We start from the raw sequence: 57302 nt of genomic DNA on the forward strand, positions 1-57302 counted from the left end.
AATGGACTGTCGACGATCGTCTCCGGCTTCTTCGGCTCCACGCCGAATACCACCTATGGTGAAAATATTGGCGTCATGGCGATAACTCGCGTTTACAGTACCTGGGTTATTGGCGGCGCGGCGATTTTCGCCATTCTGCTTTCCTGCGTCGGCAAACTGGCGGCGGCGATTCAGATTATCCCGTTACCAGTGATGGGCGGCGTCTCGCTGCTGCTGTACGGCGTTATCGGCGCGTCGGGGATTCGCGTATTGATCGAATCGAAAGTCGATTATAACAAAGCGCAAAACCTGATCCTCACCTCGGTAATTTTGATCATCGGCGTGAGCGGCGCGAAAGTGGCTATCGGCGCGGCAGAATTGAAAGGGATGGCGCTGGCGACCATCGTCGGGATTGGCCTTAGCCTGATTTTTAAACTGATTAGCCTGTTGCGTCCGGAAGAAGTTGTGCTGGAGGCAAATGATGTGGAGCCGCCGCATCGGTAACGGGTTGCCGGGCAGCGATGCTGCCTGGTTCTATCTCAAGAGAATTATGTGGTAAACTCAGCACGATTTTATGCAATCCTGGGTTGAGGTATCTCTGAACACACCGGCACAGCTCTCTTTGCCACTTTATCTTCCTGACGACGAAACTTTCGCAAGTTTCTGGCCGGGGGATAACGCCTCTCTACTGGCCGCGTTACAAAACGTGTTGCGTCAGGAACATAGTGGATATATCTACCTTTGGGCGCGTGAAGGTGCGGGCCGCAGCCATTTGTTGCATGCCGCCTGCGCGGAATTGTCGCAGCGTGGAGATGCGGTAGGCTACGTCCCGCTCGATAAACGCACCTGGTTCGTGCCGGAAGTGCTCGACGGTATGGAACATCTCTCGCTGGTGTGTATTGATAACATTGAGTGCGTCGCTGGCGATGAACTGTGGGAGATGGCGATCTTTGACCTCTATAACCGTATTCTGGAATCCGGTAAGACGCGGTTATTGATCACCGGCGATCGTCCGCCAAGACAGTTAAATCTGGGCTTGCCCGATCTCGCTTCCCGCCTGGACTGGGGGCAAATCTATAAACTCCAGCCTCTTTCGGATGAAGATAAACTTCAGGCGCTACAGTTGCGCGCCCGGCTACGGGGGTTTGAACTGCCGGAAGATGTCGGACGGTTTTTGCTTAAACGGCTCGATCGCGAAATGCGCACGCTGTTTATGACGCTGGATCAGCTCGATCATGCGTCGATCACTGCCCAGCGAAAACTGACGATCCCGTTTGTCAAAGAGATTCTGAAACTGTAATACGCCGCGACGGCGGCGTTCAGCGGTTAACCGAGGATGTCCAGTACCTGCTCAGGCGGCCGACCAATACGTGCCTGACCATTCGCCACCACAATGGGGCGCTCCATCAGTATAGGGTGTTCAACCAGCGCCTGAATTAACGCCTCCTCGCTAAGCTGGCTATCCGCCAGGTGAAGCGTTTTATAAAGGTCTTCTTTCTGGCGCATCAGTTCGCGCGCGCTGGACATGCCCAACATACGCAGCAGTTCACGCACGGTGGCGGCATCGGCGGGCGTATCCAGATAAAGCACCACTTCCGGTTCCACGCCGTTAGATTTCAGCAGATTCAGCGTGTCGCGGCTCTTCGAGCAGCGCGGGTTATGGTAGATTTTAATCGTGTCGGTCATGAGTTCTCCTTGTGACGCCATCCGGCTAATAAATGGCGATTACATTTTCGTGTATGGCTTGAAGCGTTCCTGTAACTGGCGCAACTGGTCGATACGCGCATCGTAACGCGCCTGTTGCTGGCTACCCAGTTTCGCCTGGGAGCTGGCGCTACTGAGCAGTGAAATTGCCTGATCCAGTTGTCCCGCCAGCGCATAACCTTCGGCGCGCGCCGCCAGCTCCTGATCGCGGTTGTTCAGCGCGGCTTCGGCCTGAGCAAGCAGATCCCAGCCGTTGCCATCATCTTTATGGCTAAAGGTATAGCGATTCAGAATGGTTTCCGCCGCTTTCGGCTGGCCTCCCTGGAGGTATGCATTGGCGAGGTTTAACTGCAGCACCGGATTAACGCGCAGATCGCGGGCATTTTTCAGGCGATTAATCGCGTCGCTGGCTCTTTTCTGCCCCAGGTCAATATCGGTGGCGAGGTCAAGATACCAGGCATTGTTCGGTTCCGCGCTTAATAGCGGCTGTAACGTTTTGCGCGCTTCATCGTACTTGCTCGCCTCCATCGCCTGCAACGCCCGGCCATATTGCGCCGCATGTTGCTGACGCACGTTGCCTTTAGACCACTGATCCAACAGGTCGCTGGTGAGCTGGTTACGTCCGGAATTATACATTCCCAGGGTACGCGCTTTGGCGAGATAGAAGTCGGCGGAAGATTGTACCACGACCGGGCGCATCTGGTTTGCGCGGTTGCGGGCATCCGCAAGGCGGCTTTCCGGTAAGGGGTGAGTGAGCAAAATTTCAGGCGGGCGCGTGGAGTAACGCGCCTGGTCGAGCAGTTTTTCGAGGAAAGAGGGCATCGCCTGTGGGTCAAATCCGGCGCGTTGCAGTACCTGAATACCAATACGGTCGGCTTCTTGCTCATTTTGCTGGGTGAAGCTTATCATCCCCTGGCGCGTTCCCGCCAGAGTACCGGTTAGTGCCGCCATACCGGCTTGTGGGCTGGCCATTGCCAGCAAAATGGAACCGAGCGCGCCCACCCAGGTGAGCGGCGCGCTGCGCTTTTGATCTTCCATCGCGCGCGCCAGGTGGCGCTGCGTAACGTGGGAGATTTCATGCGCCATGACTGAGGCTAGCTGGCTTTCGTTATCCGCATAGCGAAAAAGCGCCGAGTGCAGCACCACATTGCCGCCAAAGAACGCGAAGGCGTTGATTTCGTCATTATTGATCAAGAAAAAATGGAAGGGCGTTTTGACGGAGTCGGCGTGTGAGACCAGGCGCATTCCGAGAGCGTTAATGTATTGCACCAGCAGCGGATCGTTGATTAACGGCGCGCTGCCGCGTAGCTGGCGCACATAAAAGTCGCCCATTTGCATCTCTTGTCCAATAGAAAGCGTGCTTCCTGCCGAGGTTCCCATATCGGGCAGCGTGTCGGCAGGGTCGGCAAATGCGGGCGCGACCTGACCGAGAGCCAATGCTGCAATGAGGGTTGCCACCAGGTTTTTTTTCAACTGCCTGAACATAACCTCTATCCTGTTATTTTGAGATAGCCCTTTGACCAACTTCGTGAAATATCGTTCCACGCTCCGACACTTCATAAGTGTAACTGTGATGAGCACAGACGCACTGTTTTAGTTTCCTGAATCAACGATAAAAAGCGAAGTCTTTTTTGTGACATTTCGATACAATTCGGCATCACAATCCCGCAGTTGAGTTCTGGGAAGGGTTTTATGCTCGAAATGTTAATGCAATGGTATCGCCGTCGCTTCAGCGACCCGGAGGCGATTGCCTTGCTGGTCATTCTGGTGGCTGGTTTTAGCATCCTCTTTTTCTTTAGTGGCCTGTTAGCGCCGCTGTTGGTCGCTATCGTACTGGCCTACCTGCTGGAGTGGCCAACGGCACGCCTACAGGCGATTGGCTGTTCCCGACGCTGGGCAACCTCCATTGTCCTTATCCTCTTTGTCGGCATTCTGTTATTAATGGCGTTTGTGGTGATGCCGATTGCCTGGCAGCAGGGTATTTATCTGATTCGTGATATGCCCGGTATGCTGAATAAACTGTCCGATTTTGCCGCGACCTTGCCGCGACGTTATCCGGCGCTGATGGATGCGGGCATTATTGATGCGATGGCGGAAAACATGCGCACCCGGATGCTTAACATGGGCGATTCGGTGGTGAAGTATTCGTTGGCTTCGTTGGTCGGGCTACTGACGCTGGCGGTATATCTGGTTCTGGTGCCGCTGATGGTCTTTTTCCTGGTAAAAGATAAAGAGCAGATGCTGAATGCCGTGCGCCGCGTGCTGCCGCGTAATCGCGGGCTGGCGGGGCAGGTGTGGAATGAGATGAATCAGCAGATCACCAACTATATCCGCGGAAAAGTGCTGGAGATGGTGGTGGTGGGCGTGGCGACCTGGCTGGGCTTTTTGCTGTTTGGCCTCAACTATTCGCTACTGCTGGCGGTACTGGTGGGCTTTTCGGTCCTGATCCCCTATATCGGCGCCTTTGTGGTGACAATTCCGGTGGTGGGCGTCGCGCTGTTTCAGTTTGGCCTGGGGACGGAATTCTGGAGCTGCTTTGCCGTTTATCTGATTATTCAGGCGCTGGATGGCAATCTGTTGGTACCGGTACTTTTCTCCGAAGCGGTGAATTTGCATCCGCTGGTGATTATTCTGTCGGTGGTGATTTTCGGCGGTCTGTGGGGATTCTGGGGGGTATTTTTCGCCATTCCATTGGCGACGCTGATTAAAGCAGTCGTCCATGCCTGGCCGGATGGTCAGGTGACGGATACCTCATCCTAAGCGGTCTGTACGAAAGCCGTAAAGCGTGAACGATATCATAGTGCCCTGTCGCCATTTTGCGCATTCCCGATGGGGGACAAGCGCTTAGAAAGCCGATCTTTTTTTTAATGCCGCACCGTGTTGCGGCATTTCTATTGTTGGAACCTACAAAATTCTCGCTGTAAAGCCGCCAAAATTTGGTGACTTAGCCTAAGCATTCTTCGGAGAAATTCGTTAATAAGTGACATCATTGATGCGAAATGGCTTTTTTAATGTAAAGCGATAACGAAACAGGGAATGAGTGTGTTGAGAAAACATTACTTGAAAGGGTATACCGCGCGGCAAATTGTACAGCGAGCCATGAAAATTATTCCTTACTCGGTAAACGTCATGGATGAACATGGCGTCATTATCGCGTCTGGCGAACCTTCGCGCCTTCACCAGCGTCACGAAGGGGCCATTCTGGCGCTGAAGGAAAACCGTATTGTAGAAATTGATTCCGCTACCGCCAATCAGCTCAAAGGCGTGCGATCCGGCATTAATCTCCCCATCTCTTTTCATGAACAGCTTATTGGCGTGGTAGGCATTACCGGTGAGCCGGAGCAGGTTCGCGCTTATGCCGAGCTGGTTAAAATGGCGGCGGAGCTGGTGATCGAGCATATGGTGCTGATCGAACAGCGCCAGTGGGATAAACGCTATCGCGAAGAGCTAATCAACCAATTGATTTTGCGAGAAAATTCGACGGAATCGTTGCGTTCCATGGCGGCCTATCTGGGCATTGATCTGGCGGTTCCCAGAGTGGTGCTGATTATTGAACTTTCCCAGCCGGATCGCGAAGCGCTGCGCAATGTAATGGATTATTTCGAGAATCACGCGCGCAACCATTTGGTGACGTTTACCGAATTTAATGAATTAATCATTATTAAGCCTATCACGTTAAAAGAGGGAAAGTGGAATACCCGCCAGGAAATGGGCGAATTGCAGATTTTTAAATCATGGGCTGCATCATCGGGCTTTAGCCGTATTTTGGTTGGGGGCTATTTTGTCGGCGAGACGGGATTGCACCGATCTTTGCTCACTGCCAGAGCCACGCAGGTGATGGCGAAAAGACAAAAGCTGCGCAGCCAGTACATTTTTTATCATGACCATGCGCTTCCCGCGCTGCTAAGCGGGCTGTCTGAAAGTTGGCAAGTGCAGGAGTTATCGCGTTTGTGGCTGCAACTGGTACAACATGATGCGAAAGGCGTATTGCAACAGACGCTGCGGACCTGGTTTGAACATAATTGTGACCTGACGCAAACGGCCAAAGCATTGCATATTCATGTGAATACATTGCGCTATCGCTTACAGCGTTGTGAAGATATTACGCACATAAAAATCAATGAGTTAAAAAGTACGCTTTGGCTTTATATCGGTATGGAACTCCAGGCCGAATCTGTATCGACCGACAAGTTACCGCCGCCTGGTCGGATCGAAATCTGTTGAAAGCTCCAGCGGATTTTTAGGCGGGCTTTTCCATACTGCGCGCTCTATGTTAAAGGAGGCGCAGTATATGACGTCGATATCCACCCTGGGAGCCATTGCTGCATTGGTCGTGGCCATCGTATTAATTTTAAGGAAAGTGTCGCCAGCCTACGGCATGATGGCGGGAGCGCTGGTCGGCGGTTTGATTGGCGGCGCCGATCTTCTGCAAACCGTTTCGCTGATGGTGTCAGGCGCGCAGGGCATCGTTAATGCCGTATTACGTATTCTGGCCGCAGGCGTACTGGCTGGCGTATTAATTGAGTCCGGGGCGGCGAATACGATTGCTGAGACGGTTGTGCGCAAGGTGGGGGAAACCCGGGCATTATTGGCATTAGCCATTGCCACGCTATGTTTGACCGCCGTCGGCGTATTTATTGATGTGGCGGTGATTACCGTCGCGCCGATTGCGCTGTCGATTGCGCGTAATGCGGGCCTGTCAAAAAGCGCTATTCTGCTGGCGATGGTCGGCGGTGGCAAAGCGGGTAACGTGATGTCTCCTAACCCGAACGCCATTGCCGCCTCCGATGCGTTTCATGTTCCTCTTACCTCTATTATGCTGGCGGGCGTGGTTCCGGGCATCGTTGGGCTTATTATCGCCTATCTGTTAGCGAAACGGCTGAATAATAAAGGCGTGGGCGTCGCCGATCATGAAGTGACTGACCATGATGACTCCGTCGCCAGACCCGGTTTTCTGGTGGCGATTAGCGCGCCGCTGGTCGCGATTTTCCTGCTTTCTCTCCGTCCGTTTGCCGGCATTTCCATTGACCCGTTAATTGCCCTGCCCGTAGGGGGATTGGTCGGTCTGCTGTTAATGGGACGTGCGCGCCACTGTAACCAGTACATGGTCGCCGGTCTGATGCGTATGGCACCTGTCGCTATTATGTTGCTGGGAACCGGCACGCTGGCCGGAATTATCGCTAATTCCGAACTTAAAGATGTCCTGATTCATGGCCTCACCGCTTCGGGATTGCCGTCCTGGCTGCTGGCACCCGTGTCTGGCACCATGATGTCAATGGCAACGGCTTCAACCACAGCGGGAACGGCGGTGGCGTCCGGCGTTTTCTCTCCCACGTTACTTGAACTTGGCGTTTCCGCCCTGGCGGGAGCCGCTATGATCCATGCAGGTGCCACAGTGCTGGACCATCTGCCGCACGGTAGTTTTTTCCACGCGACGGGCGGTAGCGTCAATATGCAAATTCATGAACGTTTAAAGCTAATGCCGTATGAAACGCTGGTGGGTTTAACCATTACCTTTATTTCTACTCTGATGTTCGGCTTCTTCGGTTTTGCAGGATAATCCCTATGAAAATTGTTATTGCTCCTGATTCATTTAAAGAAAGTTTGTCCGCAATGGCGGTTGCCGAGGCGATAGAAAAGGGGTTCCGCGAAATTTATCCTGACGCCGACTACATTAAAGTGCCCATGGCGGATGGCGGGGAAGGAACCGTACAATCGATGGTGGAAGCCAGCGGCGGGCGTTATGTCGACCAGTGGGTACAGGGCCCGCTTGGGCAACCGGTGACCGCGCGTTGGGGAATGTTGGGCGATAGCGATACCGCCGTGATTGAAATGGCGGCGGCATCCGGGCTGCATCACGTTTCGCCTGAATTGCGCAACCCGCTTAATACCACCAGCTATGGCACCGGTGAATTAATCGTCGCGGCGCTGGAGCGTGGCGTAAAGCGTATTATTCTGGGGATTGGCGGCAGCGCGACGAATGACGGCGGCGCGGGGATGATGCAGGCGCTTGGCGTTATATTACGTGATAAACAGGGACGCTCGCTGCCCCCGGGCGGCGAGGCGCTGGCGGCGCTGGCCTCTATCGATCTGTCCGGTTGTCACCCATTGCTGCGTAAGGTATCGATAACCGTGGCGTGCGATGTCAACAATCCGCTGTGTGGTCCCCAGGGCGCATCGGCCATCTTTGGCCCACAAAAAGGGGCGACAGCGGAAATGGTGGACACTCTGGACGCGGCGCTGGAAAACTGGGGCCGACATATTTATCAGGCGACGGGACGTGAGGTGATTAACGCTCCCGGCGCGGGTGCGGCAGGCGGAATGGGCGCCGCGCTTTTAGGATTGCTCAATGCGGAATTACGCGCCGGCGTAGAGATTGTCGTGGAAACGCTACAGCTTGAGCAGGCGGTTAAAGATGCCGATCTGGTGATTACCGGAGAAGGGCGGCTGGACAGCCAAAGTATTTGCGGCAAGACGCCGATTGGCGTCGCCAGAGTGGCTAAGCGGTATCATAAACCGGTTATCGCGCTCGCCGGTGGGCTGCAACACGATCATCACGTTGTGTATCAACAGGGTATCGATGCGGCACTATCGATTTTGTCACATATCGTTACGCTGCCGGAAGCCTTACACGAGGCAGAATATAACCTGAGCCTGTCGGCGCGCAATGTGGCGGCGATATGGCGTCTGGCGCGGCAAGCCTGACGGCGCATTCCCTTTCCAGGCCGCACATCAGCGCGGCCTGAGGCTTTTACGCGTTTTCTTTCAGCCAGTTCAGCACCACATCATGGTGATTGCTGGTTTTAAAATCATTAAAGACGTGCTCAATCTTACCGTCAGCGTCAATCAAAAAGCTGATGCGGTGAATGCCGTCATACGTTTTGCCCATAAACGACTTTTCGCCCCAGACGCCGAATTGTTCACACACCTGATGGTTTTCATCGGACAAAAGGGTAAAGTTCAGCAGCTCTTTTTCAGCGAAACGGGAGAGTTTTTCAGGTTTATCGGTGCTGATGCCCAGCACGTCCACGCCTGCTTTTTTGAGCTCGTCCATGTTATCGCGTAAGTCGCAGGCCTGCACGGTACAGCCGGGTGTCATGGCTTTTGGGTAGAAATAAACCAGAACGCGCTGTCCCTGGAAGTCGGTCAAATTTACTTGTTCCCCGTCTTGATCCGGCAAGCTAAATTTCGGTGCGATATCACCGGCTTTCAGTGGATTCATTACTTAACTCCATCCTGTTCATCATGTTGTGAGTAATTGACGACGTTTATACTGCCTTGCGCATTGAGTTCTGTACATAGTGCCTTAAAGGCTTGCTCAATATTTGCGGAATTTTGCGACGCCGGACTATGTGCAGTGATTTGAATAAATAATTGCGCGGCTTTATCGCCTTCGGCTGGCTGTGTGCGGGAGACCAGCTCCGCAATATTCATTTCATGACTATCAAACAGCGCGGTGAATCGCTCAATTAAATGCGGGGAGTCGGCGACCTCAACCTGAACCCATACCGTCGCGGGCATTGCCGGGCGGGGGCGGTCGGATGTCCGTTTCATCACAATCAGCAGATCCAGTTCTGCGCCTTTTAACGGCAATGTCGATTCAATCAGGGTAATCGCATTCCACGTGCCGGACAACAGCATAATAAACGTGAATTCATCGCCCAGCATCGCCAGTCGGCTGTCTTCAATATTACAGCCGCAACTACTGACATGGCGAGTAATGGTATTCACAATGCCGGGCCTGTCGGCGCCCAGCGCAGTGATAACCAAATAGTGTTGTGATGACGGTGTCAAACCAGTTATTCCTTTGAGCGGTGAGGTAATCTTAAGGAAAGCATAAAAAAAACCTGCATACAACAATCAGAACGGCTCTGGTCGCTTGCTTTTATTGCCATACCAAACGTACCATTGGGGCACTTGTTTGCACAGAGGATGGCCCATGTTCACGGGAAGTATTGTCGCGCTTGTTACGCCGATGGATGAGAAAGGTAACGTCAGTAGGCCTTGCCTGAAAAAACTCATTGATTATCATGTCGCCAACGGTACCTCGGCGATTGTTTCGGTTGGCACCACCGGCGAGTCCGCCACGCTAAGCCATGATGAACATGGCGATGTCGTGATGATGACGCTGGAACTGGCTGACGGACGTATTCCGGTTATCGCCGGCACGGGCGCAAACGCGACCGCGGAAGCGATTAGCCTGACGCAGCGTTTTAACGACAGCGGCGTTGTTGGCTGCCTGACGGTGACGCCGTATTACAATCGCCCCACGCAGGAAGGTTTGTTCCAGCATTTCAAAGCCATCGCGGAACACACTGACTTGCCGCAAATTTTGTATAATGTGCCGTCCCGTACCGGCTGCGATATGCTGCCGGAAACCGTGGGTCGTCTGGCGGAAATAAAAAATATTATCGCTATCAAAGAGGCGACAGGGAACTTAACCCGCGTTCATCAGATCAAAGAGCTGGTTTCAGACGATTTTATTCTGCTTAGCGGCGATGACGCGTCTGCGCTGGATTTTATGCAATTGGGTGGTCATGGCGTGATTTCCGTTACGGCTAACGTAGCCGCGCGCGATATGGCTGACATGTGCAAACTGGCGGCGGAAGGGCAATTTGCCGAGGCGCGCGCTATCAATCAGCGTCTGATGCCGTTACACAACAAACTATTTGTCGAACCCAATCCTATCCCGGTGAAATGGGCATGTAAGGCATTGGGTCTTGTGGCGACCGACACGCTGCGCCTGCCAATGACGCCTATCACGGACAATGGTCGTGATATCGTCAAAGCAGCGCTTCAGCATGCTGGCCTGCTGTAAAGTTTAGGGAGATTTGATGGCTTACTCAGTACAAAAGTCGCGCCTGGCGAAGGTTGCGGGTGTTTCGCTTGTTTTGCTGCTCGCTGCCTGTAGTTCCGATTCGCGCTACAAGCGCCAGGTAAGCGGCGATGAATCCTATCTGGATGCCGCGCCGCTTGCTGAACTTCACGCCCCGGCAGGAATGATTCTGCCGATAACGACCGGCGACTATGTTATTCCGGTCACAAAGGGGAGCGGCGCGGTTGGTAAGGCGTTGGATATCCGTCCGCCGGCGCAGCCGTTAGCGTTGGTGAGCGGCGCGCGTACCCAGTTCTCTGGCGATACCGCTACGCTATTGGTGGAGAATGGTCGTAGTAGCACGCTGTGGCCGCAAGTCGTCAGCGTGATTCAAGCGAAAAATTATCCGATTGAAAAACGTGACGATGCCAGCCAGACCCTGACGACCGATTGGGTGAACTGGAACCGCCTGGATGAAGACGAACAGTATCGCGGACGTTATCAAATCTCGGTGAAGCCGCAGGGCTATCAGCAGGCGGTAACGGTAAAACTGGTTAATCTGGAACAGGCTGGCAAGCCGGTCGCCGATGCGGCGTCGCTGCAGCGCTACAGCACTGAAATGATGAACGTCATTTCCGCCGGTCTGGATAAGACCGCTACGGATGCGGCAAATTCCGCGCAGAGCCGTTCCGCCGCAACGATGGATGTGCAGAGCGCCGCTGATGATACCGGTTTACCTATGTTGGTCGTTCGCGGTCCATTCAACGTGGTATGGCAGCGTCTTCCGGCCGCGCTGGAAAAAGCGGGTATGAAAGTCACCGACAGTACTCGCTCACAGGGCAGTATGGCGGTAACATACAAACCGTTGTCTGACAGCGAGTGGCGGGATCTGGGCGCAAGCGATCCGGGCCTGGTGTCCGGAGACTATAAATTGCAGGTCGGCGATTTAGATAACCGCAGCAGCTTGCAGTTTATCGATCCTAAGGGGCATACCCTGACGCAAAGCCAGAATGATGCGTTGGTTGCCGTCTTCCAGGCGGCATTCAACAAGTAATTTAACAGGGCTGGAGCAATCCGGCCCTTTTTTCTGATAAGATACGCAAACGTGTGCGTCGGTACAAAAACGCGATTTAACCGCTATTTCGCACCACAATTACAGGCCGGCTCCTCCGGCAGGCGTAGCAGGAAATGAATACTTATCGTTAATTCACACCCAGGAGTGTTAAAGATGCAAAAGCAAGCTGAGTTGTATCGTGGTAAAGCGAAAACCGTATACAGCACGGAAAACCCGGACCTGTTGGTGCTCGAATTCCGCAATGATACGTCAGCAGGGGATGGCGCGCGCATTGAACAGTTTGATCGCAAAGGCATGGTAAATAACAAATTCAACCATTTCATTATGACCAAACTAGCCGAGGCGGGCATCCCGACCCAGATGGAACGTTTGCTGTCTGATACAGAGTGTCTGGTGAAGAAGCTGGAGATGGTGCCGGTTGAATGTGTGGTGCGCAACCGTGCGGCAGGGTCGCTGGTCAAGCGTTTGGGCGTGGAAGAAGGCATGGAGCTTAACCCGCCGATATTCGATCTGTTCCTGAAAAACGACGCGCTGCACGACCCGATGGTGAATGGTTCCTATTGTGAAACTTTCGGTTGGGTCAGTCAGGAAAATCTGGCGCGTATGAAAGAATTAACCTACAAAGCCAACGACGTACTGAAAAAACTGTTTGATGACGCGGGTCTTATCCTGGTGGATTTCAAACTGGAGTTTGGCCTGTATAAAGGCGAAGTGGTGCTGGGCGATGAGTTTTCACCGGACGGCAGCCGCCTGTGGGATAAAGAGACGCTGGACAAAATGGACAAAGACCGCTTCCGCCAGAGTCTGGGCGGCTTGATTGAAGCCTATGAAGCCGTCGCGCATCGCCTGGGCGTGAAATTAGATTAATTCCGCTTCTGACCGGGGGGCAACCGCTCTCCGGTATCATCCTTTCCTCATTCTGATAGTGTTTACCTGTGGTAATCCTGCGCCTGACCGCCTACGATCATCTGTATAACAAAGAGAGAATGAGGTGATTATGCGCTGGCAAGGGCGTCGTGAAAGCAACAATGTAGAAGACAGACGTAATCGGCCAGGCGGCCCCTCGCTGGGTGGCCCTGGCTTTCGTCTTCCGCGCGGGAAAGGCGGCATCATTCTGTTGGTGGTGGTGTTGGTCGCAGGGTACTATGGGGTGGATTTAACCGGTCTGTTGACCGGTCAGCCGGTTTCGCAGCAGCAGTCGACGCGTTCGATAAGCCCCAATGATGATGAAGCGGCAAAATTTACCTCGGTGATCCTGGCGACGACCGAAGATACCTGGGGGCAACTCTTTCAAAAAATGGGGCGCGGCTATCAGCAGCCAAAACTGGTGATGTACCGTGGTATGACGCGCACCGGCTGTGGTGCGGGTCAGTCCGTGATGGGGCCGTTTTACTGCCCGGCGGACGGCACCGTATATATTGATCTCTCATTTTACGATGATATGAAAAATAAGCTGGGCGCGGACGGCGATTTTGCCCAGGGTTATGTCATCGCCCACGAAGTCGGCCACCATGTACAAAAACTGTTAGGTATTGAGCCGAAGGTGCGCCAGTTGCAGCAAAACGCGTCGCAAACGGAGGTGAATCGCCTTTCGGTGCGCATGGAGCTACAGGCGGATTGCTTTGCTGGCGTGTGGGGACACAGTATGCAGCAGCAAGGCGTACTGGAGGCGGGCGATCTGGAAGAGGCGCTCAATGCCGCACAGGCTATCGGCGACGATCGCTTACAGCAACAGGGGCAGGGGCGCGTAATACCGGATAGTTTTACCCACGGCACCTCAGAACAGCGCTACAGTTGGTTTAAGCGTGGATTTGACAGCGGCGACCCGGCGCAATGTAATACGTTTGGCAAAAACTTTTGATAAACCGGGGCAGGGATGTCTGATATCGATGCGCTACAGGCGTTAACGTCGCAAATGACACAGGAAGGCATTCGCCGTTTACTGGTCATCAGCGGCGACACGGCGTGGTGCCGGGAACGGGCCGAGGCTATACGTGCTGCACTGCCCGGTGACTGGCTGTGGGTCGCGCCTGACGCGCCCGCAGAGCCGCGCTGTACGCCACAGGCGTTACAAACGCTGCTGGGCCGTGAATTCCGTCATGCGATATTTGATGCCTGGCAGGGCTTTGACGCCGCAGCGTTTGCCGCTCTGAGCGGGACCTTGCAGGCCGGAAGCTGGCTGCTTCTGCTGATGCCGCCGTATGAGGCATGGGAATGCAGGCCCGATACCGATTCACTGCGCTGGAGCGACTGCGCGCAGCCTATCCCCACACCGCAGTTTGCACAGCATCTTAAACGGACTCTCTCCCGCGATCCGCAAACGCTGCTTTGGCGACAGCACCAGCCGTTTTGCTGGCCATCTTATCCTTCCCGTGAACGCTGGCGAGCGGCCACCGGCGAGCCGCAGCCGGAGCAGGCGGCTATCTTATCGCGTTTACTTGAAATGCCGCCCGGCGTGGCGACGGTGATTGCCGCTCGCGGGCGCGGCAAATCGGCGCTGGCCGGGCAATTCATCTCACAGATGACGGGCACGGCTATCGTGACCGCGCCGGCGAAAGCGGCAACGGACATCCTGGCAACGTTTGCCGGCGGGAGGTTCTGTTTTATGGCGCCTGATGCCCTGCTGGAGAGCGGGGCAAGAGCCGACTGGCTGGTGGTTGACGAGGCGGCGGCAATACCCGCGCCGCTGCTGCTGCAACTGGTTTCGCGCTTTCCTCGTACGCTACTGACCACCACCGTTCAGGGCTACGAAGGCACCGGACGCGGTTTTTTACTTAAGTTTTGCGCCCGTTTTCCGCAGCTTCACCGTTTTGCGCTTCGTCAGCCTGTCCGCTGGGCGCCTGGGTGCCCGCTGGAAAATATCGTCAGCGAGGCGCTGATATTCGACGATGAATCGTTTGCGCAGGCGCCGCATGGCACGATAGCAATCTCGGTGTTTTACCCGCAGGCCTGGGGGGAGACGCCCGCGTTGCCGCGGGCTGTGTATCAGTTACTGTCGGGGGCGCACTATCGTACTTCGCCGCTGGATCTGCGCCGAATGATGGATGCGCCAGGGCAGCATTTCTTGCAGGCCACGGCGAATAACCGTGTGGCGGGCGCCCTCTGGCTGGTCGAAGAGGGCGGATTATCCGCAGAACTCAGTCGGGCGGTATGGTGCGGTTTCCGGCGTCCGCGTGGAAATCTGGTGGCGCAGTCGCTGGCGGCGCACGGTAGCGACCCTTTAGCCGCGACGCTAGTCGGGCGTCGCGTAAGCCGTATCGCGGTGCACCCCGCCCGCCAGCGTGAAGGCATCGGTCAGCAGTTGATTGCCTGCGCGTGCGTGCAGGCGGCGCAGTGTGATTATCTTTCCGTCAGCTTCGGCTATACGCCGGAGCTGTGGCGCTTCTGGCAACGCTGCGGCTTTGTGCTGGTACGGATGGGCAACCATCGGGAGGCGAGCAGCGGTTGCTATACGGCGATGGCGTTATTGCCGCTGAGCGACGCGGGAAAACGGCTGGCGCAGCAGGAACACCGGCGTTTGCGACGCGATGCGGATATCCTGACGCAGTGGAACGGCGAGGCGATACCGCTGGCGGCGTTACGCGACGGGGCGCTTAATGATGAAGACTGGCGTGAGCTGGTTGGTTTTGCTTTCGCGCACCGCCCGCTACTGACGTCGTTAGGTTGCCTGCATCGTTTACTGCAATACAGCGCATTGCCATTGCCGGCGCTGAGAGGGCGGCTGGAAGAAAAAGCCAGCGATGCCGAACTGTGCGTCCGGCTGCACATTTCAGGTCGTAAAGCTCTACTGGCGTTGCAGCGTGCGCAGGCGGCGCAAGCATTGATTGCGCTGGATGCCGAACGAACGCAGCGTTTGCGCTACGTTATGCCCGGCGGTGGGGACTATGCCGGATAGCGGTGCCTTTCCGGCATGATATCCGGTTACTTTTTCGGCTGATCTTTCTTCGGCCAGTCGTCTTCATCGTCCCACTTATCGTTAAAATCGCGATGTGGGGGCAGCTCAGGTTTGTTGGCAAGGAATTTCTTATGGTCGATGCGTTTGAGATCTTTGATCACATTCAGCAGTACGCCTACCAGAAATACCAATACCAGAATCCACCAATATTTTGCCAGCCAGTCCATGCTTATTTCCTCTTACAGGAACGCTCATCAGGCGACGAGCTGTTCCATAATGCGTTGATACATACGGGCCAGTAGCTGGAGATCGGCGGCATTCACACATTCATTAATTTTATGAATTGTGGCGTTCACCGGCCCCAGTTCTACCACCTGTGCTCCCATCCGGGCAATAAAACGTCCGTCGGACGTACCGCCCGTCGTCAGTAATTGCGGCTTAATTTCATTATAGTGCTCAATGGCGTTTACCACCGCGTCCACCAGCTTGCCGCGTGCGGTCAGGAACGGCTGACCGGAAAGCCACCAGTCTACGGTATAGCGTAGCTGATGCTTCTCAAGCAGCGCATGTACCCGTTCTTTGATCATCTCATCGGTCAGTTCCGTGCTGAAACGGAAGTTAAACTGCACGAACAGTTCGCCGGGAATGACATTATTGCTGCCGGTGCCTGCCTGGATATTGGCTACCTGCATACTGGTGGCCGGGAAAAAGTCATTGCCCCGATCCCACTCGATAGCGACCAGTTCATTGAGAAAAGGCGCGGCGCGATGAACAGGGTTATCCGCCAGATGCGGATAGGCGACGTGCCCCTGAACGCCATGAATAGTGAGGTTACAGGTGAGAGAACCGCGACGCCCGTTTTTGACGACATCGCCCACAATTTCAGTACTGGAAGGTTCGCCGACCAGACAGTAATCCAGCCTCTCGTTACGGGCCATCAGCCCTTCAACCACCTTTACGGTGCCATTTTTCGCGCTGGCTTCTTCGTCAGAGGTAATCAGAAACGCCAGACGGCCCCGGTGATGAGGATGCTGCGCAACAAAACGTTCAGCAGCCACCACCATGGCCGCCAGTGATCCTTTCATATCCGCCGCGCCGCGACCGAACAACATTCCGTCGCGAATCGTAGGCTCAAACGGCGGATTGATCCAGCGATCGACATCGCCTGCCGGCACGACGTCAGTATGCCCGGCGAACGCCAGCGTTTCGCCACGCCCACGCCATGCCCAAAAATTTTGCGTGTCGCCAAAATCCATATGCTCAATGGTAAAACCGATTTTACGCAGGCGTTCAATCATTAATGCCTGACAGCCTGCGTCATCCGGACTCAGGGAGGGGCGACGAATAAGTTGCTGTGTCAGCTCAATAACCGGGCACGACATAGACTACACCTCATCAAAAAACTGCTGATAACGGGATTCACTGAAACCAAGCAGCATAGGCTTCCCGGGCGCGCAGAGCAATGGGCGTTTAATTATTGCCGGCTGCTCAGCCATGAGGGCGGCGGCGGAGTCGGCATCGGTAATCCTGCTGCGGTCGGCTTCATCCAGTTTGCGCCATGTTGTGCCGCGCGTATTCAGTAAAGGCTGCCAGTCGAGTTCGGCAATAAAGGTATTAAGAAGAGGGAGGTCTATTCCATCCACTCGGTAATCGTGAAAACGATAATCAATGCCATGCTCCTCCAGCCAACGGCGCGCTTTTTTGATAGTGTCGCAATTCTTAATGCCATAGAGGGTAATCATATTGAATCCTTTAACGCGAAATTCGAATAAATAATCAATAGTATCGTCTGCGGGATAATAAGTGTGGCCGTTAATGGTTATTTATCCAGCACTGATCGGCAATCAATATAACATTGTTGAGTGAATGTGAATAATGATTCCAAAACGTTCCAGAAGTGGCGTGCTTATGGTTCGCTGGACAAATCGTATTTTGCGCGCATGCAATAGTTTGTTTTTTAACCCTATTCGGTAAAGTAGTAGAAAAGGTATTGATATTGCAAAATATTGCAGTAAGTCACATAAAATTTATGGCTACAGCGCCATAGTAATATCATAGACAGCATAACCGGAGGGTATCGCAACAATCGGTTAAATGATCTTCTCTCTATACCGCTAACTACGTAGAATACCCATAATAATAAGAGAGGCTATTATGATTGAACGTGAACTGGGGAACTGGAAAGATTTTATCGAAGTTATGCTTCGTAAATAAATTACTGGAAGGCACCGCGCTCCCATAGGGGATAAAAAAAGGCGACTCAACGAAAGTCGCCTTTTTTGTGCCCGACACCTCGTATCAGGCTGCCCGATACCTTATTCCGGGCGCGGCTTCAGCGGGAAGCGGCGCCGTACCAGCACGAAGAACAGTGGTACAAAGAAGATAGCCAGAATGGTTGCTGAGATCATTCCACCCATCACGCCGGTCCCGACAGCATGTTGGCTACCCGAGCCAGCCCCGTTGCTGGTCGCCATCGGCAATACGCCAAAGATAAACGCCAGCGAGGTCATCAGTATCGGACGCAGGCGCTGGCGGCTGGCGTGCAGCGTGGCGTCTAACAACGGGTGCCCCTTCTGGTTCATTTCGTTGGCGAATTCCACAATCAGAATCGCGTTTTTTGCCGAGAGGCCGATAACGGTCAACAGCCCCACCTGGAAGTAAACATCGTTTTCCAGCCCACGCATCCAGGTGGCGAGCAACGCGCCAATGACGCCGAGCGGCACAACCAGCATCACTGAGAAGGGCACTGACCAGCTTTCATATAATGCCGCCAGACACAGGAAGACGACTAATAGCGAAATGGCGTACAGCGCGGGCGCCTGCGCGCCCGAGAGCCGTTCCTGGTAAGACATGGCTGTCCATTCCAGGCCAAAACCGCCCGGTAGCTGATGCACCAATGACTCCATGATGTCCATAGCTGTCCCGGTACTGACGCCCGGCGCGGCCTCTCCGACAATTTCTACCGCCGAATAGCCGTTATAGCGTTCCAGACGCGGCGATCCGGTTTCCCAGCGCGAGGTGGCGAAGGCGGAGAAGGGGACCATGCCGCCGTCTTTGTTACGGACATACCAAAGATTAATATCATCCGGCAACATACGATATTTCGCCGCCGCCTGGACATAGACCTTCTTCACGCGGCCCCGGTCCATAAAGTCGTTGACGTAGCTCGACCCCCAGGCCGTTTGCAGGGTATCGTTGATATCGTCAATCGACACGCCCAGCGCCTGCGCTTTCCGTTGGTCAATATCAATTTGCAGTTGCGGACTGTCGTCCAGGCCGTTGTGGCGCACGCGGGTCAGGGAACTGTTTTTCCCTGCCAGCTCAATGAGTTGATCTCGTGCGGCCATCAGCGCGTCATGGCCTGCTCCGGCGTGATCCTGTAATTCCATATCAAAACCGGCGGAGCTGCCCAGACCGCTAATTGCCGGCGGGCTGCTGGCGAAGACGCGAGCTTCTTTAATCTGGTTAAATGCTTTTGTCGCCCGTTCAATAATGGCGAACGAGGTGCCGGTGGTGGGATCGCGCGCGTCCCAGTCTTTCAAGCGGACAAACATGCGCGCAACGTTTTGCCCATTCCCGCCAGGGCCGGAACCTACCGTCGAGAAGACCGACATAATGTTGTCTTTCTCATGGGTGAAGTAATAGTTTTCAACCTTTTCAACGACTTTCAAGGTCTGCTGTTGCGTAGAACCGCTCGGTAGCTGGATAGATGTGGTGAACATGCCCCGATCTTCTTGCGGCAGAAAGGAGGTGGGGAGGCGCAAAAACAGGAACACCATGCCGCCAAGCAACAGAACATAAATCAGAATCCAGCGCAGGCTGCGATGCAAAATTTTCGCTACGCCTTTTTCATAACGTTCGGCATTACGATTGAAGGTACGGTTAAACCAGCCGAAAAATCCGCTTTGCCCGTGCTGCTCGCCTTTGCGCAACGGTTTTAACAAGGTCGCGCACAGCGCCGGCGTCAGGATCATGGCGACCAGCACCGACAGCACCATTGCCGAGACAATGGTAATAGAAAATTGACGATAAATAGCCCCGGTGGTGCCGCCAAAGAACGCCATCGGCACGAATACCGCAGACAGCACCATCGCGATACCGACCAGCGCGCCCTGGATTTGCCCCATGGATTTGCGCGTCGCTTCACGCGGGGTGAGGCCTTCTTCGCTCATGATGCGTTCGACGTTTTCCACCACCACGATGGCATCGTCGACCAGTAGCCCGATCGCCAGCACCATCGCGAACATGGTTAATGTGTTAATACTGTAGCCGAACGCGTAAAGCACGGAGAAGGTGCCCATCAATACTACCGGCACGGCGATCGTCGGAATCAGCGTGGCGCGAAAGTTTTGCAGGAACAGATACATCACCAGGAAAACCAGCGCGATAGCTTCCAGCAACGTTTTGACTACATCGATAATCGATGCTTTGACAAAGGAGGTGGTTTCATACGCGATCTTGTATTCCAGGCCGTGGGGGAAGTACTGCGCCAGCTCGTTGAGGCGATCCAGCACCAGCTTCGCGGTCGCCATTTCGTTCGCACCGGAGGCCAGCTTAACGCCGAGACCGGAAGCCGGATTGCCGTTAAAACGGCTGAGGTAGTCATACTTTTCCGCCCCCAGTTCCACGGTGGCGACATCGCCCAGTTTGACCTCGGAACCGTCCTGATTAACGCGCAGGGTGATATCGCGAAATTGTTGCGGCGTTTGCAGCAGCGACTGCGCATTGATGGTGGCGTTCAGCGCCTGCTTGTCGACTGAAGGCGTACCGCCAAGCTGCCCGACGGCGATTTGCGCATTCTGCGACTCAATCGCATTGGTCACGTCTTTCGCGGTCATCTGAAAACTATTCAATTTGGCCGGGTCGAGCCAGATACGCATAGAGTACTGTGAGCCATAAGCGTCAATATCGCCTACGCCGTTAACGCGGCTGAGCGGGTCCTGAATATTACTGGCGACGTAGTCGGCGATATCCTGCTTGTCCATAGAACCGTCGGTAGAGACGAAGGCGATGGTCAAAATATTGGTATCGCCCGTTTTGCGTACCGTGACGCCTTGATCCTGTACCGCCTGCGGCAGTTTACGCATCGCGGACTGTAACTGGTTTTGCACCTGCTGAACCGCCTCATCAGGATCGGTTCCCGCAATAAAGCTCAGCGTGATGGTCGCCTGTCCGGTTCCGCTGCTTTGTGATGACATGTACATCAGATTATCGAGACCCGTCATATTCTGCTCAATAACCTGGGTTACGGTATTTTCCAGCGTTTGCGCCGACGCTCCCGGATAATTCGCGGTAATACGCACGTTGGGCGGCGCCAGATCGGGATATTGTTCAACGGGTAAAGAAAAAATGGCTAACGCCCCTGTCAGACACAACAGGATAGCCAGCACCCAGGCAAAAATGGGGCGATCGATAAAAAAATTCGCCATTAAAGGAGAACCTCGTGTTTCTACATATCGTTATTAGGTATGAACTGCTTCACTGTAGCGGCAAGCTACGAGCCAAACGTGGAGAAATAAAGGAGATAATGTAAATTATCATGCGCTTTTACAGCATACTTTTTGTGCCAACGCCGGAAAGCCTGACATCTGGCCTTCCGGCGCTTTGCCGTTCTTTACGTTAACTGACTCTCTTCCTTGCTGGAGGAGCGAAAACTGATGCTGACCAGCGTGCCGCCGCCGGAGGGTTGCGAAAAATTCAGCGTGCCGCCAAGCCGTTCCGCGCGCTCGCGCATTATATTCAGGCCATAATGTCCGGCAGGCTCATGCGGTTCACCGATACCAATGCCATTATCGTGAATATAAACGGTATGATCGCCATCAGGCGCGGTGACGCAACTCACGGCGATTTCGCTCGCATTGGCGTGTTTAATGGCGTTCAGGACCGCTTCACGCACAATTTGCAACAAATGCACTTGCATTTGCGCATCCAGAGCCAGCGTGGGTAAACGGCAATCCAGCGTGAGTTTGGCCGGGGTCTGACTCTGTAAATCTTCCAGCATCTCGTGTAATGCGCAGGGTAAATCGGCCTGCTGTAACGTCAGACGGAACGTGGTGAGTAGTTCGCGAAGCTGACGGTAGGCGTCGTTCAGCGCTCTGGAAAAATCCGCCATGATGCTTTGCGCGCCGGCGTTATCTTCTGGAATGGCGCGCTTCAAAAGCGTTAATTGAATACGTAAATAAGAAAGTACCTGCGCCAGCGAATCGTGTAGCTCACGGGCAATCGTTGCGCGCTCTTCCATTAACAAAAGTTGCTGGAAGTGTTTTTGCGCCTGATTAAAGTACAAACCACGCCCCAGCATCGTGGAGACGCTGTTCAGCAGCGGCGTGGAGGCATTAACGTTGGGGCTTTGCCAGTGAAGTTCGCCATAGACCGTGTCCTGCATCGTAACCGGCAGCATTTGCATCGGCAAATCGGGGCTTTGCGCGCCTTCGCTAATCCGCCAGTTATCGCCCACGGTTAACTCCAGATACCAGGCGGCGTCATGTTCACGGACAATTTGCAAAATATGGCGAAAACAGTGGACATCGATTTGACTGGTATTCAGCGCCTGGGAGCACTGGTATAACACCTCCAGGCGACGGTGCGCTTCATGCAGATCGTGCGTTTTTTCTTCCACCGAGGCTTCCAGCGAACGGTAAAGTTTATGCAGCTCGCTCGACATTTGACCAAACGTTTTCGCCAATAATCCCAGTTCATTGGGTAAGCTGGTATCCAGCGGCAGCGGGGCGAACTGACCGTGTTCAATACGTTGACTGGCGGTGACCAGTTGATTAAGCGGGCGAACCACCTGTTGGCGAATACGCCGTAGAGTAAAAAAGACCAGCGTAAATATGCCGATACCGCCCGCCAGCGATATGGCGACGACCAGCATGACTTTACGCTCGGCGTAATGCTGTAACGCCAGAACGAAGAGATCAATTTGATCGACGTAATTGTTGATATTGGTCTGATACCAGGCAATGTCGCCGTCTTGTAAGCGGCTATTCATCTCCAGCCAGTTGGCGTGCAGGCGCGCGTAGCGATTTTTCACCGCCTGCGGCACATACCAGGCGTTGAGATTTTGCAGTACCGGCGAGTTGAGCGCGTGCTGGAAAAGTTGACGATGCGCATTAATCTGCGGGCTACGGCTTTGCAGATCGTAACCCAGCCGATAGCTCTGCATCCGTAGCGAACCGGCGATATTGATCGCTTCGGCATCCCGTAAACTGCTGGTCAGCGTCAGTAATGCGCTGCCGGTGGACAGAATAGACAACAGCACAATATAGAAAAAAGCCTTAGCCAGACTGGCCGAGACCGGGCGTTTAACCGTCACACTGGTACTCCCCGCATTTAGCTGAACCGCAATTTCATTTGCTATGAAATAAATTGATCTGCCACAGGTTCTGGACAGATAGTTGTGCTTCCTGGGCAGATGAACATTGCCGACCCCGCCTTCGTCAGTTAATAACAATGCTCATATAAAGAATAAGGTTTTTGCAACCAAAACAGAAGGACGCCATGAATCGTTTTATTATGGCCAATAGCCAGCAGTGTCTGGGATGCCATGCCTGCGAGGTCGCCTGCGTAATGGCTCACAATGATGAGCGACATGTCCTGACTCCACAGCGCTATCAGCCCCGAATTACTGTCATCAAACATCAGCACCAGCGCAGCGCGGTCACATGTCACCATTGCGAGGATGCGCCCTGTGCCCGTAGCTGCCCGAACGGCGCGATCGCGCATATTAACGACAGCGTGCAGGTCAATGCGCAGAAGTGTATTGGCTGTAAATCCTGCGTCGTCGCCTGCCCGTTCGGCACCATGCAGATGGTATTGACGCCCGTCGCGCCAAACCAGTTCAAAGCCAGCGCGCATAAATGCGATCTGTGTCAGGGGCGTGAACATGGCCCGGCCTGTGTGGAAAATTGCCCGGCGGATGCGCTGCAACTGGTCACCGAAGCGTCGTTGACCCATCTGGCTAAAACACGACGGCTGCGTACCGCCCGGCAGGAGATTCGCCCCTGGCATAGCGTTGATACACAACACAGTGGGACAACGAGCAGCAAAGCCGAGCGTATGCAGGCGACGCCGCCGCGCGGCGAACCGGATAAACTGGCGATTGAAGCGCGTAAAACGACCTTTGAGGAAATTTATCTGCCGTTTCGCGCCGCGCAGGCGGAGTGTGAGGCGGCCCGCTGCCTCACATGCGGTGAACACAGTATTTGCGAATGGACCTGTCCGTTGCATAACCTCATTCCCCAGTGGATCGAACTGGTGAAAGCCGGCGATATTGATGCGGCGGTAGAGCTTTCTCACCAGACCAACTGCCTGCCGGAAATTACCGGGCGCGTCTGTCCGCAGGACAGGCTATGCGAAGGCGCGTGTACGCTCCGCGATGAGTATGGGGCTGTTACCATCGGCAATATTGAGCGCTATATCTCCGATCGCGCTCTGAGCAAAGGCTGGCGTCCCGACTTGTCGGACGTACAGAAACTTGACAAGCGCGTGGCGATTATCGGCGCGGGGCCGGCAGGACTTGCCTGCGCGGACGTGCTGGCGCGCCATGGCGTAAGCGCCACCGTCTACGATCGCCATCCGGAAATCGGCGGTTTGCTCACGTTTGGTATTCCGGCTTTCAAACTGGATAAATCTCTGCTGGCGCGACGCCGGGAGATCTTTAGCGCGATGGGGATTCGTTTCGAGCTTAATTGCGAAGTGGGGAAAGATATTTCTCTGGAGACACTGCTGGAGAGCTATGACGCCGTGTTTGTCGGAGTGGGGACCTATCGTTCCATGAAGGCTGATTTGCCGAATGAAGACGCGCCGGGTGTGTACGATGCGTTGCCATTCCTGATCGCCAATACCAAACAGGTGATGGGGCTTCCGGCGTCGCCTGATGCGCCGTTTATTGATACGGCGGGCCTTAACGTGATTGTGCTGGGCGGCGGTGACACCGCAATGGACTGCGTACGTACGGCGCTGCGTCATGGCGCTGCCAACGTCACCTGCGCTTATCGCCGCGATGAGGCCAATATGCCGGGGTCGAAAAAAGAGGTGAAAAACGCGCGGGAAGAGGGGGCTAACTTTGAGTTTAACGTTCAGCCGGTTGAGCTGGTGCTCGATACGCAAGGGCGCGTCAGCGGTATTCGTTTTTTGCGTACGCGGCTTGGCGAACCGGATGGTCAGGGGCGACGCCGCCCAGTTCCGGTACCGGGCAGCGAGTTCGTGATGCCGGCGGATGCGGTCATTATGGCGTTTGGTTTTCATCCGCACGGTATGCCGTGGCTGGAATCGCATGGTGTGAAGGTGGATAACTGGGGACGTATTGCCGCCAGCGTCGAGAGCGTGTTTCGTTACCAGACGTCCAACCCGAAAATTTTCGCCGGCGGCGATGCGGTGCGCGGCGCCGATCTGGTGGTGACGGCGATGGCAGAAGGCCGACATGCCGCGCAGGGGATGCTCGACTGGTTGGCTAAATAATCGTCTTTGTAGGCCGGGTCAGGCCTACAATATTTAATATTATTGACCAGAATCTAATACAAAAAACTGATGAACAAGCTCGGAGTTATCACTGATGGTGATTTTATTCCTGATAAACGCTATTTCTTTCTCGCAGGGAAATATAAAAAGAAGCATTAAAACATTATCAACGTTTTTTATTTATAGAAAATGAAAAGGATAGTGTGAATGAGCATGCTAATAAACTTATTGGGAAAACACACCATGACAGATATGATTATATTCGTGAGGAGCATACAATGACGTTGAAGTGAGAAGACTGTGACAGTTTCTACTAACAAAAAACGGTATTAGTGAAATCAGTAAGATTATTGATAAGGGAAGGCGCTGTAGTCCATTTTTTATTTAGATGCTTTCTAAATAATCCATTTTCGCCATGAATTTTAAAGAGAATAGAATCCAGATTTTTTTCATTAATGAGAATCTCAGCACAAAAATAAAAGAATAAATAGTTCTGGATCGTACCCTGGAGTTTTTACTTAATCGAGGCTCGTATGGGTGTTGCATATTTTTTAAGGCGAGGGGATAAAACAACCTGCGGTGGGACTATTATTACGGGTTGTAGTAATCATCTAATCCACGGACAACCAACGGCACGAGTTGGTGATAAATACATATGTGGTACGGACGGGAAGGTTTATCATATAGTGGGAGGACAGCCGGGCTATTTTATCCATGGTGTGCAGGCTGCCGGAACAGCGCATAGTATTGGAACATGCCCGTATAAATGTCGGTTTATTAATTCCATTTCTAATATGAGATACGGATATGAGAACGAAATCCGTTCTGTGCCGAAGTCGGCAACTCAAAGAGTGGTATCTGAAACGCTTCAGAGTACACCAAAACCGTCTACTGTAGCACTTGGGCCGTCCTGTCCGGTTAAAGAGGATAAATTGCCTCGCGCACCTGTAGATGCGGGGTTTTGCGTATTGCCCTACGGGGCCACACCATCATCTTACGAACCGTGGTTTTTCATTAATCCCCCCGCTGGTACCCGCGAGCTATATCACAAGCTCAATCCTGATATGAAAAAACAACCCGGTTCGATTCTGATTGTTGTTGATCCTGCAAAGCAAGATCAACAACAGATTGAGACATTGCAAAAAGCGCGTGACAGAATTGATAACGCTCTTGAATCTCTTACTTTACAGGAAGCAAAGTTACTGCATGATAACAGAGGGGCCGTAGACGCATTTTCGTATCAGCTTTTCGGTGATTATTTAGGTAAAGCTGGTGATGGTTTGGGATATATTAGCGAAGTCGGTAAAAGTTACTATGAAGAAATTAATAAGATACTAATCGAAATTCAGGAACTATATAAAAACACATATACGTATAACAAAGGTATTATTTCAGGGGAAGAATTTTTTGGTCAACGAGCAAGACTGTTTAAAAAGTTAGATACTATTTTAAACAAATTTTCTAAAACCCATCTTAATCTGGAAGAATATAATAGCATTAAAAAAGCTTTGGGTTTATCTACAAGTTCAATTATGCATCAATGGGATAAAACTGGCGTAGATAATATTGAGAGATATGCTACATATATTGAGAACTCAGCAAAACTAATGAAGTTAATGAAAACAGTTGGCTTTGTTGGTATAGGTTTAGATTTAGCCGGATACACGTCAAATGTTTATGATGCTTGTTCAAAAGGTCGCGAAAGTGCTTGCAGAAAGGCTGCCATTACTGAATATAGTAAATTTGGATTCAAGCAGACAGGCAGTATGCTTGCAGGATTGGTTTCTGGTCGTGCTGCAAATGCGCTTTGTATGTGGGTACTGGGGTTTACTACGATAGAAGCCGCTGGAGTCGGTACTGCTCTATGTTTTGTATCAGGAGTTGGGGTTAGTATTGCATCAGGGAAAATTGCAGAAAAATATAGTGAAGATTTTGGTAAAATTGTAGGGGAACACATCATTTATGAAAAATCATTTAATACAAAATAGAGATGTAATAATTGAAATTCTTCTTTATGCCTTTGTATGTGATTTTGTTTTATTCATAATATGCTACTTTTATAATATAAGAGCATATAAGAAAATAGTTAAGATATACGAAGAAGAAATAGGGTGTCTACCACTTGATACAATTTTATGCAAAAATGCAAGTGTATTTACAACTCCATATTTATATAACTCAAAAGTTAGATTTATAACCAGGAGTTTGAATTTTAAATATCATAAACATTTACATCACGGTATAAGTATAGAAGGTTACAATTTGATACGGAACCTGCCAAGTCGATTAACCTTAGGGTTTAGAATTGAATCATTTTCATTGCTAATTAGTATCCCAATACTGATTGGCATATTTATCATTGTCTAACATCAAATAAAGGGACTCCTCTGGAGTCCCTCCTTAACCATTATTTCAAAGCCCCATACACCTGGTCAACAATCCAGCCATACGTTGCCGCGGGTAATAACCCACTGACAAAAACGTTTGGATTCACTTTAGGATCTGCTACTGGCGAGTGCGGCCTGTTACCTAAAATCACAATCGCCATATGGTTAACCGGATCGATAGACGTCAGCGTTCCGGTCCATCCGGTATGCCCATACGTTTGCGGAGTGGCTAACACCCCGAACGTTGGGGTCATTGAGGCGTTGCCGTTAACGCGCCACCCCAGACCAAAGGTAGCGTCTTCTGGCGAATGGCGAGTAAACTGTTCAACCGTTTTCTTATCGAATAGCTTCACGTTACCGTAGCCGCCCCCATTGAGCATCACTTGCATTAACACGGCCATATCATGGGTGTTAGAAAAGAGTCCGGCGTGTCCTGATACGCCGCCCATTGAATACCAGGCTTTTTCGTCATGCACCTGACCCCATATAGTATTGGTGCGAATATTAGGGAAATGAATCACGCCGTCACGCGTGTTGCCATGTAGTTCCGTTGCGGCGATTTGCGGCGGCGTGAAGCCTTTCATCAGCGGGTTAAAGACGGTATGTTTTAATCCGAGCGGTTTATAAATGGTTGTTTCGACGTAGCGATCTAATGGCATTGCTGTTACCGATTCAATGATAAAACCAAGTATCATATAATCCACGTCGCTGTAGATATGCTTCGACCCGGGTTGATATTCCAGCGGAGTCTTTTTAATCATCTCCAGAGTAGTGCTTTTATTCTGTGAGAATAATTTACCCGCTACTTTTTTATTGGGATATTGTGGGTCGGCAGGAAAGCCCGCGACGTGATGAAGAATGTCAATGATACGGAGTTTATCTTTCCCTTTAATTTTATCACCAGGCATATCCTTAAAACCGGGGATGTATTTTGATACTAAATCATTGACATTTATTTTCCCTTCATACACCAGTTTTTGTAATGCAAAATTAGTGGCATACATTTTTGTGTTTGAAGCCAGGTCATACATCGTGTTAGTGGTCGCCAGAATGGGATTGGCTAACAGAGTGGAACCGTCATATTTTTTGGCATAGCCCCAGGCTTTTTGTAGAACAATATGATTATCTTTTATTACCAGAAGATTAATACTGGGGTATCCGGCATCAATTTGATTTTGAATCCAGCCATCAAGTCGGTTAAGTTTTTTGCTATCAAAGCCCACTTGCTCAGGGCTGGTGTTGGTCAATACCGGATACTCAACGGCAAAAGCTGAAATAGAAAAAGTAAGAAAAACTGCTGCAACGATAGTAAGTTTCATGATTATTTCCTCAGTTTCAGTCCTGCAGTCAAATCATATCGCGATCATGGACTCTGCAGCCTATAGAAGCAGAATATCCTCATAAAGGACAATGACAGGAAGAATGTGGCTATACGTCCGTTCAGTCGGCATTGAGGTTCTATCCCTTCAGCAGACAAAACCGACTTCACGGCGTAATATTAATGCTCTTTTTACACTCTGGAGTCAGCATGTCGCAAACCATTACGCTTATTAAGGATAAAATTCTTTCTGATAATTATTTCACTCTGCGCAACATTACCTATGACCTGACCCGTCGTAATGGCGAGGTTATCCGTCACAAGCGTGAGGTTTACGATCGCGGGAATGGCGCAACCATTCTGCTATACAATTCAACCAAAAAAACTGTGGTTCTGGTTCGCCAGTTTCGCGTGGCGACATGGGTCAATAGTAATCAAGACGGTATGTTAATTGAAACCTGTGCTGGCTTGCTTGATAACGACGAGCCGGAGGTCTGTATCCGTAAAGAGGCCATTGAAGAGACAGGGTATGACGTTGGTGAGGTACGCAAGATATTTGAGCTTTATATGTCGCCAGGCGGCGTTACGGAGCTGATTCATTTCTTCATTGCCGAATATCATGATAGCGAGCGCGCCAGTATCGGCGGCGGCGTGGAGGACGAAGATATTGAGGTGCTTGAACTGCCGTTTTCCCGGGCTCTGGAAATGGTACGCTCGGGTGAGATTCGGGACGGTAAGGCCGTGTTATTGCTTAACTATTTACAGATGTCTAATCTAATGGACTGAAAAAAAAGAAATATATTTCTTTACACAGAAAAGACCAATCCGATAAATCTGATTGAGAACCCTGAGGCGCGAAAGGAAGATACCGCCTTAGCTGTGTTGTTCTGAATCTGGGGTTGTACCGTTCATGCGCTACCGCGTTATTTTTTTTTGTCTGCCTGTCCTGTTGTCGGCCCAGCTACTGTGGGCTGCGCCAGCGCAACGGACTTTTTCCGACTGGCAGGTCACCTGCAATAACCAAAATTTTTGCGTAGCGCGCAATACCGGCGAACATCATGGACTGGTGATGACATTAAGCCGCAGCGCCGGGGCGCGTACCGATGCGGTACTGCGTATCGACCGCGGCGGTCTGGTGCCGCCCGACGCTAAAGAAGCCGCTATTGCGCCTCGCTTATTGCTGGATGGCAAACCGCTTTCGTTCAACAGTCCACACTGGCGCGTGTCGCCCTGGCATCTCATGACGGGCGATCCTGCCACTATCGCCGCGTTTTTACAGACTATTCAGGATGCGCAGGCCATCACCTTAAAAAACGGTGTCCAGACGCTTTCGCTGGCGGGATTAAAAGCGGCGTTACTGTTTATTGACGCACAGCAAAAACGCGTGGGTAGCGAAACCGCCTGGATTGAAAAAGGAAACGAACCGCCGCTCAGCGTTCCCCCGGCGCCGGCATTAAAGGGGATCGCCGTTATTAATCCAACGCCCGTACCGTTGAGTGAGGAAGAACGCAACGATCTGCTGGACTACGCAGCATGGCGGGTAAACGGCATTCGTTGTTCGCTCGATCCGCTGCGGCGCGAGGCGCAGGTCAGCGCGCTGACGGATGATAACGCATTATTGATTGTTAACTGCGAGGCCGGCGCCTATAACACTATCGATCTCGCCTGGATAGTTTCGCGGAAAAAAACGCTCGTCTCGCGCGCCGTACGTTTGCGGCTGCCGTTTAATCGCGGCGTCGAAAGTAATGACATGGAGTTGATGAACGCCTTCTTTGACGAGAAAACGCGCGAGCTGGTGACGTTGGCGAAAGGACGGGGGCTAGCCGACTGCGGTATCCAGACGCGCTGGCGTTATGATGGCGATCGTTTTCGTCTGGTGCGTTATGCCGAAGAACCGAGCTGTGATAACTGGCACGGACCGGATGCCTGGCCCACGCTGTGGATCACGCGTTGAATCTTGGTCGTGATCGCCATTTTCAGAATAGAGATACACCTGTTTAGGCCTCATTTATGGTATAGAGATTGCTACGTTATAGTAAGATTGTTACTTTACCCGAGAGCCTCACCACAGCAGGAAATAGTATGAAAATAAATAATGGCCCCGTATTATGCCCCCATTGTGGCTGCCTGAGCGCTTATTATGAAATAGATCGGCTGGCAGCGATAAGAGAAAAAGTAAATAAAGAAGGAGGCTCAAAGGCATGGGATTCAACATTGCAGGAGCATAAAAAAAAGGCCTTTTGCCTGATGTGCCATAAATCCATTGATGAGGCCGTCATCGGGCAATCTGATGCGCCTGAGTCTACGAAGTAATTTTGCACAGCCTACAGAACAGCTCTGCAGACTGCGCAAAATCTGCGTTTCTAACGCTCACCCTTAGTCTTTTATGTTCAGCACCCGGCGGGCTTTTTCTACAATATTTTCCACGGTAAAGCCAAAGTACGGAAACAGTTTGTCAGCCGGGGCGGATTCGCCGTATCCCGTCATGCCAATAATTGCGCCTTTTAGGCCAACATATTTATACCAGTAGTCAGCTATACCGGCTTCCACCGCGACGCGGGCGGTCACGTGCGACGGTAGCACCGACTCGCGATATGCCGCATCCTGCGCATCGAAAATATCCGTTGAAGGTAACGACACAACACGAACGTTATGGCCCTCGCCAGTCAATTTTTCCGCCGCCTGGAGGGTAATTTCCATTTCCGAACCGGTGGCGATCAGAATGATATCCGGCTTGCCGCCGCTATCTTTCAGAATATAACCGCCGCGGGCTATCGCTTTCACCTGTTCCGGCGTGCGTTCTACCTGCGCCAGATTCTGCCGTGAGAGAATCAGCGCCGTCGGCCCGTGGTGACGTTCGATGGCGAGCTTCCAGCCGACCGCCGCCTCAACCTGATCGCAGGGACGCCATGTGCTGAAGTTTGGTGTTAAGCGCAGGCTCGCCAGTTGTTCCACGGCCTGGTGCGTCGGGCCATCTTCGCCCAGACCGATGGAGTCGTGGGTATAGACCATAATCTGCCGGGCTTTCATTAAGGCCGCCATACGCGCCGCGTTACGCGCATATTCGACAAACATCAGAAACGTGGCGGTATAGGGTACGAAGCCGCCGTGGTGGGCGATGCCGTTGGCAATGGCGGTCATGCCGAATTCGCGCACGCCATAGTGGATATAATTACCTGCCGGTTCCTCTTTCAACGAGGTCGAACCTTTCCAGATAGTCAGGTTGCTCGGTGCCAGATCCGCCGATCCGCCCAACAGTTCCGGCAACAGGGGACCATAGGCATTGAGCGTATTTTGCGATGCTTTACGGGTGGCGATTTTGGCCGGATTAGCCTGCAAGTCGTTAATGAATTTTTGCGTGGCGGATTCCCATGCCTCCGGCAGTCCGCCGCTCATCCTGCGGGTAAACTCCGCTGCCAGCTCAGGCCAGGCTTTCTCATAAGCTGCAAACTTTTCTTTCCACCGCTGCTGCGCTTTCTCACCTTTTTCGCGACCATCCCATGCGCGATAAATCTCTTTTGGGATCTCGAACGCCGGATGATGCCACCCCAGCTTCTGGCGGGTCAGCGCCACCTCTTCTTCGCCCAGCGCCGCACCATGTGACTCCTCCTTACCCGCTTTATTCGGCGAACCAAAGCCTATCACCGTCCGACAGATAATTAGCGAAGGTTTATCTTTTACGCTCTGGGCTTGCAGAATGGCTTTTTTCACCGCTTCCGGATCGTGCCCGTCAATGTCATGCACGACATGCCAGTGGTAGGCTTCAAAGCGTTTGGCGGTATCGTCGGTAAACCAGCCTTCGGTTTCGCCATCAATGGAGATGCCGTTGTGATCGTAGAAGCCGATCAGTTTGCCCAGTCCCAGCGTACCTGCCAGCGAACACACCTCATGTGAGATCCCCTCCATCAGACAGCCATCGCCCATAAAGACATAAGTGTAGTGATCGACAATCTCATGGTCCGGGCGGTTGAACTGTGCGCCTAACGTGCGCTCGGCAATCGCCAGCCCGACGGCATTCGCCAGCCCCTGGCCCAGCGGTCCGGTGGTGGTTTCAACGCCGGGTGTATAGCCAATCTCCGGGTGGCCTGGCGTTTTAGAATGCAGTTGACGGAAGTTTTTCAGCTCCTCCAGCGGCAGGTCATAACCGGTTAAATGCAGCAGACTATAGAGCAGCATGGAGGCGTGACCGTTGGAAAGAATAAAACGGTCACGGTCATACCAGGTCGGATCGGTTGGGTTATGTTTAAGAAAATCGTTCCATAGCACTTCAGCGATATCCGCCATCCCCATCGGCGCGCCGGGGTGCCCGGAATTGGCTTTTTGAACGGCATCCATGCTCAGCGCACGAATCGCATTGGCAAGGTCTTTACGGGACATAAATCACTCCGTGGCAAGGTTTATAGTTTGGCGGCAAGCAGGTCTTCCAGTTTGCGCTGGTCAACGGCAAAAAGGCGGATACCTTCCGACAGCTTCTCTACGGCCATCGCGTCCTGATTATGTTCCCAGCGGAACTCTGCTTCCGTCATTGGTGTAGGACGGTGGAACATCTGCGAGGAAGGCACCAGTTTACGGATCACCGGTTCTTCTTTTTCTTTCAACTCTTTAAGCAGGTTAGGGGAGATAGTCAGTCGATCGCAGCCGGTTAGCGCGAGGATTTGCTCAGTACGGCGGAAACTTGCGCCCATCACGATAGTTTCATAGCGATGCTGTTTAAAGTAATCGTAGATATTGCGTACCGATTTCACGCCGGGATCTTCCTCTACGACATACGGCTCCAGCGGACTACGCGCCTGATACCAGTCGTAAATTCGGCCCACGAACGGAGAGATCAAATAGACGCCCGCTTCGGCGCAGGCGCGCGCCTGGGCAAAAGAGAACAGCAACGTCAGGTTGCAATTAATGCCCTCTTTTTCGAGCTGCTCGGCGGCGCGGATACCTTCCCAGGTCGCGGCGAGTTTGATCAGAATGCGCGATTTATCAATGTCCTGCTGCTGATAGAGCTCCACCAGATGGCGCGCTTTCTCGATACTTTTTTCTTTATCGAACGATAACCGCGCGTCGACTTCAGTGGAGACGCGACCGGGAATACTTTTCAGTATTTCCGCGCCAAAATTGACCGCCAGTTTATCGCTGGCTGCCGCAACCTGCTGTTCCTGCGTACCGCCGTGTTTTTTCCCCCAGGCAATCGCATCCTCAATCAAATGACCATACTGCTCAAGCCCGGCGGCTTTTAACAGTAAAGAGGGATTTGTCGTGGCATCCTGCGGCTGGTAGTGGCGGATAGACTCGATGTCGCCGCTGTCGGCGACGACGGTAGTGAATTGTTTGATGCCGTCTAGCTGGTTCATAGGAAATACTCCTTGAAAAGTAAAGTGTTAGATGAGTGTGTTGATTCACACTTCTGAAAAATTCATACACTACATAACCAAAAAGCATAGCAGACAGGCATGGTATTGCTGGCATAAGCAGGTAACATGGCTGTTATAAGTTGATAACAAACTCTTGCGCCGCGTCGTGATAGTTTGCAGACCTTCAAAGTTTGTGTTGCGCAGTACGGTGATAATGTGCGGCGCACCAGGCCGCGTCACTTTTTGAACGATACGTGAAAGGAACAACAAGATGGATGAGCAGTTAAAACAAAGCGCCCTTGATTTCCACGAATTTCCGGTCCCAGGTAAAATTCAGGTTTCTCCGACTAAGCCCCTCGCCACCCAGCGCGATCTGGCGTTAGCTTACTCTCCAGGCGTGGCGGCGCCCTGCCTGGAAATTGAAAAAGATCCGCTGGCAGCCTATAAATACACCGCGCGCGGCAACCTTGTCGCGGTCATTTCCAACGGTACAGCGGTGCTGGGGTTAGGCAATATCGGCGCACTGGCCGGTAAGCCGGTCATGGAAGGCAAAGGCGTTCTGTTTAAAAAATTCGCCGGCATCGATGTGTTTGACATAGAAGTCGATGAGCTTGACCCGGATAAATTTATCAATGTGGTCGCGGCGCTGGAGCCGACCTTTGGCGGCATTAACCTCGAAGATATTAAAGCGCCGGAATGTTTCTATATTGAGCAGAAACTGCGCGAGCGAATGAACATCCCGGTCTTCCATGACGACCAGCACGGAACGGCGATCATCAGTACTGCCGCGATTCTTAATGGCCTGCGAGTAGTAGAGAAAAATATTTCCGACGTGCGGATGGTCGTCTCCGGCGCAGGAGCGGCGGCAATCGCTTGTATGAACCTACTGGTCGCGTTGGGGATGCAAAAGCACAACATCGTGGTTTGCGACTCTAAAGGCGTTATTTACAAAGGCCGTGAGCCGAATATGGCGGAGACCAAAGCGGCCTATGCGGTAGACGACAGCGGCAAGCGCACGCTGGATGATGTCATTGACGGCGCGGATATTTTCCTCGGCTGTTCAGGCCCGAAAGTGCTGACTCAGGAGATGGTGAAGAAAATGGCCCGCGCGCCAATGATTCTGGCGCTGGCCAACCCGGAGCCGGAAATTCTGCCGCCGCTGGCGAAAGAAGTGCGTCCGGACGCCATTATCTGTACCGGTCGTTCCGACTATCCTAATCAGGTTAACAACGTATTGTGTTTCCCGTTTATCTTCCGCGGCGCTCTGGACGTCGGCGCGACGGCGATCAACGAAGAGATGAAACTGGCGGCGGTACATGCGATTGCCGAGCTGGCACATGCCGAACAGAGCGAAGTGGTGGCCTCGGCCTATGGCGATCAGGATCTGAGCTTTGGCCCGGAATACATTATTCCGAAACCGTTCGACCCGCGTCTGATTGTCAAAATCGCTCCAGCGGTCGCGAAAGCGGCAATGGATTCCGGCGTGGCGACGCGCCCGATTGCTGACTTTGATGCCTATATTGATAAGCTGACCGAGTTTGTCTACAAAACCAACCTGTTCATGAAGCCGATCTTCTCGCAGGCACGTAAAGATCCGAAGCGCGTAGTTCTGCCGGAAGGGGAAGAGGCGCGCGTGCTGCACGCGACCCAGGAGTTGATAACCCTGGGGCTGGCGAAGCCTATCCTGATCGGGCGCCCGAGCGTGATCGAAATGCGTATCCAGAAGCTGGGGTTGCAGATCAAAGCGGGCGTTGATTTCGAGATCGTGAATAATGAATCCGATCCGCGCTTCAAAGAGTACTGGAGCGAGTATTACCAGATCATGAAGCGTCGTGGGGTAACTCAGGAACAGGCGCAGCGTGCGATGATCGGCAACCATACGGCCATTGGCGCGATCATGGTGCAGCGTGGGGAAGCGGATGCGATGATCTGCGGCACCATCGGCGACTATCATGAGCATTTCAGCGTGGTGAAAGCAGTCTTTGGCTACCGTGACGGCGTGCATACGGCAGGGGCGATGAACGCCTTACTGCTGCCAAGCGGCAACACTTTTATTGCCGATACTTATGTTAACGAAGATCCCACGCCGGAACAGTTGGCGGAGATCACCGTGATGGCGGCGGAAACCGTTCGCCGCTTTGGTATTGAGCCTAAAGTTGCGCTGCTGTCGCACTCTAACTTTGGTTCCTCAAATTCGCTGTCCGCCAGCAAAATGCGCGAAACCCTTGAGCGGGTGCGCGAACGAGCGCCTGATCTGATGATTGACGGTGAGATGCACGGCGATGCGGCGTTGGTAGAAAGTATTCGTAATGACCGGATGCCGGATAGCCCGCTGAAGGGGTCCGCCAATATTCTGGTGATGCCGAATATGGAAGCCGCCCGCATTAGTTACAACTTACTACGTGTCTCCAGTTCCGAAGGCGTCACGGTCGGCCCGGTACTGATGGGCGTGTCTAAACCAGTACATGTATTAACGCCGATCGCCTCTGTACGCCGTATCGTGAATATGGTGGCGTTAGCGGTGGTTGAAGCGCAAACCACGCCGCTTTAATAACGCATTACTCTCTTCTGGCGCAGGTTCTCCTGCGCTTTTTTATGCGCCGTAGCGATAATAATCATTTATATAATTTATTATAATGATATTTGCCTTATTAAAGTTAATAAAATGATATTAATAAAAAGGTTTGGCATAAATAGGTCTTGAGTTATATTCATGAGCTAATCAATAACAATGTTATATTTATTTTAATGATGCTTATAATATGATTTTACATTTATTCATTCGAGGCGGGTATCGTTAATGAAAGCCGACTGTTTACAACAATATCATTTGCTTATCCAGCAGCCTTTCGCTTTCACGCAAACCGGTTATCAGACGGATTCACTGGCGCCATTACAAAAACAGCAGGTACGACAGTCTTTAACCTTTATCCTAATCCTCAGGAAGACGATAGCGTAGGCGTAAGACATATCCCTATGGGCGTCCCTTTACAGGCTAAAGTCCATAATTACATGGAAATTCTGAAAAAACATCCGCCGAAAGTACACATTAAATTGTAATACGCGATATATGAATAACCCGCCTTTACGAGGCAGGTTAATTTTACTTATCGCTTCTGGCGTAATGTAAATGAGCATGCATAATATCGCTGGCCGGACGTCCCATTGCCATCAAATCAGCCATTGCTTTCAGATAGGGAGGTAAATGCTGGAAATAGGCGCGAAACCCTGCGCATAAATAATTGAGTCCGGGCTTACCCTCTTTTGTTAATGCAAAACGGTGTTTAGAGCAACCACCCCAGCAAGCGCATAGTACCGGGCATTGCCGACATTGCTCGGGTAGCGTTGCATATTTATCTTTGCCAAACGCCTTCTGCTGTGGGGAATCCAACATAGCAGCGAACGTTTGTTCGTTAAGATTGCCTAAATGGAACTGTGGATAAACGTAATGATCGCAGGCATAGACATCGCCATTATGCTCGACCACCACCGAACGCCCGCAGGTCGGTTGATGGTGGCAGACCGTTCCCGGCGCGCCGACGAAATTCGCGAATGCCCATTCGATATTCATGACGAACACCTTACCGACATCGCGCGTGATCCACCTGTCAAAAACGGCGCACAGAAACCGACCATAGTCTTCGGGAATAACAGACCAGTCGGTTAATGTACCGCAGGCGTCGCCCGGCGCGTGTAGCGTCAGCCCCGATTGCTGTGCAGATTCATCAGCCAGACGCTCGACGACGGGGATAAACTGAATAAACTCCACGCCGCTGGCGACGAGAAAATCATAAATTTTTTCCGCCGAGCGAGCGCTGCGTCGGTTAACGCAGGCCAGTACGTTGTACTCTACGCCATGTTGCTGGAGCAGGGCCAACGCCCGCATGACCAGTTTATGCGTTGGACGTCCGCCTTTCGTCAACCGGTATTCATTATGAATCTCTTCAGGACCATCGAGCGACAGGCCGATCAGGAAATGGTGGCGAACAAAGAACTCGCACCACGCATCGTCCAGCAGGACGCCATTGGTTTGAAAACTATTGGAGATCTGCCGCCCTGCGCCGTATTTGGCCTGCAACGCGACGGCGCGACGATAAAACTCCAGCCCCAACAGTGTAGGCTCGCCGCCTTGCCAGATAAAGGCGACTTCCGCTTCCGGCGCGACAGATACGATGTAATCACGTACATAGCGCTCCAGCATGGCGTCAGTCATTCTTGGTTGCGGCGTATGGTTATACAGAGCGTGCTTTTCAAGATAAAAGCAGTAGGCGCAGTTGAGATTACAGTCTGAACCGCTGGGCTTCGCCATAGCATGAAAGGCTCGGGTGGGGATATTCTGGAACATATTGCGCTTACCCTTATTTTTTCATTGAATCTGTACTATGCGGAAATCGAGTGATACGAATTATTTTTATCGATGGTAGTAATACAAAGAATATCCGGTGAGACATTTATTGCGGAAAAGGCTTAAATTCAGAATTACGCCTGAAAATGTGATGTGCCACGATATTTATTGTTAACACCTTCGATAGAAGTAATTTTTATTTTCTTTTTCTTAGTGATCTACCTCACCTTTTACATCACCTTGCCGAATTTTGTTATTTACTCCGACAAAAAATTGCCACGATAACGGCAGATTCAGTGGAGACGGTGAGCAATGAATAAAGAACGCATTATTCAGGAATTTGTGCCGGGCAAACAGGTTACGCTGGCGCATCTCATTGCGCACCCCGGTGATGAACTGGCGAAAAAGATCGGCGTTCCCGAATCTGGTGCGATTGGCATTATGACCTTAACGCCAGGGGAAACGGCCATGATCGCGGGTGATTTAGCGATGAAGGCTGCTGATGTACACATCGGTTTTCTCGACAGATTTAGCGGTGCGCTGGTGATTTATGGCACCGTCGGCGCAGTAGAAGAAGCGCTATTACAGACGGTCAGCGGGCTGGGGCGATTATTAAACTTTACTCTGTGTGAGTTAACGAAAAGCTAATTGGTGGCGGTAATGAAACGTATTGCTTTTGTCGGCGTGGTCGGTGCCGGAAAAACAACACTTTTTAACGCGTTACGGGGAAATTATTGCCTCGCCAGAAAAACGCAGGCCGTGGAATTTAATGATCATGGCGATATCGATACGCCGGGTGAATATTTTAGCCATCCTCGTTGGTATCACGCCTTAATCACCACGTTGCAGGATGTAGACACGCTGATTTATGTCCACGCGGCAAACGATAAAGAAAGTCGCTTACCTGCCGGGTTATTGGATGTTGGAACCCGTAAACGACATATCGCCGTCATCAGCAAAACGGACATGCCGGATGCCGACGTCGCCGCTGCGCGGCAGTTGCTTTGCGAGATGGGATTCCGGGAGCCGATTTTCGAGCTCAACGGCCACGACCCGCAAAGCGTGCGGCAGTTGGTGGATTATCTGGCGGCTCTCAGTGAACAGGAGGAAGAGGCAGGTGAAAAAACTTATCACAGCTAACGATATTCGTGCAGCCCACGCCCGCGGCGAACAGGCGATGTCGGTAGTGCTGCGCGCCAGCATTATTACCCCGGAGGCTCGCGAAGTGGCGGAATTACTGGGCTTCACGATTACCGAATGCGACGAATCCGTCCCGGTATCCACGTCGACAGGAGCGTGTAAAAGCGAAAGCCAGCGCATTCGGGAAACCATCATCGCGCAGCTCCCGGAAGGGCAGTTTACTGAAAGCCTGGTGGCGCAGTTGATGGAAAAAGTGCTGAAGGAAAAGCAGTCGCTGGAACTGGGGACGATGCAACCGAGCTTTACATCAGTTATCGGCAAAGGCGGCGTGAAAGTTATCGACGGCGGTAGCGTGAAATTTGGCCGCTTCGACGGCGCCGAGCCGCACTGCGTCGGCTTAACCGATCTGGTTACAGAGCAGGACGGCAGCAGTATGGCCGCCGGGTTTATGCAGTGGGACAACGCCTTTTTTCCGTGGACGCTGAACTACGACGAAATCGATATGGTGCTGGAGGGCGAACTACATGTGCGCCATGAAGGCGAAACTATGATTGCCAAAGCCGGAGATGTGATGTTCATCCCCAAAGGCTCCAGCATTGAATTTGGCACGCCGACGACCGTGCGCTTTCTGTACGTCGCCTGGCCTGCGAACTGGCAATCCGTATGAACGATTTCATCACCGAAACGTGGCTCAGAGCGAACCATACGCTCAGCGAAGGATCGGAGATCCATTTGCCCGCTGATGCACGCCTGACGCCCTCGGCCCGGGAACTGCTGGAAAGCCGACACCTGCGCATTAAGTTTCTGGATCAGCAAGGCAGGCTGTTTGTCGATGATGACGAACAGCAGCCGCAGCCGGTACATGGCTTAACCAGTAGCGATACGCACCCACAGGCCTGCTGTGAACTGTGCCGCCAGCCGGTGGTGAAAAAGTCCGATACGCTAACCCATCTGACGGCGGAAAAAATGGTCGCCAAAAGCGATCCGCGCCTCGGTTTTCGCGCCGCGCTCGATAGCGCCATCGCGCTGACCGTGTGGCTGCAAATCGAGCTGACGGAACCGTGGCAGCCGTGGCTTTTCGATATCCGCTCGCGGCTGGGCAACATTATGCGCGCCGACGCTATAGATGAGCCGCTGGCTGAGCAGGCGATTGTCGGCTTGAACTCGGATGAACTGCATCGGTTGTCCCATCAACCGCTGCGCTACCTCGATCACGATCATCTGGTGCCGGAGGCCAGCCACGGTCGCGATGTGGCGCTGCTTAATCTGCTGCGAACCAAAGTACGCGAAACGGAAACCCTCGCCGCACAGGTGTTTATTACCCGTAGTTTTGAGGTCTTGCGTCCGGACATTTTGCAGGCGCTGAACCGTCTCTCCAGCACGGTTTACGTGATGATGATTTTGAGCGTGGCGAAACATCCGCTGACGGTCGCCCAAATTCAACAACGGCTGGGAGAGAAGCCATGATCATTGAACGCGCCCGCGAACTGGCGGTACGCGCCCCCGCCAGAGTTGTCTTTCCCGATGCGCTGGATGAACGCGTGCTGAAAGCGGCGCATTACCTGCAACAGCACGGTCTGGCACGCCCTGTTCTGGTCGCCAGTCCGTTTGCGCTGCGTCAGTTTGCCCTCAGTCACCGTATGGCGATGGATGGCATTCAGGTCATCGACCCACATAGCAATCTGAGTATGCGCCAGCGTTTTGCGCAACGCTGGCTTGCCCGCGCCGGAGAAAAAACGCCGCCGGACGCAGTGGAAAAGCTTAGCGACCCGCTGATGTTCGCTGCCGCCATGGTGAGCGCCGGTGAGGCTGATGTGTGTATCGCAGGCAACCTGTCGTCAACGGCGAATGTGCTGCGCGCAGGGCTGCGGGTGATTGGCCTGCAACCCGGTTGCAAAACATTGTCGTCTCTTTTCCTGATGCTGCCGCAGTACGCCGGTCCGGCATTAGGGTTCGCCGATTGCAGCGTGGTGCCGCAGCCGACGGCGGCGCAACTGGCGGATATCGCCATCGCCAGCGCCGACACCTGGCGAGCCATTACCGGCGAAGAACCGCGCGTGGCGATGCTGTCATTTTCAAGCAACGGCAGCGCCCGTCACCCCAATGTTGCCAACGTGCAACAGGCGACAGAGATCGTTCGCGAACGCGCGCCGCAACTGCTTGTGGACGGTGAATTGCAGTTTGACGCCGCTTTCGTACCGGAGGTCGCCGCGCAAAAAGCGCCTGAAAGCCCGCTGCAAGGCCGCGCCAACGTGATGATTTTCCCGTCGCTGGAGGCGGGCAATATTGGCTACAAAATCGCTCAGCGTCTGGGAGGCTATCGCGCTGTTGGGCCGCTAATTCAGGGGCTTGCCGCGCCGCTTCACGACCTCTCCCGAGGCTGTAGCGTGCAGGAAATTATCGAACTGGCGTTGGTGGCAGCCGTGCCGCGCCAGGCTGACGTGAGCCGCGAACGCAGCTTACACACACTGGTTGAATGAACGGTCCCGTTCTGGACCCCCTTAATGAGAGGAAAACACGATGGAAGCATTAGGAATGATTGAAACCCGGGGCCTGGTTGCGCTGATTGAGGCCTCAGATGCGATGGTAAAAGCCGCACGCGTGAAGCTGGTCGGCGTGAAGCAGATTGGCGGTGGCCTGGTTACGGCGATGGTGCGTGGCGATGTGGCGGCGTGTAAAGCCGCAACCGATGCTGGCGCCGCTGCGGCGCAGCGCATTGGCGAGCTGGTCTCCGTACACGTTATTCCACGCCCGCACGGCGATTTGGAAGAAGTGTTCCCGATCAGCTTCAAAGGCGACAGCAACATTTGATGGTAGGCCGGATAAGACGCGTAGCGTCGCCATCCGGCATTAATGCGCGCCATTCCTGATGGTGCGCAGATTCAAGGCCTACGACCCAACGGGCCATCCATGGAGGCGGATATGAAACTGGCAGTCGTCACAGGACAAATCGTATGTACCGTCCGCCATCAGGGACTGGCGCATGACAAATTGTTGATGGTGGAAATGATCGATGCCCAGGGCAACCCCGACGGGCAGTGTGCCGTCGCTATCGACAGTATCGGGGCGGGAACCGGAGAGTGGGTACTGCTGGTCAGCGGCAGTTCCGCACGCCAGGCGCATTGCAGCGAATTATCACCGGTCGATCTGTGCGTCATTGGCATCGTCGATGAAGTGGTGGCTGGCGGGAAAGTGGTTTTCCATAAATAGGACTGAACATCATGAATCAACAGGATATTGAACAGGTGGTGAAAGCGGTGCTGCTGAAAATGCAGGATAGCAGCAAGCCCACCGGCACCGTTCATGAGATGGGCGTTTTTGCCTCCCTGGATGACGCAGTGGCGGCAGCAAAACTGGCCCAGCAGGGGCTGAAAAGCGTGGCGATGCGTCAGCTTGCTATTCATGCCATTCGCGAGGCGGGCGAAAAACATGCCCGAGAATTAGCGGAACTTGCCGTCAGCGAAACCGGCATGGGACGCGTTGACGATAAATTTGCCAAAAACGTCGCTCAGGCGCGCGGCACGCCGGGCGTCGAGTGTTTATCTCCGCAGGTGCTGACCGGCGATAACGGGCTGACGCTGATTGAAAATGCGCCGTGGGGCGTGGTGGCCTCGGTCACGCCGTCCACCAATCCGGCGGCGACGGTGATTAATAACGCCATCAGCCTGATTGCCGCAGGCAACAGCGTCGTGTTTGCCCCGCATCCGGCGGCGAAAAAGGTCTCTCAGCGGGCAATCACCCTCCTCAATCAGGCGGTGGTCGCCGCCGGTGGCCCGGAAAATTTGCTGGTCACCGTGGCGAACCCGGATATCGAAACCGCCCAGCGGTTGTTCAAATATCCCGGTATTGGCCTGCTGGTGGTGACTGGCGGCGAAGCGGTGGTGGACGCGGCGCGCAAACATACTAATAAACGCCTGATCGCCGCCGGTGCCGGTAATCCCCCGGTGGTGGTGGATGAGACCGCCGACCTGCCGCGCGCCGCACAATCCATCGTCAAAGGCGCGTCGTTTGATAACAACATCATCTGTGCCGACGAAAAAGTGCTGATTGTGGTGGATAGCGTCGCCGACGAACTGATGCGTCTGATGGAAGGTCAGCACGCGGTGAAACTGACTGCCGCTCAGGCCGAACAGCTCCAGCCGGTGCTGCTGAAGAATATCGATGAACGCGGTAAAGGTACCGTCAGCCGTGACTGGGTCGGTCGTGACGCGGGCAAGATCGCAGCCGCCATCGGCCTGAACGTGCCGCAGCAAACGCGCCTGTTGTTCGTTGAAACCCCGGCCAGCCATCCGTTTGCCGTCACTGAAATGATGATGCCGGTATTGCCGGTGGTGCGGGTCGCCAACGTCGAAGACGCCATCGCTCTGGCGGTTCAATTGGAAGGCGGCTGCCATCATACGGCGGCGATGCACTCGCGCAACATTGACAACATGAACCTGATGGCGAACGCCATCGACACCAGTATTTTCGTCAAAAACGGGCCGTGCATTGCCGGGCTTGGGCTGGGTGGCGAAGGCTGGACCACTATGACCATCACCACGCCAACTGGTGAAGGCGTGACCAGCGCGCGTACCTTTGTGCGCCTGCGTCGCTGCGTACTAGTGGATGCGTTTCGCATTGTATAAGGGATGACTCATGGCGCACGACGAACAACTCTGGCTCACCACAAGACTGCAAAAAGCGGCGGCCCTGTGTCATCAGACGCCCGCTGCCAGCGACACACCGCTGTGGCTGGGTGTGGATTTGGGTACCTGTGACGTGGTGTCGATAGTGGTTGACTCTGACGCGCAGCCGGTGGCGGTGTGCCTTGACTGGGCAGACGTCGTGCGTGACGGCATCGTCTGGGATTTCTTCGGCGCGGTAACCATTGTGCGCCGCCATCTCGACACGCTCGAACAGCAGCTCGGCTGTCGCTTTACGCATGCGGCGACCTCGTTCCCGCCGGGCACTGACCCGCGTATTTCGATCAACGTGCTGGAGTCTGCCGGGTTAGAGGTCAGCCACGTACTGGATGAACCGACGGCGGTGGCGGATCTGCTGCAACTGGATAACGCGGGGGTGGTGGATATTGGCGGCGGTACTACCGGCATTGCCATCGTCAAGCAGGGCAAGGTGACTTACTCCGCCGATGAAGCCACTGGCGGGCATCATATCTCCCTGACGCTGGCGGGCAACCGCCGTATTCCCCTGGAAGAGGCGGAACAGTACAAGCGCAGCAACGCGCAGGAGATTTGGCCGGTAGTGAAGCCGGTGTACGAAAAGATGGCGGAGATCGTCGCTCGGCATATTGCCGGGCAGGGAGTGACAGATTTATGGCTGGCGGGCGGTTCCTGTATGCAGCCGGGCGTGGAGGCGTTATTTCGCCAGCGTTTCCCGGAGTTGCAGGTGCATTTACCGCAGCACAGCCTGTTTATGACCCCGCTGGCGATAGCCAATAGCGGGAGAGCGAAAGCGGAGGGACTCTATGCAAGCTGAACTGCAGACAGCGCTGTTTCAGGCATTCGACACCCTGAATCTGCAACGCGTGAAAACGTTCAGCGTACCGCCGGTCACGCTGTGCGGACTTGGGGCGCTCAGTGCCTGTGGACAGGAGGCGCAATCGCGGGGTTTAAGCCATCTGTTTGTGATGGTTGATAGTTTTCTGCATCAGGCGGGAATGACCGCGCCGCTGGCGCGCAGCCTGGCGATGAAGGGCGTCGCGATGACGGTCTGGCCGTGTCCGCCTGGTGAACCGTGCATTACCGATGTCTGCGCGGCGGTGGCGCAACTGCGTGAGGCGGCGTGCGACGGCGTAGTGGCTTTTGGCGGCGGTTCGGTGCTGGACGCGGCGAAAGCGGTCGCCCTGCTGGTGACGAACCCTGACCAGACGCTGAGCGTAATGACCGAGCGCAGTACATTACGCCCGCGTCTGCCGCTGATTGCGGTGCCGACCACCGCCGGAACCGGTTCAGAAACCACCAACGTGACGGTGATTATCGATGCGGTCAGCGGGCGCAAGCAGGTACTGGCACACGCGTCGCTAATGCCGGATGTGGCGATTCTTGATGCTGCCGTGACCGAAGGCGTTCCGCCAAACGTGACGGCGATGACCGGTATTGATGCGTTGACTCATGCGATTGAGGCCTACAGCGCGCTCAACGCCACGCCGTTTACCGACAGCCTGGCGATTGGCGCGATAGCGATGATTGGCAAATCGCTGCCGAAAGCCGTGGGTTACGGCCACGATCTGGCGGCGCGTGAAAATATGTTGCTGGCCTCCTGTATGGCGGGAATGGCCTTTTCCAGCGCCGGTCTGGGGTTGTGTCATGCGATGGCGCACCAGCCAGGGGCGGCACTGCATATTCCGCACGGCCAGGCTAACGCCATGCTGCTGCCAACGGTCATGGGCTTTAACCGGATGGTATGCCGCGAACGCTTCAGTCAAATCGGTCGGGCGTTAACCCATAAGAAATCGGACGATCGCGATGCGATTGCGGCGGTGAGCGAGCTGATTACCGAAGTGGGGCAGAGCAAACGGCTGGCTGACGCTGGCGCTAAACCCGAACACTACAGCGCCTGGGCGCAAGCCGCGCTGGAGGATATTTGTCTGCGCAGCAACCCGCGAACCGCTACCCAGGCCGACATTATCGAGCTGTATACGGCGGCGCAATAAACGCCGGATGGTGACGCTGGCGCGTCTTATCCGGCCTACAAATCATAAATGGCAGGGAGTAAGGGCTATGGGAATTAACGAAATCATCATGTACATCATGATGTTCTTTATGCTGATTGCCGCCGTGGACAGAGTCCTGTCGCAGTTCGGCGGGTCGGCGCGCTTCCTCGGTAAATTCGGCAAGAGTATCGAAGGGTCTGGCGGCCAGTTTGAAGAGGGCTTTATGGCGATGGGCGCGCTGGGACTGGCGATGGTCGGTATGACCGCGCTGGCGCCGGTGCTGGCGCATGTACTGGGGCCGGTTATTATCCCGGTATACGAAATGCTGGGCGCAAACCCATCCATGTTCGCCGGTACGCTGCTGGCCTGTGATATGGGCGGCTTCTTCCTCGCCAAAGAGCTGGCCGGTGGTGATGTCGCGGCGTGGCTATACTCAGGGTTAATACTTGGGTCGATGATGGGGCCGACCATTGTGTTCTCCATTCCGGTGGCGCTCGGCATTATCGAACCGTCTGACCGCCGCTACCTGGCGCTTGGCGTACTGGCGGGTATCGTCACCATTCCCATTGGCTGCATTGCGGGGGGGTTGATCGCCATGTACTCAGGCGTGCAGATCAATGGTCAGCCAGTGGAGTTTACCTTCGCGCTGATCCTGATGAACATGATCCCGGTATTGATCGTCGCGGTGCTGGTAGCGCTGGGGCTGAAGTTCATCCCGGAAAAAATGATCAACGGTTTCCAGATCTTCGCCAAATTTCTGGTGGCGCTGATCACCATCGGTCTGGCGGCTGCGGTGGTTAAATTCCTGTTGGGTTGGGAGTTGATTCCGGGACTCGACCCGATTTTTATGGCACCAGGCGACAAACCCGGCGAAGTGATGCGCGCCATTGAAGTGATCGGCTCTATCTCCTGCGTGCTGCTCGGCGCGTATCCGATGGTGCTGTTACTGACCCGCTGGTTTGAAAAACCGTTGATGAATGTCGGTAAACTGCTGAACGTAAATAATATTGCGGCGGCAGGCATGGTGGCGACCCTGGCGAACAATATCCCTATGTTCGGCATGATGAAGCAGATGGATACCCGCGGCAAAGTGATTAACTGCGCATTTGCCGTCTCTGCGGCGTTCGCGCTGGGCGACCATTTAGGCTTCGCCGCCGCGAATATGAACGCCATGATCTTCCCGATGATTGTCGGCAAGCTGATCGGCGGTGTGACGGCAATTGGCGTGGCGATGATGCTGGTGCCGAAAGATGACGCCGCACAGGTGAAAACCGAAGCGGAGGCGCAATCGTGAATACTCGCCAGCTACTGAGCGTCGGTATCGATATCGGCACCACCACCACGCAGGTGATCTTCTCGCGCCTGGAGTTGGTTAACCGTGCGGCGGTGTCGCAGGTGCCGCGCTACGAATTCATCAAACGCGACATTAGCTGGCAAAGCCCGGTCTTCTTTACGCCCGTGGATAAGCAGGGCGGTCTGAAAGAGGCAGAACTTAAAACGCTGATTCTGGCCCAGTATCAGGCCGCAGGCATCGCGCCTGAATCGGTGGACTCCGGGGCGATCATTATCACCGGTGAAAGCGCCAAAACCCGCAACGCCCGTCCGGCGGTCATGGCGCTCTCGCAATCGTTGGGCGACTTTGTGGTCGCCAGCGCCGGGCCGCATCTGGAATCGGTCATTGCCGGTCACGGCGCCGGGGCGCAAAGCTTGTCTGAGCAGCGGATGTGTCGGGTGCTGAATATTGATATCGGCGGCGGCACGTCTAACTACGCGCTGTTTGACGCGGGAAAAGTCAGCGGCACCGCCTGCCTTAACGTCGGTGGTCGCCTGCTGGAAACCGACGCTCAGGGGCGCGTGGTTTATGCCCATCAGCCGGGGCAGATGATTATCGATGAGGTGTTCGGTTCGGGTACTGATGCTCGCGCCTTAGCTGCCGCACAGTTAGGGCAGGTGGCGCGGCGGATGGCGGATCTCATCGTCGAGGTTATCGCCGGTGCGCTCTCGCCGCTGGCGCAATCGCTGATGCAAACCGGGCTGCTGCCCGCCGATATTACGCCGGAGGTGATCACCCTTTCCGGCGGGGTGGGCGAGTGCTATCGCCATCAGCCTGCCGACCCGTTCTGCTTTTCTGATATCGGACCGCTGCTGGCGACCGCGCTGCATGAACACCCGCGTCTGCGCGAGATGAACGTACAGTTTCCGGCGCAAACCGTGCGCGCCACGGTGATTGGCGCAGGGGCCCATACGCTCTCGCTTTCCGGCAGTACTATCTGGCTGGAAGACGTTCAACTGCCGCTGCGCAACCTGCCGGTGGCGATCCCGCAGGATGACGCCGATCTGGTGAACGCCTGGCGGCAGGCGCTTCTCCAGATCGATCTCGACCCGCAAACCGACGCTTACGTGCTGGCGCTTCCCGCCACGCTCCCGGTGCGTTACGCCACATTACTCACGGTCATCGACGCGCTGACGGCTTTTGTCGCGCGTTATCCCAATCCACATCCCCTGCTGGTGGTGGCCGAGCAGGATTTTGGTAAAGCGCTGGGCATGTTATTGCGCCCACAGTTACCGCAACTTCCGCTGGCGGTCATCGATGAGGTGGTCGTGCGGGCGGGAGACTATATCGATATTGGTACGCCTCTTTTTGGCGGATCGGTTGTGCCGGTGACGGTGAAATCACTCGCATTTCCTTCCTGAGGGAACGACTTATGAAACTAAAGACCACATTGTTCGGCAATGTTTATCAGTTTAAGGATGTAAAAGAGGTACTGGCTAAAGCTAACGAACTGCGTTCGGGGGATGTGCTGGCCGGGGTTGCTGCGGCAAGTTCTCAGGAGCGCGTAGCGGCAAAACAGGTACTGTCGGAAATGACGGTGGCGGATATCCGCAACAACCCGGTGATTGCCTATGAAGAGGACTGCGTGACGCGCCTGATTCAGGACGACGTCAACGAAACGGCCTATAACCGGATTAAAAACTGGAGCATCAGCGAACTGCGCGAATACGTGCTGAGCGATGAAACCTCCGTGGACGACATCGCGTTTACCCGCAAAGGCCTGACCTCCGAAGTGGTGGCGGCAGTGGCGAAAATCTGCTCCAACGCCGACCTGATCTACGGCGGCAAGAAAATGCCGGTGATCAAAAAAGCCAATACCACCATCGGTATTCCGGGCACCTTTAGCTGCCGTTTGCAGCCGAACGATACCCGTGACGATGTACAGAGTATCGCCGCGCAGATCTACGAAGGGCTTTCTTTCGGCGCAGGTGATGCGGTGATCGGCGTTAACCCGGTGACCGATGACGTGGAGAACCTGACTCGCGTGCTCGATACCGTTTACGGCGTTATCGATAAATTCACTATCCCGACGCAGGGCTGCGTGCTGGCGCACGTCACCACCCAGATTGAAGCGATACGCCGGGGCGCGCCGGGCGGACTGATTTTCCAGAGCATTTGCGGCAGCGAGAAGGGCTTAAAAGAGTTCGGCGTGGAGCTGGCGATGCTCGATGAAGCACGGGCAGTGGGGGCAGAGTTCAACCGCATCGCCGGGGAAAACTGCCTGTACTTTGAAACCGGACAGGGTTCAGCGCTGTCGGCTGGTGCGAACTTTGGTGCCGACCAGGTGACGATGGAAGCGCGTAATTATGGCCTGGCGCGGCACTACGATCCGTTCCTGGTTAACACCGTGGTGGGCTTTATCGGGCCGGAATATCTCTACAACGATCGGCAGATTATCCGCGCCGGTCTCGAAGATCACTTTATGGGCAAGCTGAGCGGCATCTCCATGGGCTGCGACTGCTGCTACACCAACCATGCCGACGCCGACCAGAATCTCAACGAAAACCTGATGATTCTGCTCGCCACCGCTGGCTGTAACTACATCATGGGGATGCCGCTCGGCGACGACATCATGCTCAACTACCAGACCACCGCCTTCCACGATACCGCCACCGTCCGTCAGTTGCTGAATTTACGACCGTCGCCGGAGTTTGAACGCTGGCTGGAAACGATGGGCATTATGGCAAATGGTCGTCTGACCAAACGGGCGGGCGATCCGTCACTGTTCTTCTGATGACGCGGGGATAACACCATGGATCAAAAACAGATTGAAGAAATTGTACGTAGCGTGATGGCGTCAATGGGACAGGACGTACCGCAACCCGTCGCGCCGTCAACGCAGGAAGGCGCAAAGCCGCAGTGCGCCGCGCCGACGGCGACCGAAAGCTGCGCGCTGGATTTGGGTTCCGCAGAGGCAAAAGCCTGGATTGGCGTTGAGAACCCGCATCGTGCGGACGTGCTGACCGAACTGCGTCGCAGTACTGCGGCACGCGTCTGTACTGGTCGTGCCGGGCCGCGTCCACGTACCCAGGCGCTGTTGCGCTTCCTGGCCGATCACTCCCGTTCGAAAGACACGGTGCTCAAAGAGGTGCCGGAAGAATGGGTGAAAGCCCAGGGGCTGCTGGAAGTGCGTTCGGAAATCAGCGACAAAAACCTGTACCTGACGCGCCCGGATATGGGGCGTCGCCTGAGCCCGGAAGCCATTGACGCGCTGAAGTCGCAGTGCGTGATGAACCCGGATGTGCAGGTGGTGGTCTCCGATGGCCTCTCTACGGATGCGATCACCGCCAACTATGAAGAGATCCTGCCGCCGCTGCTTGCCGGTCTGAAACAGGCTGGGCTGAACGTCGGCACGCCGTTCTTTGTGCGCTATGGCCGCGTGAAGATTGAAGATCAGATTGGCGAGCTTCTTGGCGCGAAGGTGGTGATTTTGCTGGTGGGCGAACGCCCGGGCTTAGGCCAGTCGGAAAGCCTCTCCTGCTACGCCGTCTATTCCCCGCGCGTGGCAACCACCGTCGAGGCCGACAGAACCTGTATTTCAAACATTCATCAGGGGGGGACGCCGCCAGTAGAAGCCGCCGCCGTGATTGTGGATTTGGCCAAACGGATGCTGGCGCAGAAAGCGTCCGGCATCAACATGACCCGTTAAGGAGACATCATGCCAGCATTAGATTTGATTCGACCTTCCGTCACTGCCATGCGCGTGATTGCCTCCGTGAATGACGGCTTTGCGCGGGAACTTAAATTACCGTCGCATATCCGTAGCCTCGGTCTCATCACGGCAGATTCTGACGACGTGACGTATATTGCCGCTGACGAAGCGACCAAACAGGCGATGGTTGAAGTGGTGTATGGCCGTTCGCTATACGCCGGGGCGGCTCACGGGCCATCGCCTACCGCGGGTGAGGTGTTGATTATGCTGGGCGGACCGAACCCGGCGGAAGTGCGCGCTGGTCTGGATGCGATGGTCGCCAGCATTGAAAACGGCGCGGCGTTCCAGTGGGCGAACGATGCGGAAAATACGGCGTTCCTGGCGCATGTGGTTTCGCGTACCGGCTCGTATCTCTCGTCTACCGCAGGTATCGCGCTGGGCGATCCAATGGCCTATCTGGTGGCACCGCCGCTGGAAGCGACATTCGGCATTGACGCGGCGATGAAGTCCGCTGACGTTCAACTGGTGACTTACGTGCCGCCGCCGTCGGAAACCAACTATTCGGCTGCGTTCTTAACGGGAAGCCAGGCCGCGTGTAAAGCCGCCTGCAACGCCTTTACCGACGCCGTGCTGGATATCGCTCGTAACCCTGTACAGCGTGCGTAACGGAGGTTGCCAATGATCAATGCCCTGGGATTACTGGAAGTGGACGGGATGGTCGCCGCCGTCGATGCGGCGGATGCCATGCTGAAAGCGGCCAACGTGCGCTTGCTCAGTCATCAAGTGCTCGACCCTGGCAGGCTAACGCTGGTGGTGGAGGGCGATCTGGCGGCGTGTCGTGCGGCGCTGGATGCCGGAAGCGCCGCCGCGCAGCGCACAGGCCGTGTGATTAGCCGCAAAGAAATTGGTCGCCCGGAAGAGGACACCCAGTGGCTGATTGGCGGGTTTGCGCGTGCACCGACGCCGACTGAGAAAGCGCCCGAGGTACCCGCAACGCCTGAGTTCGCTGAAGCGTTGCTGGCGCTGTTGGCATCAGTCCGTCAGGGAATGACGGCGGGAGAGGTTGCCGCGCATTTTGGCTGGCCGCTGGAGCAGGCCAGAAACGTGCTGGAGCAACTCTTTTCTGACGGAGCGTTGCGTAAACGCAGTAGTCGCTATCGCATCAAAAATTAATCTGTCGGAGGGCCGGGCGTCCTGGCGGGCGTCCGGCATAGAAGATCATGAAAAAGACCCGTACAGCGAATTTGCACCATCTTTATCATGAAGCGTTACCCGAAGACGTTAAACTTACGCCCAGAGTCGAGGTGGACAATGTTCATCAGCGACGGACGACGGATGTCTATGAACATGCCCTGACCATTACCGCCTGGCAGCAGATCTACGATCAGCTACACCCGGGCAAATTTCATGGCGAGTTCACGGAAATCCTGCTTGATGAAATTCAGGTGTTCCGTGAATACACCGGCCTGGCGCTGCGTCAGTCGTGTCTGGTTTGGCCAAACTCTTTCTGGTTTGGTATTCCGGCGACGCGCGGCGAACAGGGATTTATCGGCTCGCAGGGGCTCGGCAGCGCTGAGATTGCCACCCGACCGGGAGGCACCGAATTTGAACTGAGTACGCCGGATGATTACACCATTCTGGGCGTCGTTATCTCGGAAGATGTTATTTCCCGCCAGGCCACGTTTTTGCATAATCCGGAAAGGGTGCTGCATATGTTGCGTAACCAGTTAGCGCTGGAGGTAAAAGAGCAGTATAAAGCGGCGCTGTGGGGCTTTGTGCAGCAGGCGCTGGCCACCTTCAGCGAGAGTCCTGAAACCCTTCATCAACCTGCGGTGCGAAAGGTATTAAGTGATAATTTGTTGCTGGCGATGGGCACGATGCTGGAAGAGGCGAAGCCGATTCATAGCGCCGAAAGTATCAGCCATCAGGGATACCGCAGGCTACTGTCGCGGGCGCGGGAATATGTGCTGGAAAATATGTCGGAGCCGCTGACGGTGCTCGATTTATGTAATCAACTGCACGTGAGTCGTCGCACGCTGCAAAATGCGTTTCACGCGATTTTGGGCATTGGTCCCAATGCGTGGCTGAAACGTATTCGCTTAAACGCGGTACGCCGGGAACTGATAAGCCCCTGGTCGCAAAGCACGACGGTGAAAGATGCCGCTATGCAGTGGGGATTCTGGCATTTGGGGCAATTTGCCACCGATTATCAGCAATTATTTGCCGAAAAACCGTCGTTGACGTTGCATCAGCGGATGCGGCAATGGGCATGATGTATAGCTGGTGTCGGTAGGCCTGATAAGGCGCAAGCCGCCATCAGGCAATGAGATGATACCCATGCCGGATGACGAGGCGTTGCGTCTTATCCGGCCTACGAAACGGAATTATTATCAGGTAACGACACCCAGTCGCGTACCTGTATAAACTCGCGCAATGCCGCTTCCGGACTGCCTTCCTCGGGCTGATAGTCGTATTCCCAGCGCACTAACGGCGGCATCGACATCAGAATGGATTCGGTGCGCCCGCCAGTTTGCAGACCAAACAGGGTGCCTCTGTCCCATACCAGATTGAACTCCACGTAGCGACCGCGGCGATAAAGCTGAAAATTACGCTCCCGCTCTCCCCAGACCATCGCTTTGCGTTGTTCGACAATCGGTAAATATGCCCCGATGTAGCCATTACCTACCGCCTGCATAAAAGCAAAACAGTGGTCGAAATCCGGCGTATTCAAATCGTCAAAAAACAGTCCGCCAACGCCGCGCTGTTCGTTGCGGTGTTTGAGGTAGAAATAGTCGTCGCACCACTTTTTATAACGCGGATACACATCGTCGCCAAACGGCTGACACAGGTCGCGGGCGGTACGGTGCCAGTGAATGGCATCCTCTTCAAAGCCGTAGTAGGGCGTTAAATCGAACCCGCCGCCAAACCACCACACCGGATCGGCGCCCGGTTTTTCGGCAATAAAAAAGCGCACGTTAGCGTGGCTGGTGGGAATATACGGATTGTGCGGATGCACCACCAGCGACACGCCCATCGCTTCAAAGCTACGCCCGGCCAGCTCCGGCCGATGCGCGGTGGCGGACGCGGGCATCGCATCACCGTGAATGTGAGAGAAGTTAACGCCCGCCTGTTCGAAAATGCCGCCGTTGCGTAATACCCGGCTGCGTCCGCCGCCGCCCGCTTCGCGTCGCCAGCTATCTTCGATAAAGTTTGCGCCATCCACAGCGGATAACGTTTGGCAAATATCATCCTGCAGGCGTAGCAGAAACTGTTTTACGTGATGTGCATCGGGTTTCATGATTACCGTTTCTTCGTGTGTGCTTTCTGGTTATCAAACCAGTGAAAATAACTGATGATGCCGTTGGCGATCGCCGTAGCGATTTTCTGGCGAAACGCCGTCGTGCCCAGCAGGCGTTCTTCTTCCGGATTGGTAATAAACGAGGTTTCGACCAGCACCGATGGAATTGACGGTGATTTTAGCACTACGAAAGCCGCTTGTTCGGTAGTGCGACTGTGTAATTTGTGTATGGGTTTGATTTTCTTGAGAATATGCGAACCCAGCGTCAGACTGTTTTTAATCGTATCGGTTTGTACCAGATCAAACAAAACTTGTTGTAATAGATGATCCCGGTCAGTGGCTTTTTTACCCGCTACTTCGTCCGCGCGGTTTTCGCGCTCGGAGAGATACTTCGCCATGGCGCTACTGGCCCCGCGGTTGGAAAGCGCAAAAACGGAAGCGCCCGCCGCTTTCGGGTTGGTAAAACCATCGGCATGAATAGACATAAACAGATCCGCGCCGTGCTTATGGGCGATTTCTACCCGATCGTACAGCGGAATAAAGGTATCCCCTGTCCGGGTTAAACGCGCATCGATTCCGTGATTTCGCAAAATAGCGCGTACGTTTTTGGCAATGGCCAGCACGACGTGTTTTTCCTGAGAACCGTTGCGGCCAATCGCGCCGGTATCGATGCCGCCGTGTCCGGGATCGAGCATCACCAGCCGTTTACTGCCGGTTTTTTTGGTTTTGGGTTTGCTGTGCCCATTACTGGTTTTTAGCGTGTCTTCTTTGGCTAATGCAGGTGACATACCTGACAGCGTCAGGACCGCCAGACCTGTTTTGAGTACCTGGCGGCGCGATGTGAGAGTTTTTAGGAGTTTAAAAGTGCTCATACGGCCTGAGTTGTGAAAATTAAGTTCAAGATGTTATATCGTATCGCGTAATCCGTTACGACGGTTGGTGATGAGAATTGTTTTACTTTTCATTTCAATACGTGACACATTGCCATTATGCCATTTTTTCCGCAACACCGCGTCAGATATTGGCTGAATCAGATGTTTGCGCCATAATCTTGGTTTTTCCACCCGAAAAGGCAACGAATACCATGGAAATACGCGTTTTTCGCCAGGAAGATTTCGAAGAGGTGATCACCCTCTGGGAGCGTTGCGACCTGCTGCGTCCATGGAACGATCCTGAAATGGATATTGAACGCAAGGTAACTCACGATGTCAGTTTGTTCCTCGTTGCCGAAGTTAGCGGCGAAGTGGTCGGTACGGTAATGGGCGGTTATGACGGGCATCGCGGCTCGGCGTATTATCTGGGCGTTCACCCGGAGTTCCGCGGGCGCGGTATTGCGAATGCGCTGCTTAACCGACTGGAAAAAAAACTCATCGCCCGTGGTTGTCCAAAAATCCAAATTATGGTGCGTGATGATAACGACGTTGTGCTGGGCATGTATGAACGTCTGGGGTATGAGCATTCTGACGCCCTGAGTTTGGGTAAACGCCTGATTGAAGATGAAGAGTACTGAGTTTCATCCAGCCGATTATGATGTACACGGACGTTTACGCCTGCCGTTTCTCTTCTGGTGCGTACTGTTACTTCAGGCGCGCGCCTGGATACTCTTTGTAATTGCCGGTTCATCCCGTGAACAGGGTAATACTTTGTTAAACTTTTTTTATCCCGACCATAATAATTTTTGGCTGGGGCTGTTGCCCGGCGTTCCGGCGGTAGTGGCGTTTTTGCTTAGCGGGCGGCGTGAAGCGTTTCCTGGTGTGTGGCGCTGGCTACGCGGATTCCTGATCCTCGCTCAACTGGTGTTGCTGTGCTGGCAGCCGATTATGTGGCTGGGAGGCGACCCGGTCGACGGCGTCGGGCTGGCGCTGCTGCTGGCGGACATCGTCGCGCTGATCTGGCTGTTAACCAATCAACGTTTGCGTGCCTGTTTTCCCTTTGAGAAAGAATAACGGCACTTTTTGGCGAGCCCGCACTCCAACCAACGTTAATTAATAAAAGAAAGGAAGTGAGATGAAATCGCTGCGTTTGACTTTACTCGCACTGCCGCTGGCGCTGACCGGCTGTTCGACGCTCTCATCGGTCAACTGGTCTGCCGCAAATCCGTGGAACTGGTTTGGTTCATCGACAGAAGTCACTGAGCAAGGCGTGGGAGAACTGACCGCCACCACGCCGCTGGAAGAGCAGGCTATTGCAAAGGCATTAGATGGCGATTATCGCCTGCGTAGCGGTATGAAAACCGATAACGGCAACGTGGTGCGCTTTTTCGAAGCGATGAAGGGCGACAACGTCGCGATGGTGATCAACGGCGAGCAGGGAACCGTGAGCCGTATTGAGGTGCTGGACAGCGATATCCCATCCGCCGCGGGTGTCAAAATCGGTACACCGTTTAGCGACCTTTACAGCAAAGCCTTTGGTCACTGCGAGCCGGTTTCCAGCGATAACCATACCAGCGTCGAATGTAAAGCCGAGGGAAGTCAGCATATTAGCTATGTTTTCTCCGGTGAGTGGAGCGGACCGGAAGGTTTAATGCCTCCTGATGACGCCTTAAAAAACTGGGGCGTGCGTAAAATTATCTGGCGTCGTTAATTTGCGTCTGAACAAACCGCTTCGCTTAAAAACAAGGTAAAATAGCCGCCATTAATGCCACGACTGCGTGGCATTCTCATTTTCAGGAGGAATCATGTCTCAGGTTCAAAGCGGCATTTTGCCGGAACATTGCCGTGCGGCAATTTGGATTGAAGCCAATGTGAAAGGCAACCTGGACGCCCTGCGCGCGGCCAGCAGAACATTTGCCGATAAACTGGCGACCTTCGAAGTCAAATTTCCGGACGCCCATCTTGGGGCCGTTGTGGCGTTTGGCAACAACACCTGGCGCGCCCTGAGCGGCGGTGTCGGGGCGGAA

Annotated in this window: 54 protein-coding genes and 1 pseudogene (2 of these 55 cut by a window edge); 40 read left to right on the top strand and 15 right to left on the bottom strand. The window is 54.0% G+C overall.

Annotated elements, in window-relative coordinates; all coding sequences use genetic code 11:
• Together uraA and AC3G3F_RS13580 are read left to right on the top strand one after the other, a co-directional pair.
• Nucleotides 1-483 carry the end of a uracil permease gene (uraA, locus tag AC3G3F_RS13575; RefSeq protein WP_023245954.1) on the top strand. Its footprint begins 807 nt before the window's first position, so 483 of the gene's 1290 nt are visible here — the last part of the coding sequence; its start codon lies beyond the left edge, outside the window; the stop codon is at nt 481-483.
• A gap of 94 nt (nt 484-577) precedes the next feature.
• On the top strand, nt 578-1279 hold the full coding sequence (locus AC3G3F_RS13580; RefSeq protein WP_061835882.1) for a DnaA inactivator Hda: 702 nt from the start codon (nt 578-580) through the stop codon (nt 1277-1279).
• Between the two features lie 26 nt (nt 1280-1305).
• On the opposite strand, the gene arsC is transcribed toward AC3G3F_RS13580, so the two are convergent.
• Nucleotides 1306-1665 (bottom strand): arsenate reductase (glutaredoxin), encoded by a 360-nt coding sequence (gene arsC, locus AC3G3F_RS13585; RefSeq protein WP_023245953.1) that lies wholly within the window; start codon nt 1663-1665, stop codon nt 1306-1308.
• A 39-nt stretch (nt 1666-1704) separates the two neighbouring features.
• Complete coding sequence (gene bepA / locus AC3G3F_RS13590; protein WP_023245952.1) at nt 1705-3168, bottom strand: beta-barrel assembly-enhancing protease; 1464 nt, start codon at nt 3166-3168, stop codon at nt 1705-1707.
• Between the two features lie 207 nt (nt 3169-3375).
• Between bepA and AC3G3F_RS13595 the strand changes: the two genes are divergently transcribed.
• The 4 genes from AC3G3F_RS13595 (at nt 3376) to AC3G3F_RS13610 (ending at nt 8388) form a co-directional block, all read left to right on the top strand.
• Nucleotides 3376-4443 carry an AI-2E family transporter gene (locus AC3G3F_RS13595; RefSeq protein ID WP_000892060.1) on the top strand — a complete coding sequence of 356 codons (1068 nt, stop codon included), beginning with the start codon at nt 3376-3378 and terminating at the stop codon, nt 4441-4443.
• 276 nt (nt 4444-4719) lie between these two features.
• Nucleotides 4720-5907 (top strand): sugar diacid recognition domain-containing protein, encoded by a 1188-nt coding sequence (locus tag AC3G3F_RS13600; RefSeq protein ID WP_218506261.1) that lies wholly within the window; start codon nt 4720-4722, stop codon nt 5905-5907.
• 67 nt (nt 5908-5974) lie between these two features.
• Entirely contained in the window at nt 5975-7243 is a 1269-nt protein-coding gene (locus tag AC3G3F_RS13605; RefSeq protein WP_136058145.1) for a GntP family permease, read from the top strand.
• A 5-nt stretch (nt 7244-7248) separates the two neighbouring features.
• On the top strand, nt 7249-8388 hold the full coding sequence (locus AC3G3F_RS13610; RefSeq protein ID WP_053507828.1) for a glycerate kinase: 1140 nt from the start codon (nt 7249-7251) through the stop codon (nt 8386-8388).
• A 46-nt stretch (nt 8389-8434) separates the two neighbouring features.
• Here the strand turns inward: AC3G3F_RS13610 and bcp are convergent, their stop codons facing one another.
• Both bcp and AC3G3F_RS13620 read right to left on the bottom strand, forming a co-directional pair.
• A complete protein-coding gene (bcp, locus tag AC3G3F_RS13615; protein ID WP_488395155.1) occupies nt 8435-8905 on the bottom strand; it encodes a thioredoxin-dependent thiol peroxidase in 471 nt (156 codons plus the stop codon).
• Nucleotides 8905-9477: a glycine cleavage system transcriptional repressor gene (locus tag AC3G3F_RS13620; protein ID WP_000189059.1), complete on the bottom strand. Its 573-nt coding sequence runs from the start codon at nt 9475-9477 to the stop codon at nt 8905-8907. Before AC3G3F_RS13620 ends, bcp begins: the two co-directional genes overlap by 1 nt.
• A 145-nt stretch (nt 9478-9622) precedes the next feature.
• Here AC3G3F_RS13620 and dapA point away from each other — a divergent pair, with 145 nt between their 5' ends.
• The 5 genes from dapA to tmcA all read left to right on the top strand — a co-directional run bounded on the left by dapA (nt 9623) and on the right by tmcA (nt 15468).
• On the top strand, nt 9623-10501 hold the full coding sequence (gene dapA, locus AC3G3F_RS13625; protein ID WP_000494016.1) for a 4-hydroxy-tetrahydrodipicolinate synthase: 879 nt from the start codon (nt 9623-9625) through the stop codon (nt 10499-10501).
• A gap of 16 nt (nt 10502-10517) precedes the next feature.
• Entirely contained in the window at nt 10518-11552 is a 1035-nt protein-coding gene (bamC, locus tag AC3G3F_RS13630; protein ID WP_053507827.1) for an outer membrane protein assembly factor BamC, read from the top strand.
• 174 nt (nt 11553-11726) lie between these two features.
• The gene (gene purC / locus AC3G3F_RS13635) at nt 11727-12440 is read left to right on the top strand and encodes a phosphoribosylaminoimidazolesuccinocarboxamide synthase (protein ID WP_023179582.1); all 714 of its coding nucleotides are present in this window, start codon (nt 11727-11729) and stop codon (nt 12438-12440) included.
• A gap of 130 nt (nt 12441-12570) precedes the next feature.
• Complete coding sequence (gene ypfJ / locus AC3G3F_RS13640) at nt 12571-13434, top strand: KPN_02809 family neutral zinc metallopeptidase (RefSeq protein ID WP_023245947.1); 864 nt, start codon at nt 12571-12573, stop codon at nt 13432-13434.
• 15 nt (nt 13435-13449) lie between these two features.
• Nucleotides 13450-15468: a tRNA cytosine(34) acetyltransferase TmcA gene (tmcA, locus tag AC3G3F_RS13645; RefSeq protein WP_488395158.1), complete on the top strand. Its 2019-nt coding sequence runs from the start codon at nt 13450-13452 to the stop codon at nt 15466-15468.
• Between the two features lie 26 nt (nt 15469-15494).
• Here the strand turns inward: tmcA and AC3G3F_RS13650 are convergent, their stop codons facing one another.
• The 3 genes from AC3G3F_RS13650 to AC3G3F_RS13660 are packed head-to-tail and all read right to left on the bottom strand — an operon-like array spanning nt 15495 to nt 17210.
• On the bottom strand, nt 15495-15695 hold the full coding sequence (locus AC3G3F_RS13650) for a YpfN family protein (protein ID WP_000383839.1): 201 nt from the start codon (nt 15693-15695) through the stop codon (nt 15495-15497).
• Nucleotides 15696-15722: 27 nt separating this feature from the next.
• Nucleotides 15723-16850 (bottom strand): succinyl-diaminopimelate desuccinylase, encoded by a 1128-nt coding sequence (gene dapE / locus AC3G3F_RS13655; RefSeq protein WP_023245945.1) that lies wholly within the window; start codon nt 16848-16850, stop codon nt 15723-15725.
• 3 nt (nt 16851-16853) lie between these two features.
• The gene (locus AC3G3F_RS13660; RefSeq protein ID WP_023245944.1) at nt 16854-17210 is read right to left on the bottom strand and encodes an ArsC family reductase; all 357 of its coding nucleotides are present in this window, start codon (nt 17208-17210) and stop codon (nt 16854-16856) included.
• Nucleotides 17211-17622: 412 nt separating this feature from the next.
• Here AC3G3F_RS13660 and ypfM point away from each other — a divergent pair, with 412 nt between their 5' ends.
• On the top strand, nt 17623-17682 hold the full coding sequence (gene ypfM / locus AC3G3F_RS13665) for a protein YpfM (protein WP_001386977.1): 60 nt from the start codon (nt 17623-17625) through the stop codon (nt 17680-17682).
• Between the two features lie 101 nt (nt 17683-17783).
• On the opposite strand, the gene acrD is transcribed toward ypfM, so the two are convergent.
• Both acrD and narQ read right to left on the bottom strand, forming a co-directional pair.
• A complete protein-coding gene (acrD, locus tag AC3G3F_RS13670; protein ID WP_023245943.1) occupies nt 17784-20897 on the bottom strand; it encodes a multidrug efflux RND transporter permease AcrD in 3114 nt (1037 codons plus the stop codon).
• Nucleotides 20898-21082: 185 nt separating this feature from the next.
• Complete coding sequence (gene narQ / locus AC3G3F_RS13675) at nt 21083-22783, bottom strand: nitrate/nitrite two-component system sensor histidine kinase NarQ (RefSeq protein ID WP_023245942.1); 1701 nt, start codon at nt 22781-22783, stop codon at nt 21083-21085.
• A gap of 185 nt (nt 22784-22968) precedes the next feature.
• Here narQ and aegA point away from each other — a divergent pair, with 185 nt between their 5' ends.
• Nucleotides 22969-24930 carry a formate-dependent uric acid utilization protein AegA gene (gene aegA / locus AC3G3F_RS13680; protein ID WP_488395160.1) on the top strand — a complete coding sequence of 654 codons (1962 nt, stop codon included), beginning with the start codon at nt 22969-22971 and terminating at the stop codon, nt 24928-24930.
• Between the two features lie 533 nt (nt 24931-25463).
• Nucleotides 25464-26918: a PAAR domain-containing protein gene (locus AC3G3F_RS13685; RefSeq protein ID WP_488395162.1), complete on the top strand. Its 1455-nt coding sequence runs from the start codon at nt 25464-25466 to the stop codon at nt 26916-26918.
• A gap of 419 nt (nt 26919-27337) precedes the next feature.
• Here the strand turns inward: AC3G3F_RS13685 and pbp4b are convergent, their stop codons facing one another.
• Nucleotides 27338-28636, bottom strand: coding sequence for a penicillin binding protein PBP4B (pbp4b, locus tag AC3G3F_RS13690; RefSeq protein ID WP_053529998.1), 1299 nt, complete (start codon nt 28634-28636; stop codon nt 27338-27340).
• 209 nt (nt 28637-28845) lie between these two features.
• Between pbp4b and nudK the strand changes: the two genes are divergently transcribed.
• The 3 genes from nudK (at nt 28846) to AC3G3F_RS13705 (ending at nt 30948) form a co-directional block, all read left to right on the top strand.
• Nucleotides 28846-29421: a GDP-mannose pyrophosphatase NudK gene (nudK, locus tag AC3G3F_RS13695; RefSeq protein ID WP_053507823.1), complete on the top strand. Its 576-nt coding sequence runs from the start codon at nt 28846-28848 to the stop codon at nt 29419-29421.
• 124 nt (nt 29422-29545) lie between these two features.
• Entirely contained in the window at nt 29546-30589 is a 1044-nt protein-coding gene (locus tag AC3G3F_RS13700; RefSeq protein ID WP_053529999.1) for a DUF1176 domain-containing protein, read from the top strand.
• A 128-nt stretch (nt 30590-30717) separates the two neighbouring features.
• Nucleotides 30718-30948, top strand: coding sequence for a hypothetical protein (locus tag AC3G3F_RS13705; RefSeq protein WP_023245936.1), 231 nt, complete (start codon nt 30718-30720; stop codon nt 30946-30948).
• A 63-nt stretch (nt 30949-31011) separates the two neighbouring features.
• Here AC3G3F_RS13705 and tkt read toward each other — a convergent pair whose 3' ends face one another.
• Entirely contained in the window at nt 31012-33012 is a 2001-nt protein-coding gene (tkt, locus tag AC3G3F_RS13710) for a transketolase (RefSeq protein WP_053530000.1), read from the bottom strand.
• Nucleotides 33013-33032: 20 nt separating this feature from the next.
• Entirely contained in the window at nt 33033-33983 is a 951-nt protein-coding gene (gene tal, locus AC3G3F_RS13715) for a transaldolase (RefSeq protein ID WP_079817377.1), read from the bottom strand.
• A 271-nt stretch (nt 33984-34254) separates the two neighbouring features.
• On the opposite strand from tal, the gene maeB reads away from it, so the two are divergent.
• Nucleotides 34255-36534, top strand: coding sequence for an NADP-dependent oxaloacetate-decarboxylating malate dehydrogenase (maeB, locus tag AC3G3F_RS13720; protein ID WP_070802028.1), 2280 nt, complete (start codon nt 34255-34257; stop codon nt 36532-36534).
• A gap of 270 nt (nt 36535-36804) precedes the next feature.
• Nucleotides 36805-37043: pseudogene (locus tag AC3G3F_RS13725) on the top strand (arylsulfatase); the annotation flags it as partial.
• 43 nt (nt 37044-37086) lie between these two features.
• On the opposite strand, the gene AC3G3F_RS13730 reads toward AC3G3F_RS13725, so the two are convergent.
• A complete protein-coding gene (locus AC3G3F_RS13730) occupies nt 37087-38328 on the bottom strand; it encodes an anaerobic sulfatase maturase (protein ID WP_488395165.1) in 1242 nt (413 codons plus the stop codon).
• A 312-nt stretch (nt 38329-38640) separates the two neighbouring features.
• Here AC3G3F_RS13730 and eutS point away from each other — a divergent pair, with 312 nt between their 5' ends.
• The 17 genes from eutS to eutR all read left to right on the top strand — a co-directional run bounded on the left by eutS (nt 38641) and on the right by eutR (nt 53378).
• Nucleotides 38641-38976, top strand: a complete 336-nt coding sequence (gene eutS / locus AC3G3F_RS13735; protein WP_001031443.1) for an ethanolamine utilization microcompartment protein EutS — start codon at nt 38641-38643, stop codon at nt 38974-38976.
• 12 nt (nt 38977-38988) lie between these two features.
• The gene (eutP, locus tag AC3G3F_RS13740; protein ID WP_023248159.1) at nt 38989-39468 is read left to right on the top strand and encodes an ethanolamine utilization acetate kinase EutP; all 480 of its coding nucleotides are present in this window, start codon (nt 38989-38991) and stop codon (nt 39466-39468) included.
• Nucleotides 39446-40135 carry an ethanolamine utilization acetate kinase EutQ gene (gene eutQ, locus AC3G3F_RS13745; RefSeq protein WP_079817380.1) on the top strand — a complete coding sequence of 230 codons (690 nt, stop codon included), beginning with the start codon at nt 39446-39448 and terminating at the stop codon, nt 40133-40135. The genes eutP and eutQ overlap by 23 nt, the downstream gene beginning before the upstream one ends.
• Nucleotides 40132-40935 carry an ethanolamine utilization cob(I)yrinic acid a,c-diamide adenosyltransferase EutT gene (gene eutT, locus AC3G3F_RS13750; protein ID WP_023248157.1) on the top strand — a complete coding sequence of 268 codons (804 nt, stop codon included), beginning with the start codon at nt 40132-40134 and terminating at the stop codon, nt 40933-40935. Before eutQ ends, eutT begins: the two co-directional genes overlap by 4 nt.
• Nucleotides 40932-41948: a phosphate acetyltransferase gene (gene pta, locus AC3G3F_RS13755; RefSeq protein WP_488395168.1), complete on the top strand. Its 1017-nt coding sequence runs from the start codon at nt 40932-40934 to the stop codon at nt 41946-41948. The genes eutT and pta overlap by 4 nt, the downstream gene beginning before the upstream one ends.
• 40 nt (nt 41949-41988) lie before the next feature.
• Nucleotides 41989-42279 carry an ethanolamine utilization microcompartment protein EutM gene (gene eutM, locus AC3G3F_RS13760; protein ID WP_000387720.1) on the top strand — a complete coding sequence of 97 codons (291 nt, stop codon included), beginning with the start codon at nt 41989-41991 and terminating at the stop codon, nt 42277-42279.
• A 111-nt stretch (nt 42280-42390) separates the two neighbouring features.
• Complete coding sequence (gene eutN / locus AC3G3F_RS13765) at nt 42391-42678, top strand: ethanolamine utilization microcompartment protein EutN (RefSeq protein WP_023248155.1); 288 nt, start codon at nt 42391-42393, stop codon at nt 42676-42678.
• An 11-nt stretch (nt 42679-42689) separates the two neighbouring features.
• Nucleotides 42690-44093 carry an aldehyde dehydrogenase family protein gene (locus tag AC3G3F_RS13770; RefSeq protein WP_023248154.1) on the top strand — a complete coding sequence of 468 codons (1404 nt, stop codon included), beginning with the start codon at nt 42690-42692 and terminating at the stop codon, nt 44091-44093.
• Between the two features lie 10 nt (nt 44094-44103).
• Nucleotides 44104-44943, top strand: a complete 840-nt coding sequence (gene eutJ, locus AC3G3F_RS13775; protein WP_488395175.1) for an ethanolamine utilization protein EutJ — start codon at nt 44104-44106, stop codon at nt 44941-44943.
• On the top strand, nt 44933-46120 hold the full coding sequence (gene eutG, locus AC3G3F_RS13780; RefSeq protein WP_488395177.1) for an ethanolamine utilization ethanol dehydrogenase EutG: 1188 nt from the start codon (nt 44933-44935) through the stop codon (nt 46118-46120). The genes eutJ and eutG overlap by 11 nt, the downstream gene beginning before the upstream one ends.
• 67 nt (nt 46121-46187) lie before the next feature.
• Nucleotides 46188-47414, top strand: a complete 1227-nt coding sequence (gene eutH, locus AC3G3F_RS13785; RefSeq protein WP_000512410.1) for an ethanolamine utilization protein EutH — start codon at nt 46188-46190, stop codon at nt 47412-47414.
• A complete protein-coding gene (gene eutA / locus AC3G3F_RS13790; RefSeq protein WP_079836590.1) occupies nt 47411-48814 on the top strand; it encodes an ethanolamine ammonia-lyase reactivating factor EutA in 1404 nt (467 codons plus the stop codon). Before eutH ends, eutA begins: the two co-directional genes overlap by 4 nt.
• 11 nt (nt 48815-48825) lie before the next feature.
• Nucleotides 48826-50187 (top strand): ethanolamine ammonia-lyase subunit alpha, encoded by a 1362-nt coding sequence (gene eutB, locus AC3G3F_RS13795; protein WP_000769996.1) that lies wholly within the window; start codon nt 48826-48828, stop codon nt 50185-50187.
• Nucleotides 50188-50205: 18 nt separating this feature from the next.
• Nucleotides 50206-51102: an ethanolamine ammonia-lyase subunit EutC gene (eutC, locus tag AC3G3F_RS13800; RefSeq protein ID WP_000372345.1), complete on the top strand. Its 897-nt coding sequence runs from the start codon at nt 50206-50208 to the stop codon at nt 51100-51102.
• Between the two features lie 9 nt (nt 51103-51111).
• Nucleotides 51112-51771: an ethanolamine utilization microcompartment protein EutL gene (eutL, locus tag AC3G3F_RS13805; RefSeq protein ID WP_001111058.1), complete on the top strand. Its 660-nt coding sequence runs from the start codon at nt 51112-51114 to the stop codon at nt 51769-51771.
• A 12-nt stretch (nt 51772-51783) separates the two neighbouring features.
• A complete protein-coding gene (gene eutK, locus AC3G3F_RS13810) occupies nt 51784-52278 on the top strand; it encodes an ethanolamine utilization microcompartment protein EutK (RefSeq protein ID WP_053530011.1) in 495 nt (164 codons plus the stop codon).
• 47 nt (nt 52279-52325) lie between these two features.
• Nucleotides 52326-53378, top strand: coding sequence for an HTH-type transcriptional regulator EutR (gene eutR / locus AC3G3F_RS13815; protein ID WP_053530012.1), 1053 nt, complete (start codon nt 52326-52328; stop codon nt 53376-53378).
• 98 nt (nt 53379-53476) lie between these two features.
• Here the strand turns inward: eutR and hemF are convergent, their stop codons facing one another.
• Together hemF and amiA are read right to left on the bottom strand one after the other, a co-directional pair.
• Entirely contained in the window at nt 53477-54403 is a 927-nt protein-coding gene (hemF, locus tag AC3G3F_RS13820) for an oxygen-dependent coproporphyrinogen oxidase (protein WP_121768237.1), read from the bottom strand.
• A gap of 2 nt (nt 54404-54405) precedes the next feature.
• Complete coding sequence (gene amiA / locus AC3G3F_RS13825) at nt 54406-55275, bottom strand: N-acetylmuramoyl-L-alanine amidase AmiA (RefSeq protein ID WP_023248146.1); 870 nt, start codon at nt 55273-55275, stop codon at nt 54406-54408.
• A 212-nt stretch (nt 55276-55487) separates the two neighbouring features.
• On the opposite strand from amiA, the gene AC3G3F_RS13830 reads away from it, so the two are divergent.
• From AC3G3F_RS13830 to AC3G3F_RS13845, 4 genes are all read left to right on the top strand, one after another.
• Complete coding sequence (locus AC3G3F_RS13830; protein ID WP_023248145.1) at nt 55488-55913, top strand: GNAT family acetyltransferase; 426 nt, start codon at nt 55488-55490, stop codon at nt 55911-55913.
• Nucleotides 55900-56349: a DUF2919 domain-containing protein gene (locus AC3G3F_RS13835; RefSeq protein WP_023248144.1), complete on the top strand. Its 450-nt coding sequence runs from the start codon at nt 55900-55902 to the stop codon at nt 56347-56349. Before AC3G3F_RS13830 ends, AC3G3F_RS13835 begins: the two co-directional genes overlap by 14 nt.
• Nucleotides 56350-56410: 61 nt before the next feature.
• Nucleotides 56411-56986 (top strand): RpoE-regulated lipoprotein, encoded by a 576-nt coding sequence (locus AC3G3F_RS13840; RefSeq protein ID WP_053507807.1) that lies wholly within the window; start codon nt 56411-56413, stop codon nt 56984-56986.
• Between the two features lie 94 nt (nt 56987-57080).
• Nucleotides 57081-57302, top strand: the 5' portion of a protein-coding gene (locus tag AC3G3F_RS13845; RefSeq protein ID WP_070802075.1) for a Dyp-type peroxidase. Its footprint extends 678 nt past the window's final position; 222 of the gene's 900 nt are visible here — the first part of the coding sequence; it begins with the start codon at nt 57081-57083; its stop codon lies off the right edge, out of view.

It is taken from the genome of Salmonella sp. FC25216, assembly GCF_057751355.1.

Excerpts from the sequence above, each read along its gene's own strand:
- arsC (WP_023245953.1), bottom strand. The coding sequence starts at position 1,665 with ATGACCGACACGATTAAAATCTACCATAACCCGCGCTGCTCGAAGAGC.
- bepA (WP_023245952.1), bottom strand. The coding sequence starts at position 3,168 with ATGTTCAGGCAGTTGAAAAAAAACCTGGTGGCAACCCTCATTGCAGCA.
- AC3G3F_RS13595 (WP_000892060.1), top strand. The coding sequence starts at position 3,376 with ATGCTCGAAATGTTAATGCAATGGTATCGCCGTCGCTTCAGCGACCCG.
- AC3G3F_RS13600 (WP_218506261.1), top strand. The coding sequence starts at position 4,720 with ATGAGTGTGTTGAGAAAACATTACTTGAAAGGGTATACCGCGCGGCAA.
- AC3G3F_RS13605 (WP_136058145.1), top strand. The coding sequence starts at position 5,975 with ATGACGTCGATATCCACCCTGGGAGCCATTGCTGCATTGGTCGTGGCC.
- AC3G3F_RS13610 (WP_053507828.1), top strand. The coding sequence starts at position 7,249 with ATGAAAATTGTTATTGCTCCTGATTCATTTAAAGAAAGTTTGTCCGCA.
- bcp (WP_488395155.1), bottom strand. The coding sequence starts at position 8,905 with ATGAATCCACTGAAAGCCGGTGATATCGCACCGAAATTTAGCTTGCCG.
- dapA (WP_000494016.1), top strand. The coding sequence starts at position 9,623 with ATGTTCACGGGAAGTATTGTCGCGCTTGTTACGCCGATGGATGAGAAA.
- bamC (WP_053507827.1), top strand. The coding sequence starts at position 10,518 with ATGGCTTACTCAGTACAAAAGTCGCGCCTGGCGAAGGTTGCGGGTGTT.
- purC (WP_023179582.1), top strand. The coding sequence starts at position 11,727 with ATGCAAAAGCAAGCTGAGTTGTATCGTGGTAAAGCGAAAACCGTATAC.
- ypfJ (WP_023245947.1), top strand. The coding sequence starts at position 12,571 with ATGCGCTGGCAAGGGCGTCGTGAAAGCAACAATGTAGAAGACAGACGT.
- tmcA (WP_488395158.1), top strand. The coding sequence starts at position 13,450 with ATGTCTGATATCGATGCGCTACAGGCGTTAACGTCGCAAATGACACAG.
- AC3G3F_RS13650 (WP_000383839.1), bottom strand. The coding sequence starts at position 15,695 with ATGGACTGGCTGGCAAAATATTGGTGGATTCTGGTATTGGTATTTCTG.
- dapE (WP_023245945.1), bottom strand. The coding sequence starts at position 16,850 with ATGTCGTGCCCGGTTATTGAGCTGACACAGCAACTTATTCGTCGCCCC.
- AC3G3F_RS13660 (WP_023245944.1), bottom strand. The coding sequence starts at position 17,210 with ATGATTACCCTCTATGGCATTAAGAATTGCGACACTATCAAAAAAGCG.
- acrD (WP_023245943.1), bottom strand. The coding sequence starts at position 20,897 with ATGGCGAATTTTTTTATCGATCGCCCCATTTTTGCCTGGGTGCTGGCT.
- aegA (WP_488395160.1), top strand. The coding sequence starts at position 22,969 with ATGAATCGTTTTATTATGGCCAATAGCCAGCAGTGTCTGGGATGCCAT.
- AC3G3F_RS13685 (WP_488395162.1), top strand. The coding sequence starts at position 25,464 with ATGGGTGTTGCATATTTTTTAAGGCGAGGGGATAAAACAACCTGCGGT.
- pbp4b (WP_053529998.1), bottom strand. The coding sequence starts at position 28,636 with ATGAAACTTACTATCGTTGCAGCAGTTTTTCTTACTTTTTCTATTTCA.
- nudK (WP_053507823.1), top strand. The coding sequence starts at position 28,846 with ATGTCGCAAACCATTACGCTTATTAAGGATAAAATTCTTTCTGATAAT.
- AC3G3F_RS13700 (WP_053529999.1), top strand. The coding sequence starts at position 29,546 with ATGCGCTACCGCGTTATTTTTTTTTGTCTGCCTGTCCTGTTGTCGGCC.
- AC3G3F_RS13705 (WP_023245936.1), top strand. The coding sequence starts at position 30,718 with ATGAAAATAAATAATGGCCCCGTATTATGCCCCCATTGTGGCTGCCTG.
- tkt (WP_053530000.1), bottom strand. The coding sequence starts at position 33,012 with ATGTCCCGTAAAGACCTTGCCAATGCGATTCGTGCGCTGAGCATGGAT.
- tal (WP_079817377.1), bottom strand. The coding sequence starts at position 33,983 with ATGAACCAGCTAGACGGCATCAAACAATTCACTACCGTCGTCGCCGAC.
- maeB (WP_070802028.1), top strand. The coding sequence starts at position 34,255 with ATGGATGAGCAGTTAAAACAAAGCGCCCTTGATTTCCACGAATTTCCG.
- AC3G3F_RS13730 (WP_488395165.1), bottom strand. The coding sequence starts at position 38,328 with ATGTTCCAGAATATCCCCACCCGAGCCTTTCATGCTATGGCGAAGCCC.
- eutS (WP_001031443.1), top strand. The coding sequence starts at position 38,641 with ATGAATAAAGAACGCATTATTCAGGAATTTGTGCCGGGCAAACAGGTT.
- eutP (WP_023248159.1), top strand. The coding sequence starts at position 38,989 with ATGAAACGTATTGCTTTTGTCGGCGTGGTCGGTGCCGGAAAAACAACA.
- eutT (WP_023248157.1), top strand. The coding sequence starts at position 40,132 with ATGAACGATTTCATCACCGAAACGTGGCTCAGAGCGAACCATACGCTC.
- pta (WP_488395168.1), top strand. The coding sequence starts at position 40,932 with ATGATCATTGAACGCGCCCGCGAACTGGCGGTACGCGCCCCCGCCAGA.
- eutM (WP_000387720.1), top strand. The coding sequence starts at position 41,989 with ATGGAAGCATTAGGAATGATTGAAACCCGGGGCCTGGTTGCGCTGATT.
- eutN (WP_023248155.1), top strand. The coding sequence starts at position 42,391 with ATGAAACTGGCAGTCGTCACAGGACAAATCGTATGTACCGTCCGCCAT.
- AC3G3F_RS13770 (WP_023248154.1), top strand. The coding sequence starts at position 42,690 with ATGAATCAACAGGATATTGAACAGGTGGTGAAAGCGGTGCTGCTGAAA.
- eutJ (WP_488395175.1), top strand. The coding sequence starts at position 44,104 with ATGGCGCACGACGAACAACTCTGGCTCACCACAAGACTGCAAAAAGCG.
- eutG (WP_488395177.1), top strand. The coding sequence starts at position 44,933 with ATGCAAGCTGAACTGCAGACAGCGCTGTTTCAGGCATTCGACACCCTG.
- eutH (WP_000512410.1), top strand. The coding sequence starts at position 46,188 with ATGGGAATTAACGAAATCATCATGTACATCATGATGTTCTTTATGCTG.
- eutB (WP_000769996.1), top strand. The coding sequence starts at position 48,826 with ATGAAACTAAAGACCACATTGTTCGGCAATGTTTATCAGTTTAAGGAT.
- eutC (WP_000372345.1), top strand. The coding sequence starts at position 50,206 with ATGGATCAAAAACAGATTGAAGAAATTGTACGTAGCGTGATGGCGTCA.
- eutL (WP_001111058.1), top strand. The coding sequence starts at position 51,112 with ATGCCAGCATTAGATTTGATTCGACCTTCCGTCACTGCCATGCGCGTG.
- eutK (WP_053530011.1), top strand. The coding sequence starts at position 51,784 with ATGATCAATGCCCTGGGATTACTGGAAGTGGACGGGATGGTCGCCGCC.
- eutR (WP_053530012.1), top strand. The coding sequence starts at position 52,326 with ATGAAAAAGACCCGTACAGCGAATTTGCACCATCTTTATCATGAAGCG.
- hemF (WP_121768237.1), bottom strand. The coding sequence starts at position 54,403 with ATGAAACCCGATGCACATCACGTAAAACAGTTTCTGCTACGCCTGCAG.
- amiA (WP_023248146.1), bottom strand. The coding sequence starts at position 55,275 with ATGAGCACTTTTAAACTCCTAAAAACTCTCACATCGCGCCGCCAGGTA.
- AC3G3F_RS13830 (WP_023248145.1), top strand. The coding sequence starts at position 55,488 with ATGGAAATACGCGTTTTTCGCCAGGAAGATTTCGAAGAGGTGATCACC.
- AC3G3F_RS13835 (WP_023248144.1), top strand. The coding sequence starts at position 55,900 with ATGAAGAGTACTGAGTTTCATCCAGCCGATTATGATGTACACGGACGT.
- AC3G3F_RS13840 (WP_053507807.1), top strand. The coding sequence starts at position 56,411 with ATGAAATCGCTGCGTTTGACTTTACTCGCACTGCCGCTGGCGCTGACC.